This window comes from Enterobacter sp. SST3, from assembly GCF_000286655.1.
Lineage (GTDB): Bacteria > Pseudomonadota > Gammaproteobacteria > Enterobacterales > Enterobacteriaceae > Enterobacter > Enterobacter roggenkampii.
On record NZ_ALNS01000008.1, the window covers coordinates 57672 to 115342 of the forward strand.

Genomic DNA, 57671 nt, shown 5'->3' on the forward strand with positions numbered 1-57671 from the left:
GATCAGTAACGCGGTCGCTATAAGAGGCTTTAACACGGTTTACCCTGGATAAATCGAAAGCATTACCTGTATTTAGCACGCTTTTTCACATTTGGTGTAGCGCGAAAGCGTAATAATTCTTCAACCTGCCAGTTCTCTCAGCCAGCCGATAAAGGCGTCTATTTTCGGCCACTGTCGGCCCGAAAGCGTCGAAACATAGTAGTGCTGATGGCATTTCAGGGTCTTGTCACCAAACGGGGCGATCAGTTCGCCCCGTTCAAGCCGTTTTTGCACCAGCCGCTTTCTGCCCATCGCGACGCCGACGTGGTTGATGGCCGCAATAATCGCTAAGTCCGAACGATCGAAACCAATACCCGACGATGGCGGCATATTTACCCCAAAATGCTGCGCCCAGCTCAGCCACTCATCCGTACCGGAATCATTGCTCCAGGCCTGACGGTCGTGCAGCAGCGTGCAGTGGCTAAGGTTATCGGGGTTTTTCAGCAGCTCATGCTCGCGGGCATACTGCGGCGAGCAGACGGGCAAAATCTCTTCGTCCATCAGGAAGTGATGAGACAGATGGTTGGGCGGCGTATCGTCGAAATAGAGCGCCAGATCGACGCCCGTTCGCTGCATATTGACGTAATCATTGCCGGTCAGGACGGTGAGCGATATTGACGGATAGCGGCGGGTAAAGTCGCCCAGCATGGGTACCAGCCAGCACTGAGCGATCGACGGCCGGGAGTAGACCGTCAGCGTGCCGGACAGCGCCTGGTTTTTGATGTCCAGGATCTCCTGATTCAGGGTGTCGAGGGACGATTTTAGCGTCCAGTAAACGCGCTTTCCCTCCTGCGTCAGCTCAACTTTACGGTGCGAGCGGACAAACAGCTGAATACCGAGCTCTTCTTCGAGCAGGTTGATGCGGTGGCTCACCGCGCTGGGGCTGAGCGACAGCTCCTCCGCCGCCAGCGCGAAGGATTCATGTCGAGCCGCCACTTCAAAGGTGTACATTTTCGACAGCTGCCAGCCGTTTAATAACCGGTTTCTGGCTTCATTTGCATCGGTCATCACAATTCTCACGCGTGGTTTCTGCGCTCAGCATACTGTTTAAAGGTGAATTTATGTGAACCTAATGCGGATTAAGTGCGTTTTTTAGAGCGTAGTCACTCAGTTGATTCAATCTGGCTCACCTGAACACCAATTTATATCGTTTGTCAGCCCACGCCGCTTTTTCGTCCAATACCCCCAGATGACATAAGGGTGAGGTGAGATATGGGATCTCAGGTCTGGGTTGTGGCAACGCTGCTGGTCAGCATTGTGTTGATTGTTTTAACCATCGTAAAACTGAAGTTTCACCCGTTCCTCGCGCTGCTGCTGGCGAGCTTTTTCGTCGGCGCAATGATGGGAATGAGCCCGCTGGATATGGTAAACGCCATTGAGAGCGGGATTGGCGGCACGCTGGGCTTCCTGGCGGCGGTGATTGGTCTGGGCACCATTCTCGGCAAGATGATGGAGGTTTCCGGCGCGGCAGAGCGCATCGGGATCGCCCTGCAGCGCTGCCGCTGGCTGTCAGCAGACGTGATTATGGTGCTGGTGGGCCTGATCTGCGGCATTACGCTGTTCGTGGAAGTGGGCGTGGTCCTGCTGATCCCGCTGGCGTTTTCCATCGCCAAAAAGACCCACACGTCGCTGCTTAAGCTGGCCATTCCGCTCTGTACCGCGCTGATGGCGGTGCACTGCGTGGTGCCGCCGCATCCGGCCGCGCTGTTTGTGACCAATAAATTAGGGGCGGACGTTGGGACGGTAATCGTCTACGGCCTGCTGGTGGGCCTGATGGCCTCTCTGGTCGGCGGCCCGCTGTTCCTGAAGCTGCTCGGCAATCGTCTGCCGTTTAAACCGGTTCCGGCGGAATTTTCAGACCTGAAGGTGCGGGAGGAGCATACCCTGCCGTCGCTGGGCGCCACGCTGTTTACGGTGCTGCTGCCGATTGCCCTGATGCTGGTGAAGACCATCGCTGAACTGAATATGGCAAAAGACGGCACGCTGTATACGCTGCTGGAGTTTATCGGCAACCCCATCACCGCCATGTTTATCGCCGTGTTTGTCGCCTACTACCTGCTGGGCATCCGCCAGCATATGGGCATGGGCGCGATGCTGACCCATACGGAGCACGGCTTTGGCTCTATCGCCAACATTTTGCTGATTATCGGCGCGGGCGGCGCGTTCAACGCCATTCTGAAAACCAGCGGACTGGCGGACTCGCTGGCGCAAATTCTCTCGAACCTGCACATGCACCCTATCCTGCTCGCCTGGCTGGTGGCGCTGGTGCTGCATGCCGCCGTAGGCTCCGCCACGGTCGCGATGATGGGCGCCACGGCCATCGTCGCGCCGATGCTGCCGCTCTACCCGAACGTCAGCCCGGAGATCATCACCATTGCCATCGGTTCCGGCGCCATTGGCTGCACGATCGTGACCGATTCCCTCTTCTGGCTGGTGAAGCAATACTGCGGCGCGACCCTGAATGAGACCTTCAAATACTATACGACGGCGACGTTTATCGCCTCGGTGCTTGCACTTGGCGGCACATTCCTGCTTTCTTTCATTATCTGAGCGCGAAGAGACGTATTATGGAAAACGCAACTATCACCACTTTAACCGCACAGTTTCCTCTGGTTGAGGATCTGATTGCCCTGAAAGAAACCACCTGGCTTAACCCGAACACCACCACGCTTGAAGAAGGGCTGCCCTATGTCGGGCTGACCAAAGCCGACGTGGACGATGCGCATGCGCGCCTCAAACGCTTCGCGCCATATCTGGCGAAAGCCTTCCCGGAGACGGCCGCAACGGGTGGGATTATTGAATCCGAACTGGTCGCCATCCCGGCAATGCAGGCGCGGCTGGAGAAAGAATCTGGCAAATCCATTCCCGGCACGCTGCTGCTGAAAAAAGACAGCCATTTGCCGATCTCCGGCTCGATTAAAGCGCGCGGCGGTATCTATGAGGTGCTGACCCACGCGGAAAAACTGGCTCTGGACGCCGGATTACTGAGCGTTGAGGATGACTACAGCATCCTGCTGGAGCCGCGCTTTAAGGACTTCTTCAGCCAGTACAGCATTGCGGTAGGCTCAACCGGCAACCTGGGGATGTCCATCGGCATCATGAGCGCCCGCATCGGCTTTAAGGTGACGGTGCATATGTCCGCCGACGCCCGCGAGTGGAAAAAAGCCAAACTGCGCAGCCACGGCGTCATCGTCGTGGAATATGAGCAGGATTATGGCGTGGCGGTGGAGCAGGGACGCAAAGCGGCGGAAAGCGATCCGAACTGCTTCTTCATTGACGATGAAAACTCCCGCACCCTGTTCCTGGGCTACGCGGTGGCGGGCGAGCGCCTGAAGGCACAGTTTGCCGCTCAGGGCCGCGTGGTGGATGCCGATCATCCGCTGTACGTCTATCTGCCGTGCGGCGTCGGCGGCGGCCCCGGCGGCGTGGCGTTTGGCCTGAAGCTGGCCTTTGGCGATAACGTTCACTGCTTCTTCGCAGAGCCCACGCACTCCCCGTGCATGCTGCTGGGCGTTTACACCGGTCTGCACGATGAAATCGCGGTGCAGGACCTGGGCATTGATAACGTGACGGCGGCGGACGGGCTGGCGGTAGGACGCGCGTCCGGCTTCGTGGGCCGCGCGATGGAGCGCCTGCTCGACGGGTTTTATACGCTTTCCGACCAGAGCATGTACGATATGCTCGGCTGGCTGGCGCAGGAGGAAGGCATTCGGCTGGAACCGTCCGCGCTGGCGGGGATGGCCGGGCCGCTGCGCGTGCCTTCAGATGCCAGCGTTACCCACCTGGTGTGGGCGACCGGCGGCGGCATGGTGCCGGAAGACGAGATGGCGAAGTATCTGGCTAAAGGGCAGTAATTCTGCCGGGTGGCGGCTGCGCCTTACCCGGCCTACAACTGCAAAATTTGTTGAATGTGGGTGACCGCAAACAGCAGTGAGAGAGAAAGCACAGCCAGCGCAATCAGGAACTTATCCCGCACCGCCTTCGGCTGCACAAAGTCGTCCTGCGCTACGTCCATCAGGTTACGGCTGCGGGTATAGCGCCATAAAACGATCGCCACCAGCGCCAGCACAACAAGCGAGATCCAGAACGGCACCCCGGTGCGGTGCCAGTTGTGCTTAATCGCCAGGGCGATCAGCGCGCCATACCCCAGCAGCGTGCGCAGCCAGGCGAGTGACGTCCGCTCCGGCTGCAGACCGGGGTCCGCTTCGCGTCGCGCTTTGCGGCTATCCGCCATAGAACACCAGCCCCATCACCACGCCCGCCACCGCCAGCAAAATCGCGCTGATGATGAGTAACCCGCGCGTATAGGGCAGATCCTGCTTCAGACGCATCGCCTTCTCATTGCGCAGCCAGCGCAGGTAGCCGTAAATCGCCAGCACGCCCGCGAACAGGCACAGCAGCAGCGCCAGCACCTCGCGAATCAGCGGCGTGGCGAAATCAGGCGCGAGCTGGTCGAGCCCCACCCCGGCGGCAAGGAACCCCAGCGCGGTGCGGATCCACGCTAAATACGTGCGTTCATTAGCCAGCGAGAAGCGGTAGTCCGGCGCTTCGCCGAGGCGGGAAATTTTCATGAAGGTTCCTTGTCGAGCTACGGGCAGGCTTCAGCATAGCGTAAATCAACAAGGACAAGGAGACCGGCATCGGGCGATGCCGGTCAGGACGATCAGTGCAGCGCTGGCCAGTAATCCTTGTTGGCCTCGATCAGGTCATCCAGAATCGCTTTCGCGACGGAGGCGCTCGGCACGGTTTTCGACAGGGTAATCGCCTGCCAGAGTTTCTGGTACGAGCGCTGCTCCCAGGCATCCACCACCAGTTTTTCCACCGCTACCTGCTGGCTCATCAGCCCTTTCTGGAAGTGCGGAATATCGCCCACCGTGAGCGGCTCCGGTCCGTTATGGCCTACCAGGCACGGGATCTCCACCATCGCGTCGGCGTCAAAATTATGGATGGCCCCGTTGTTAGGCACAATCAGCAGCATGCGTTCCTGGGTATTAAAGGCAATCGCGGTCGCCAGATCGACGATGTACGAGGCATGTTCGTCGATTTCCAGTTCACCGGCGGAGGACTTGCCCGCCTCGATAATCGCCCGGCAGGAACTGAACACATGCTTCTCACGGTGATCCATGACCTCATTGGCGCGGGTGCGGTCCGGGTTGGAATGCGCGACCACGTAGTCCGGGAACAGGTAATACTTCAGATAGGTGTTCGGCATGGTGTCCGGATCCAGCGCCTGCACGTCTTTGGCTTTAGCGAACGTATCGTTCCAGCTCGCTTCGGTGTGCGCATCGTCAGAAGGCGGAACATAGCCGTGTTTCGCAACGTATTCGCGCAGCTTCGGCATCAGATCGTTGCCGTTCAGGTCTTCAATCGACGTCCACCAGCCGAAGTGGTTCAGGCCGTAGTAGCGCACGCGCATCTCTTTGCGGTCTTTCAGGCCGACAATCTGCGCCATGCGCCCTTCAATACCGATCGGCATATCGCAGATGTTGAGAATTTTAGCGTTCGGACGCAGGCGGCGCGTGGCTTCCGCGACAATCGCCGCCGGGTTGGAGTAGTTCAGCATCCACGCGTTCGGGGAGTACTGCTCCATATAATCCACCAGCTCCAGCACGCCGCCGATAGAGCGCATGCCGTAGGCGATCCCGCCCGGGCCGCAGGTTTCCTGGCCCAGCACGCCGTGGCGCAGCGGGATTTTTTCATCTTTTTCACGCATCGGGTATTTGCCCACGCGGATATGCGCCATCACGAAATCCACATCGGTAAACGCCGCTTTCGGATCGGTGGTGTAGCTGAATTCAATTTCCGGCGCCTGCTCCTTAAGGATGATTTTGCACGCTTCGGCGATGGTCTCCTGACGCGCGCCGTCGTTGTCATAAAACTTCAGGGCGCGCAGCGGGAAACGGTCACGGTTGGCTAACAGCATCAGGACGATACCAGGCGTAAAGGTGCTGCCGCCGCCTGCAATGACAACTGAGAATTTTTTCATGATATAGCCTCTGTCAGGGTGGTTTGTTCATTCGTTAAGGGGGTTTTCATCAGCGATTCCAGCTGGTCGCGCACCTGAGGAACGTGCAGGCCGACAATCACCTGAATGCCGTTGCCGCGTCGCACCACGCCGTGGGCGCCGAGGGCTTTGAAGACGTCATCGCTTTGCGTTTTCGCCATATCGACCAGGGCGATGCGCAGGCGGGTGGCGCAGTTGTTGATGCTTTCGATGTTGGCCGCGCCGCCCAGCGCCTGCAGGAACCCGGCAGCCTGCCCGACCTGCTGGCTGGCCGCCGCCGGGGCGGTGGTTTGCCCGCGCGCCGCCTTATAGTCGGCCTTGCTGTAGAGCTTGATTTCGCTCTCTTCCCGGCCCGGGGTTTTCAGGTTCAGACGCGCAATCAGCGTTTTGAAGACCACGAAGTAAACTCCGGTAAAGCAGACGCCAATGCCGATCTGGGTGAACACCGTCGCGGCGTGGTTGTGGAACATCGGGATCCAGTTTTGCGGCAGGAACTGGTCCAGCAGGCCGCCGCCCATGTTCCCGACCACGCCGAAGGTGTACATCACCGTTGCCATGGTGGCCGCCAGCACGGCGTGAACGGCAAACAGCAGCGGCGAGATAAACAGGAAGGTGAATTCGAGCGGTTCGGTAATGCCTACCAGCACCGCGGTAAGAGTGGCCGGGACCAGCAGCCCCGCGACCTTGACGCGGTTTTCCGGCGACGCGGTGTACCAGATCGCCAGCGCAATCCCGACCGAGCCAAACACTTTGGAGTTGCCGTGCAGCGCGAACCCGCCTTCCGGGAAGAGGGTTTTCAGCGGCAGGGTGCTCTGGCTGAACTCCTGCAGGTGCTGCGCCCAGTAGACCTGAATCCCCCCTTCCACCGCCGCCGGGCCAAAGATGAACGGACCGTAGACGAAGTGGTGCAATCCGGTTGGGATCAGAATGCGTTCCAGGAAGGTATAGACCCATACGCCCAGCGCACCGGCAGAACGCAGGAACGCCTGCAGGGACTCAATGCCCATCTGCACTTTCGGCCAGCCCAGCAGCGTCAGCCAGGCGCAGGGGATCATGACGAAGAACGCGAGGATAACGACAAACGAGCTGCCCTGGAAAATCCCCAGAAACACCGGCAGCGGCTTGTCAAAATAGCGGTTGTGGATGGCGGTGACGATGCCTGAAATCACGATGGCGCCGATGATGCTGGTATCGAGCGTTTTAATCCCGGCAATCATCGCCAGCCCGCTTCCCGCTGTCGGTTCGGCGGAGAAGTCGACGCCGAAGAAGTGGCCCCAGGTCATCCCCATCGCGTTGATGAAGTAGTTCCAGGTCAGGAAGCTAATCAGTACGGCCAGACAGGCGCGGCCCTGGGCCTGCTTCGCCAGGCCAATCGGCAGGCCGACGGCAAAAATCAGCGGCATATTGCGGAACACCGCCCAGCCGCCCTCTTCAATGATGTGAACAATCTGCGCGAAAAGATGATCGGGGGCCGTTAAGGCTTCGCCGACAAACAGCGGGTTGCGAAGCATGATGGCGATTCCCACCACGATCCCGGCGAACGGAAACAGCAACACCGGGGTAAACATGGCACCGCCAAAACGTTGTATTTGACTGAGCATTTTTAAATCCTCATGAAACAACCTGTAGGGGTAGAGGCCTTTATGGTTTTTTGCTGGCCTGAGGTGAGCATAAGAACTTACTGATGCGCGAACATGGCGTGCCGCTGCGATTCGTGATCGCATTCATGGTTTTATTTTGACCAATCAGGTCTACTTTTTACGATAAATATGGACATGTCAGGACGCCATACACGCCCTGATAAGGGCAGAGAGGTCTACTGGTGATCTACAAATCCATTGCTGACAGATTGCGGCTGCGGCTGAATTCGTCGGACTACAATATCGGCAGTCCGCTGCCGGGCGAGAAAGCGCTGGCGCAGGAGTTCGGCGTGGCGCGAATGACCATCCGCAAGGCGCTGGATCTGCTGGTGAGCTGGGGGCTGGTTGAACGGCGGCACGGCAGCGGCACGTTTGTGTCACGCAAAGACGTTCACCACGAAACCACCAACCTGACCGGGCTGGTGGAGGTGCTGCGTCAGCAGGGAAAAGAGGTGCAGAGCAAGGTGCTGCAGTTCGAAGTGATGCCCGCCCCGCCCGCCATCGCCAGCCAGCTGCGAATTCAGGTGGATGAGCGGATCTACTTTTCCCGGCGGGTGCGCTACGTGGACGGAAAACCGCTGATGCTGGAGGACAGCTTTATGCCGGTGAAGCTGTTTCGCAATCTGTCGCTGGCGCATCTTGAAGGGTCAAAGTTTGATTACATCGAGAAGGAGTGCGGGATCACCATCAGCGGCAACTACGAGAGCCTGACGCCGGTGCTGGCCGATAAGCAGCTGGCGGGTTATATGAACCTGCCGGAACAGACGCCGCTGTTGCGTATCACCTCCCTTTCCTACAGCGACAGCGGCGAGTTCCTCAACTATTCCGTGATGTTCCGCAATACCAGTGATTACCAGGTGGACTACCATCTGCGGCGCATCCACCCGGAAGATTTACTAGCTCATCCCCCAGAACAGCACCGCCAGTAGCTGCGGGGTGATGATGCGCAGGAACATCACCAGCGGGTAGACGGTGGCATAGGAGAGCGCGGCCGCGCCGCTGGTGGCGTGCAGGTTGTTGGCAAAGGCCAGCGCGGGCGGATCGGTCATGGAGCCCGCCAGCATGCCGCACAGCGTCAGGTAGTTCATTTTGGCGAACATCCGCGCCAGTATGCCCACCGTCAGCAGCGGGATCGCCGTGATAAAGATGCCGTAGCCGACCCAGCTCATCCCTTCGCCCTTGATCAGCGTATCGACGAAATCCCCGCCGGACTTCAGCCCGACCACCGCCAGGAACAGCACGATGCCCAGCTCGCGCAGCGCCAGGTTGGCGCTCGGCGGCATAAACCAGTAGAGCTTACCGATGCAGCCGATACGCCCGAGGATCAGCGCCATAATCAGCGGCCCGCCCGCCAGGCCCAGCTTGAGCGCCACCGGGAAGCCCGGCACGTACACAGGAATAGAACCGAGCAGCACGCCAAGCCCGATACCGATGAATACCGGTAGCATCTGCACCTGCTGCAGTTTTTGCTGCGCGTTACCCACCATATCCGCGACGGCGTCAATGGAAGACGGGCGCCCAACCAGGTTGAGGATATCCCCGAACTGCAGGCTGGCCTCCGGGCTGGCGACCAGCTCGACACCCGCACGGTTAAGGCGGGAGATCACGACGTCATAACGCTCTTTTACCTGCAGATCGCGTATTTTTTTGCCAAGGACGTGCTCGTTGGTTACCACAACGCGTTCAACGCGCATATCGGTGCCGCGCGTTGAGAGCGAGGTATCCACTTCCTGACCAATCACCAGACGGGCATTGTTCAAATCGCCGGGCTGGCCCACCAGGTGCAGCAGATCGCCTTGCTGAATAATGGTGCCGGGGGCAGGCACCATCAGCATATCGTCGCGCTTAAGGCGGGAGCAGATAATATTGGCGCTGTTCAGGATCGGCACGTCCTGAATCGCCATATTGTTCAGGTTGGGGTTATCGACCCGAATGTTGATGGTTTTGATCGGCATATGGCCGTTGGTGAGCGTGGTTTCGTGGTCCTTCGCCTCTTTATCGACGTTAATGCGAAACAGGACGCGGACCAGCCACATGGAGAGCAGAATGCCGCAAATACCAAACGGATAGGCCATGGCGTAGCTCATCCCCATCTGGTCGACGATGCCGGGTTCGATGCCCAAATCGCGCAGGATTTGCTGCCCCGCGCCGAGCGCAGGCGTGTTGGTGACCGCCCCGGAGAAAATGCCCAGCACCACGGGCAGCGGGATAGCAAAGATTTTATGCAGAATGGCGGTGACCAGCCCGCCCATCACCACAATGCCGAGAGCAAACAGGTTGAGCCGCAATCCGGAGACACGAAGAGAGGCGAAAAAACCCGGTCCCACCTGAATCCCGATGGTATAAACGAACAGGATCAGGCCGAACTCCTGGGTAAAGTGGAGCATTTCGGCGCTCAGCACCAGCCCGAGCTGGTCGGCAAAGTGGCCGACAAAAATGCCGCCAAACAGCACCCCGCCTATCCCAAACCCGACGCCGCGGATTTTGATATTCCCTATCCACAGGCCAACAACAGCGACCAGGGCCAACACGCTGACGGTTAACGCGATATCACTCATGATCCACTTCCTTGGCATAACCTTAGTTATGCTAAGGATTCTCTCAGAGCCGTGGGCGGTTGTATGGGCGATGGCGCACAAAAAAGCCCTGCCGGGGCAGGGCCTTGTGCGGTCTGTGAGCAGTGTCGGGTGGCGGCTGCGCCTTACCCGACCTACAGGTTCGGCGGGCTTGTTAACTATTCAACGCCGGCCGGTCGCTAATGGCGATACGCTGCGGCGCGATGGCTTCCGGTACGTTACGGGTCAGGTCAATATGCAGCAGCCCATTGGTAAACGTTGCGCCGGAGACGTCCATATGGTCTGCCAGGGTAAAGCTCAGGCTAAACGGCTGATTAACCAGCCCCTGATGAAGCCATTTGGTCTCGGTCTCTTGTTTCTCCGGCGTACCTTTCACGGTCAGACGCGTGCCTTCGAGCTGAATATCCAGATCCTCCTGACGGAAGCCGGCCAGCGCCAGGGTGATGCGATAGTGGTTATCGTCGCTTTTTTCGATGTTGTACGGCGGAAACGTCTGTTGCTCAGCGGTGTTTTGCAGGGCATTAGCCAGTTTGTCAAAACCAATCCACTGACGAAGTAAGGGGGATAAATCGTAGTTACGCATACTAAATCTCCTTCTGAGAAGCGAGTTCGGCACAGTTTAATTTTGTGCGCAGTTGTTCCTGCAAATCCTGATGGATTCGCATATGCTCCCGTTACGGCAAGCAGGTCTGGGTGGGCCGCTCGCGCGACCCGCATAATTAGTTAATTTCGATACGACGCGGTTTTTTCTCTTCCGGAATCACACGTTCCAGTTCGATAAACAGCAGGCCGTTGACCAGGTTTGCACCTTTCACATGAATGTTCTCGGCTAACTGGAACTTGCGTTCAAAGTTGCGCTCAGCGATGCCCTGGTAAAGGTAGGTACGTTCTTTCTGCTCGGCCGTATGGGAACCTTTCACCACCAGCAGGTTGTCCTGCGCGGTGATCTCCAGTTCGTTTTCTGCAAAACCGGCGACGGCAATGGCGATGCGGTAGTGGTTTTCGTCAACCAGCTCAACATTGTATGGAGGGTAGCCGTTGCTCTGGCTTTGGTTATTTTCTAAATGGTTAAACAGGCGGTCAAAACCAATTGCAGAACGGTACAGCGGAGAAAGATCGAAGTTACGCATAAATAAAACTCCTGAAATCAGCGAGAAAAGTAAGCCTTCCACCATGGACAGGCCTTTACGCCCCCCGAACACCCATCAGGCGAGTTCGTTATCGGGTCGTATTCTTAAAATGGGTCTGCAACCGGGCTTTTCAAGCATGACAACTGCACTTTTTTTTGCACTTTCCTGCATCTCGCATAGACTGGGACAACAGCACAAAGGGTTAAATTGCGATGGCTGCCACAGTGCGGGGTTATCGGGCTATCCATTTTGGATAAGGCTCGCTATAACGCTGAGTTGCAGGTCTATGCAGTGCCATTAACGATGACTGAGTGATGATGAAAAATGTTCTGATAAAGCTGACGACGTTCAGCGGGGTAGTTTTACTTTGCGGGTGTTCGAGCGTGATGTCTCACACCGGCGGTAAAGAAGGAACATATCCGGGGACGCGCGCCAGCGCGGCGATGATCTCCGATGACGATACAAACTGGGGCACCAAATCCCTGGTTATCCTGGATATGCCGTTTACGGCTGTGGCGGACACGCTTCTGCTGCCGTGGGATTTATTCCGTAAGGACGACTCCGTGCGCTCACGGGTAGAGAAAAGCGAGCAGGAAAATCTGGCGACAAACGCCGTCATTCCGCCCGCAGAGATGCCGCCGCGCTAGTTCTGCGCGGTTTCCGCTAACCAGAGCTGACGGAAACCGTCCGTCTCTTCCATCCACGCAATAAAGCGCCCGTCCGGGGAAAATACGACGGCATCCGCAGACGGCGGATTGCCGTGATCGGACGTCAAAAACGTCACTTGTCCGGTCTGCGCGTCACAGCAGGCGATCCGGTTTTCGTGCACAAACCCCAGCCGATCACCCGCCGGATGCCAGTTAAACGCAGACTGAATATCGCTCCCGTTACGCGTCAGCTGGCGCGGCTCGCCGCCTTCAGGTGAGATCAGCCACAGCTGCACAATGCCGTTATCGTCGCGCATCAGAAACGCGACCTGTGTCCCCTCCGGGTTGCTGCGAACCCAGTGACGCGGCACGTTCACCAGGCCCGGATAGGCCCTTTGATGCGTAAAGGTCAAACGACGCTGCTTCACCCCAGCAGGCGGGGCTGGCAGGGTCTCTGCGGTGCCCTGAAGCGGCGCATCGCCCGCCCTTTTCCAGCTCTGTTCATCTTCTGGCAGGTTAACAATAAACAGTTCAGGCACTTTCTCGCCCGTTGCAGACAGGGTATCGCCGATAAACGCCAGTCTGTCGTTGCCCACCCAGCCCTCTTCGTAGGCGCGGTTAATCTCGTCGCTGCCCGGCTGCGGGTTGGGTGTCGTGCGGCTGACCAATACGCTCCAGTAAGTCCCCGGGTATTCACGAGGATGGTTTCCCGGCGGATTCACCGGGCCATAAGGCGCCGCAACGCCAACGTTGCGTAAATCAAGCTTCGCATCGCGCACGTGCAGCACGTGGTCGTTATAGGTAAAGCTGACAAGCTGGCCGTTCGGGCTGAAGACATGGACGTGGCTGCCGCCGCGCAGCGCGCCCGGGGTGAACGGTGAAGTGATATCCATTGCGTCCAGGTTGCTCACCTGCCCGTGATGCGCAATTACCCCCTGGCGATGATGAAAATCGTAGTGCCAGTCCGCATCCGGGTTTTTCGGGCCGTGGATAAAGACGTATTTCTCCTGCGCGGAATGAACGGTCACCACGCCAACGTGCGCACCGTCAGTAGCGCGATAAATCACCTCGACTTCGCCCGTAACAACATTAACCCGCTCGATGGTTTCACCGGTGAACGATGCACCTGACGGGCGCACGTCATAGACCAGCCACTGGCTGTCCGGCGTCCAGGTATTGATGTTCGTAAGCTGGTGGTTGCGGGAAGCGAAGGTGATTTGTTTCATGAGGATACCCTGATGCGCGGTTTTCGCATCAGGGTATCGCAAGCGGGTGTTTAGTTCAGCACAAACTTCTCAATGGCGTAAGCCACGCCGTCTTCGAGGTTGGATTTGGTGACAAAATTAGCCACTTCTTTCACCGACGGAATAGCGTTATCCATCGCCACGCCCATGCCCGCGAATTCAATCATCGCGATGTCGTTTTCCTGATCGCCCAGCGCCATGATTTCGTCCGGCTTGATGCCCAGCGCGTCGGCCAGCGATTTCACGCCGGTGCCTTTATTGACGCGTTTATCGAGGATTTCAAGGAAGTACGGCGCACTTTTCAGCACGGTGTATTTCTCTTTCACTTCGGCCGGAATGCGCGCAATCGCTTTATCCAGGATCTCCGGCTCGTCGATCATCATCACTTTCAGGAACTGGGTGGCCGGATCCATCTTCTCGGCTTCACAGAACACCAGCGGAATGGTCGCCACGTAGGATTCATGTACCGTGTAGTAGCTGATATCACGGTTGGCGGTGTAAAGCGTATTGCGATCGAGAGCGTGGAAGTGGGAACCCACCTCACGGGACAGTTTTTCCAGGAACCGGTAGTCATCGTAGCTTAGCGCGGTTTGCGCAACCGTACTGCCATCTGCGGCTTTCTGCACCAACGCGCCGTTATAGGTAATGCAGTAGTCGCCGGGCTGATTCATGTGCAGCTCTTTCAGGTAGCTGTGCACGCCCGCATACGGACGCCCCGTGGTGAGGACCACATTCACGCCCTTTGCGCGTGCCGCGGCGATCGCGTTCTTAACGGCTGGAGAGATAGTGTGGTCTGGCAGCAACAGCGTGCCGTCCATATCGATTGCAATAAGTTTGATAGCCATGAGTTCCCCGGGATAAATGAGTGCTGCCTCATGCTAACGCGATTAAGCACACAAAAATAGAGCTACCTTGCGCAACAAAAGCCCCCTTTTACGCCTATCCCGGGGAACAAAGACTTACTCGCGGGTGAGAACGATTTTACCAAACGCACCGCGATCCAGATGCTCAAGAGCCTGTTTAAGCTCGTTAAAACGGTAGCGATGCTCAATCACGGGTTTCAACCCGGTGACATCCACGGCGCGGACGAAATCTTCCAGCGCCCGGCGGTGCCCCACGCCGATCCCCTGAATGACGGGAGATTTCAGCAACAGTTCGCCAGCCGAGAGCGAAATGTCAGACCCGGCCAGCACGCCAATGACCGAGATACGTCCATGAACGGCAACGGCGCGCAGGGAGTGCTTCAGGTTCTCGCCCCCCACGGTTTCAATAATATGGTCGATGCCGCGATCCTGAGTCAGCGCCAGCGCCTCTTCAGCCCAGTCGCCTTTCAGGCGGTTGATGCCCTGGCTGGCCCCCAGCTTTTTGGCCAGCGCCAGCTTTTCATCGCTCCCGGACGTAACAATGACCTCTGCGCCGTGCGCTTTTGCGATTTGCAGGGCGAAAATCGCCACGCCGCCCGTTCCCTGTACCAGCACCGATTGCCCGGCGCGCAGCTGACCGCGTTCCACCAGTGCGAACCAGGCGGTAAGCCCCGCGCAGGGTAAGGTGCTGGCCTCTGCGTCATCCAGGGTTTCCGGCGATGCCGCCAGCGCGTCTTCCTTCACAATCACGTACTCGGCCAGCATTCCCTGGAAGTATCCACCGGACGTTCTATAGGGCAAATTGCGCGCGTCCGCCTGCGGCTTACCGTCGATCCACTCCGGAAAGAAGGTTGAGATAACGCGCGCGCCGGGCTGGAAACGCGTGACGCCTTCACCAATGCTGTCGACGACGCCCGCCATGTCAGACGCCGGGGTAAACGGGAAGGAAAGCGGAATCGGCATCGTGCCTTCAATCACCATTTTGTCGCGATAGTTGAGCGCAACGGCATTCACCCTTACGCGCACTTCACCCGGGCCTGGCTGTGGAATGGGCTCCTGAATAAGCGTAAGGCTCTCGCGCCCGAGGGCGCTCATCGTCCAACGTTGCATTGTCTCGGTCATTTTTTTCTCCGGCCATCAAGTAAGCTTTAGTACTGACAGTCTACCGTTGACGCATGGTCGCCAGTGGCGATAAGTTTTCTCTATATTGACGCCAAAAAAGATACAATTCATGACCGACACGCTGAAGGATATCCCTGTTTTTGTCGCTGCCGTAGAGGCGGGAAGTTTCGCTCAGGCCGCCATTCGTCTGCATTTGTCACGCTCGGCGGTAGGAAAAAGCATCGCTCGTCTCGAGGAGCGACTGGGGGCACGGCTGTTTCAGCGCACCACCCGCAGCCAGAGCCTGACCGATAACGGCGCCCTTTTTTATGAACGGTGCCTGCGTGCGCTGGAGGAAATTCGGGGCGCAGAGTCGCTGCTTGAAACGGGGAAACAGCAGGTCAGCGGCCGCCTGCGCGTTGCCATGCCGGTACTGTTTGGCCGCCAGTGCGTCGCGCCGCTGTTGATTGAACTGGCGCAGGAACACCCCGGGCTTGAGCTTGAAATGTCGTTCAGCGACCGCGTGGTGGATCTGGTGGAGGAAGGGTTTGATATGGCGGTGCGTAACGGCACGCTGCAGGACAGCAGCATGCTGGTCGCCAGAAAGTTGGGGGAACACCGCATGGTGCTGTGCGCTGCGCCGGATTATCTGCAGAACAAAGGCCAGCCGCAAAGCGTGGCTGACTTACCCCATCATACGGTCATTAACTATCTGCGCGCAGGCAGAGTGTTACCCTGGCAACTGATGGATAACGAAGGGACCTCGCACACCTTTACTCCCCGTTCATCGCTCAATATGGATGATTTGCAGGCCATCTGCGACGCGGCGCTGGCCGGACACGGGATTGCCTGGCTCCCCTGCTGGATGGCCATTAAAGAAATTCATCAGGGAAAGCTCGTCCCGCTCCTGAAACAGGCGCCCGATGTCCATTTTGACGTTCATGCCGTCTGGCTGCAGACGCCGCACCTGCCGCTGAGAGTGAGGATTGCCGTCGATACGCTCGCCAGTCGCTTACCGTCAGTGCTGTCGCAGGATATGCCCGCGCCCATAAAAAAGCCGCGCTAAACGCGCGGCCAGTTATCGTGCGGTATCACGTCGATTAAATATCGATATTTGCCGCTTTCAGGGCGTTCTCTTCGATGAAGGCACGACGTGGTTCAACCGCATCGCCCATCAGGGTGGTGAACAGCTGGTCTGCAGCAATCGCGTCCTTAACGGTAACACGCAGCATGCGACGGCTTTCCGGATCCATGGTGGTTTCCCACAGCTGCTCCGGGTTCATTTCGCCCAGACCTTTATAGCGCTGGATCGCGAGGCCGCGACGGGACTCTTTCACCAGCCAGTCCAGCGCCTGCTCGAAGCTGGCTACCGGCTGACGACGTTCGCCACGTTCGATGAACGCATCGTCTTCGATCAGGCCGCGCAGCTTCTCGCCGAGCGTGCAGATACGACGGTATTCCGGACCGGTGACAAACTCGTGCTCCAGCGGGTAGTCGGTGTCGACGCCGTGGGTACGCACGCGAACGATCGGCTCGAACTGCCCGTCAGCGTTCTGCTGAACATCGCATTTCCACTGGCTGCCGTGCTGCTCTTTCTCGTTCAGATCGGTCACCAGGGCGTTCACCCAGCGGGTGACGGTCTGCTCGCTGCTCAGATCGGCTTCGGTCAGGGTTGGCTGATAAACCAGCTCCTTCAGCAGCGTTTTCGGATAACGACGTTCCATACGCGTAATCATTTTCTGCGTGGCGTTGAACTCGGACACCAGACGCTCCAGCGGTTCACCGGCCAGTGCAGGGGCGTGCGAGTTCGCGTGCAGGGTCGCACCATCAAGCGCGATCGCGATTTGGTACTGATCCATCGCTTCGTCATCTTTGATGTACTGTTCCTGCTTGCCTTTCTTCACTTTGTACAGCGGCGGCTGGGCAATGTAGACGTGACCACGCTCAACGATTTCAGGCATCTGACGATAGAAGAAGGTCAACAGCAGCGTACGAATGTGCGAGCCGTCGACGTCCGCATCGGTCATGATGATGATGCTGTGGTAGCGCAGTTTGTCCGGGTTGTACTCGTCGCGACCAATGCCGCAGCCCAGCGCGGTGATGAGCGTCGCCACTTCCTGAGAAGAGAGCATCTTGTCGAAACGGGCTTTCTCAACGTTGAGGATTTTACCCTTCAGCGGCAGAATCGCCTGGTTCTTGCGGTTACGGCCCTGCTTCGCAGAACCGCCCGCGGAGTCCCCTTCCACGAGGTACAGTTCGGAGAGCGCCGGGTCGCGTTCCTGGCAGTCAGCCAGCTTGCCCGGCAGGCCTGCTAAGTCCAGCGCGCCTTTACGACGGGTCATTTCACGGGCTTTACGCGCCGCTTCACGGGCACGCGCCGCATCGATAATTTTGCCCACCACGATTTTCGCGTCGGACGGGTTTTCCAGCAGGTATTCGCTCAGCAGTTCGTTCATCTGCTGCTCAACCGCCGATTTCACCTCGGAAGAGACCAGCTTGTCTTTGGTCTGTGAGGAGAACTTCGGATCCGGCACCTTCACGGAAACCACGGCAATCAGGCCTTCACGGGCATCGTCACCGGTGGCGCTGACTTTCGCTTTCTTGCTGTAGCCTTCTTTGTCCATGTAGGCGTTCAGGGTACGGGTCATCGCCGCACGGAAGCCAGCAAGGTGGGTACCACCGTCACGCTGTGGAATGTTGTTGGTAAAGCAGTAGATGTTTTCCTGGAAACCGTCGTTCCACTGCAGCGCCACTTCCACGCCGATGCCGTCTTTTTCGGTGGAGAAGTAGAAGATATTCGGGTGGATAGGCGTTTTGTTCTTGTTCAGATACTCAACGAACGCCTTGATACCGCCTTCGTAGTGGAAGTGGTCTTCTTTGTTGTCGCGTTTGTCGCGCAGGCGAATCGAGACGCCGGAGTTCAGGAACGACAGTTCACGCAGGCGTTTCGCCAGGATGTCGTACTCGAACTCGGTGACGTTGGTGAAGGTTTCGAGGCTCGGCCAGAAACGCACCATGGTACCGGTTTTGTCGGTTTCGCCGGTAACGGCCAGCGGTGCCTGCGGCACGCCGTGCGTGTAAAGCTGACGGTGAATTTTGCCTTCGCGCTGGATAACCAGCTCCAGCTTCTGCGACAGGGCGTTTACTACCGAAACACCTACGCCGTGCAGGCCGCCGGAAACTTTATAGGAGTTATCGTCGAACTTACCGCCTGCGTGCAGGACGGTCATGATCACTTCCGCCGCGGAGACGCCCTCTTCCGGGTGAATACCGGTTGGGATGCCACGGCCGTCATCGGTGACGGAGACGGAGTTATCCGCATGGATGGTGACCACGATGTCTTTACAGTGACCCGCGAGCGCTTCGTCGATAGCGTTATCTACCACCTCGAATACCATGTGGTGCAGACCGGTGCCGTCATCCGTGTCGCCGATATACATACCCGGGCGCTTACGCACCGCATCCAGCCCTTTCAGGACTTTGATACTGGAGGAGTCATAAGAATTCGACATCAACGTTTCTCGCTCATTTCAACTTGGGTTAATCCGTTATTTTACCCTTTTCCACGGTAAACATCTTCGAATTTTCGTCCGACATGTCCATAACGTGTTCAGCGCTAATGGCGCTGACGAAAACCTGCGACTGCGTGGCTTTTAAGCGGCTGGCAAGCAGCCCGCGCCGCGCGTCGTCAAGTTCCGAGGCAAAATCATCTATCAGGTACAGGCAGCGTCGTCCGCTTTCGCGGGTGAGGAACTCCCCCTGTGCCAGGCGCAACGCACACATCAGGAGCTTGAGCTGCCCGCGCGACAACGTGTCTTCCACCGGCGCACCGTCGGCACGAATGCGGAAATCCGCCTTGTGCGGGCCGTGCGCGGTGTAGGTCAACATGCGGTCGCGCTCGAAGCTTCTCTCTAACACCTCGGCATAGTCCGTCTCTTTCTCCCAGCCGCGCTGGAAGGAGAAGGTGAGAGAGAACTCGGGTAAAAACTGTTTGCAGGTGTCGGCCATGTCTTCAGCAATACCTGCGCTGTATTCGGCACGCCAGTTGCTGATTTGTTCCGCAAGAGGGATTAACTCCATGTCCCACGGACGCAGCTGGGCGTAGCGCGTCACCTGGCGCAACGCGGCGTTACGCTGCTTGAGCAGACGCTTCAGGTTGCTCCAGGCGTTAAAGAATCCGGCTTCGTTGTGAAAGCATCCCCAGTCGAGGAACGCTCTTCTGTATTTGGGGCCGCCGTTGAGTAAAGTAAACCCCTCGGGCGTGATCAGCTGCATCGGCATCAGCAGCGCCAGCTCGGCCACCTTGTGGCCGTCGGTACCGTCGATGCGCACCTTGCTGTCGCCCTGCTTGTCTTTGGTCAGGCCGATGGCGGTTTCCCGCTCCTCGCCCTGCAAACGCCCGTGCAGAACAAAAGATTCCTGCTCGTGGCGAATCACGCGACCAATCTGCAAACTGCGAAACGCCCGGCCGTGGCCGAGCGTATAGATGGCTTCCAGCACGCTGGTTTTGCCGCTACCGTTCGCGCCAACCAGGAAATTAAAGCCAGGGGATAAAGCGAGATCCGCGCTTTCGATGTTGCGAAAGTCGCGGATCAACAGACGGGTGAGCGACATTACAGTCTCATTGGCATGACAACATAGGCAGCCGACTGTGATGCGGCATCTTCAATCTGTACGCTCGAAACGGAGTCGGTCAGCAGGATGCGCACGTTCTCGCATTTCAGCGCGTTCAGCACATCCAGCACGTAGCTAACGTTGAAGCCGATTTCCATCTCAGCCCCGGCGTAGGTGACGTCCAGAATCTCTTCTGCCTCTTCCTGCTCCGGGTTGTTGGCGGTGATTTTGATCTGGTTTTCACTCACGTACAGGCGCACGCCGCGGAATTTCTCGTTGGAGAGGATCGCGGCACGGGCAAAGGCCTGCTTGAGGCTGTCGCAACCGGCTTCCAGCGTTTTGTCCGGGTTCTTCGGCAATACGCGGCGATAATCCGGAAAACGACCGTCAACCAGCTTCGATGTGAAGACAAAATCGCCCACGTGAGCGCGGATGTTATTGCTGCCGATCTGCACGCGCAGCGGCGTGTCGCCACCGTCGAGCATACGCATCAGCTCAATCACCCCTTTACGCGGCACGATCACCGAATGGTTTGGCAGCGAGTCGCCAATCGGCATGGAACAGACCGCCAGACGGTGGCCGTCGGTCGCCACGGTACGCAGCTCTTCACCTTCGGTTTCGAACAGCATGCCGTTTAAGTAGTAACGAACGTCCTGATGCGCCATGGAGAACTGGGTGGCTTCAATCAGACGCTTCATCGTCGCCTGCGGCAGGGTGAATTCCACTTCGCTCTGCCAGTCGTCCAGGTTCGGGAAGTCCGCTGCAGGCAGCGTGGAGAGCGAGAAACGGCTGCGGCCAGAGCGCACCAGCATACGGTCGCCTTCCAGCTGCACGGCGATTTCAGCGCCTTCCGGCAGCCCGCGGCAGATATCAAAGAATTTACGTGCCGGAACCGTGGTCGCGCCCGCGTCGTGCGGCTGCGTCAGCGTAACGCGCGCGATCATTTCCATTTCCAGATCTGTACCGGTCAGCGACAGCGTACCGTCCGCGACCTGAAGCAGCAGGTTTCCGAGAATAGGCAGCGTTGGGCGGCCGCCTAATGGGCCACTCACCTGTTGCAGCGGTTTTAATAAATGTTCACGTTCAACGGTAAATTTCATAGCGTCACGATGATAATGTTCTGATTAGATTGGAAAAATCTTCTTTTATGTCGTGGCTTTCTTCGCGTAACTGCTCAATCTTGCGACAGGCGTGCAGCACGGTCGTATGGTCACGGCCACCAAACGCATCGCCGATTTCCGGCAGACTGTGGTTGGTTAACTCCTTTGCCAGCGCCATCGCCATCTGACGCGGGCGCGCCACCGAGCGGGAACGACGTTTAGACAGTAAATCTGCCACTTTGATCTTGTAGTACTCAGCCACCGTCTTTTGAATATTGTCGATAGTGACCAGTTTTTCCTGCAATGCCAGCAAATCACGCAGCGCTTCACGCACAAAATCGATGGTGATCGCACGACCGGTAAAGTTGGCATTGGCGATAACGCGGTTCAGTGCCCCTTCGAGCTCACGCACGTTGGAGCGCAGACGCTTGGCAATGAAGAACGCCACTTCACCCGGCAGGCGAATGTCGTTTTCATCGGCTTTCTTCATCAGGATCGCGACGCGGGTTTCCAGCTCCGGTGGCTCGATCGCCACGGTCAGGCCCCAGCCGAAGCGGGATTTCAGACGATCTTCAACGCCGTTGATCTCTTTTGGATAACGATCCGAGGTCAAAATGATCTGCTGATTGCCTTCCAGCAGGGCATTGAAGGTGTGGAAAAATTCTTCCTGCGATCGTTCTTTATTGGCAAAGAACTGAATGTCATCGATCAGCAGCGCGTCAACGGAACGGTAGTAGCGTTTAAACTCTTCGATCGCATTGTTTTGCAGGGCTTTTACCATGTCCTGAACGAAGCGTTCGGAGTGCATATACACCACTTTGGCATTGGGCTTGCGCGCCATAATGCCATTGCCCACCGCGTGCAGCAGGTGCGTTTTACCGAGACCCGTGCCGCCATACAGGAACAGCGGGTTGTAGGCCCCACCGGGGTTATCAGCAACCTGGCGAGCCGCCGCGCGCGCCAGCTGGTTCGACTTACCTTCAACGAAGTTATCGAACGTGTGTTTGACGTTTACGTTAGAGCGGTAGGTTTGCTCAGCCGGTGCAGGAACATTATCCCAACCCTGACGAGCAGGAGCGACGCGAGGAGCCGGCGCGGGTGCGGCCTGAGCAGGCGCTGCCACATTCACGGTTTCACGTACGGTTTGGGTGACCGGCTTTGTGCCCACTTCAAAGCGCAGCTGTGGGGCATCAGACCCGCAGAAATCGTTCAGCAGTCCATTGATGTTATTAAGGTACTTGTCCCTTACCCAATCGAGCACAAAACGGTTTGGCGCGTACAAAGCCAGCGTGTTATCGCTCAGTTCCGCCTGCAACGGGCGGATCCACATACTGAATTCTGTGGCTGGTAACTCATCCTGCAATCGGGCAAGACACTGCTGCCAAAGCGAAAGTGACACGGCGGACTCCACTCGAACAATAAAAGAAAACTATTGAATATTCATGATTGTTGGCGCACATCGGCATGACCCTGTGTAAAGGGGGACGTGCGAATTGCTATCTGCAATTTATCCTGACCAGGATCCTGGGATCCCGATCGGGACCGCGGATCATAGCCTAAACTGAGCCAGAGATCTTCTGTTTCTCACAGATTCTTCCCGATTTATCCACAGGAAGATCAGAAACCGGTTAAGTGTAAACGATCCTGGCGCGAGTGCCCCACGATTTAGCCCGCATATTGGAAAAATTAATGAGCACAGCCAATTTATTGCTTAAATGATCTAACGAAGATCCGGGACGATCCTTGCGCTTTATCGGTGAGCCCGTATAATCCTCGACCCGGCGCGTGATGCTCATCTTCCTGCGTCGTCCGTTGCTCATTTTCCACGCGAAAACGTGCGGAAATACGCGGGAAATAAGGAAAGAGAATTGACTCCGGAGTGTACAATTATTACAATCCGGCCTCTTTAATCACCCACGCTGAGGCGTTAGTCGTTCGAAACTCGTTCGGGTATACGCAAAAGTCAGTGAATTTATTCAAGTTTAGGTAGAAATCGCCATGAAACGCACTTTTCAACCGTCTGTACTGAAGCGCAACCGTTCTCACGGCTTCCGTGCTCGTATGGCTACTAAAAATGGTCGTCAGGTTCTGGCACGTCGTCGTGCTAAAGGCCGCGCTCGTCTGACCGTTTCCAAGTAATAAAGCTAACCCCTGAGTGGTTAAGCTAGCATTTCCCAGGGAGTTACGTTTGTTAACTCCCGCTCATTTCACTTTCGTCTTCCAGCAGCCACAACGGGCTGGCACGCCGCAAATCACCATCCTCGGCCGCCAAAATTCGCTGGGGCATCCCCGCATCGGTCTCACAGTCGCCAAGAAAAATGTTAAGCGTGCGCATGAACGCAATCGGATTAAACGTCTGACGCGTGAAAGCTTCCGTTTACGTCAGCACGAACTGCCTTCAATGGATTTCGTGGTGGTGGCGAAGAAAGGGGTTGCCGACCTCGATAACCGTGCTCTCTCGGAAGCGTTGGAAAAATTATGGCGCCGCCACTGTCGCCTGGCTCCCGGGTCCTGATAGCCCTCATTCGGGTCTATCAACGCCTGATTAGTCCGCTACTCGGGCCGCACTGCCGTTTCACACCAACATGCTCAAGCTACGGAATTGAGGCATTGCGCAGGTTTGGAGTGATAAAAGGCAGTTGGTTGACGGTGAAACGCGTATTAAAATGCCACCCTTTACACCCCGGTGGAGACGACCCCGTCCCCCCAGGACCCTTTGATACCAGAGAACACTAACGATGGATTCGCAACGCAATCTTCTTATCATCGCTTTGTTGTTCGTGTCTTTCATGATCTGGCAAGCATGGGAGCAGGATAAAAATCCTCAACCCCAGCAGCAGACCACGCAGACTACGACCACCGCAGCGGGTAGCGCCGCCGACCAGGGCGTACCGGCCAGTGGCCAGGGGAAACAGATTACGGTTAAGACCGATGTGCTTGAGCTGACAATCAACACCCGTGGTGGTGATGTTGAGCAGGCGCTGCTGTTGACCTACCCGAAAGAGCTGAAGTCTAACGAACCGTTCCAGTTACTGGAAACCACGCCTGAGTTTATCTACCAGGCGCAGAGCGGCCTGACCGGTCGTGATGGCCCGGATAACCCGGCTAACGGTGCGCGTCCACTGTATAACGTCGAGAACGACACCTTTGTGCTGGCTGATGGCCAGAACGAACTCGTTATCCCGATGACCTATACCGACGCCGCAGGCAACACCTTCACCAAAACCTTCACCCTGAAGCGCGGTGAGTATGCGGTGAACGTGGGCTACAGCGTACAGAACGCCAGCGCGAAACCGCTGGAGCTGTCGACCTTTGGCCAGCTGAAGCAGTCCATCAATCTGCCGTCTCACCGTGACACCGGAAGCAGCAACTTTGCGCTGCACACCTTCCGTGGCGCGGCGTACTCCACGCCTGACGCGAAGTACGAGAAATACAAATTCGACACCATTGCCGATAACGAAAACCTGAACGTCAGCGCTAAAGGCGGTTGGGTGGCGATGCTGCAGCAGTATTTCGCGACGGCGTGGGTGCCAAATAACGACGGTACCAACAACTTCTATACCGCGAACCTGGGTAACGGCCTTGCAGCCATCGGCTACAAATCTCAGCCGGTTCTGGTACAGCCGGGTCAAACCGGTAAGCTGGCCAGCACCCTGTGGGTTGGCCCGGAAATTCAGGACAAAATGGCCGCTGTTGCGCCGCACCTGGATCTGACCGTGGATTACGGTTGGTTGTGGTTCATCTCTCAGCCGCTGTTTAAGCTGCTGAAGTTCATCCACAGCTTCCTGGGTAACTGGGGCTTCTCCATCATCGTTATCACCTTCATCGTTCGTGGCATCATGTACCCGCTGACTAAAGCGCAGTACACCTCCATGGCGAAGATGCGCATGCTGCAGCCGAAGATTCAGGCAATGCGTGAGCGTCTGGGCGATGACAAACAGCGTCAGAGCCAGGAAATGATGGCCCTGTATAAAGCAGAGAAAGTGAACCCACTGGGTGGTTGCTTCCCGCTGCTGATTCAGATGCCAATCTTCCTTGCGCTGTACTACATGCTGATGGGTTCCGTTGAGCTGCGCCACGCGCCGTTCGCACTCTGGATCCATGACCTGTCCGCACAGGACCCGTACTACATCCTGCCGATCCTGATGGGCGTGACGATGTTCTTCATCCAGAAGATGTCGCCGACCACCGTGACCGACCCGATGCAGCAGAAGATCATGACCTTTATGCCGGTCATCTTCACCGTGTTCTTCCTGTGGTTCCCGTCAGGTCTGGTGCTGTACTATATCGTCAGCAACCTGGTGACCATCATCCAGCAGCAGCTGATTTACCGTGGTCTGGAAAAACGTGGCCTGCATAGCCGCGAAAAGAAAAAGTCCTGATCCGATAAGTTAACGCTAAAATAAGGGCGGTCGATTGACCGCCTTTTTTATTTGTATTGAACGAGAGCAACCATGAGCCATAACGACACTATCGTCGCCCAGGCAACCCCACCGGGACGCGGTGGTGTAGGCATTCTGCGCATCTCCGGCCTGAAGGCGCGCGAGGTGGCCGAAGCGGTGCTGGGTAAGCTGCCAAAGCCGCGCTACGCTGATTACCTGCCGTTTAAAGATACCGACGGCACGCCGCTGGACCAGGGCATTGCGCTGTGGTTCCCCGGCCCGAACTCCTTTACCGGTGAAGACGTGCTGGAGCTTCAGGGCCACGGCGGCCCGGTTATCCTCGACCTGCTGTTAAAACGTATCCTGACCCTGTCGGGCCTGCGCATTGCCAAGCCGGGCGAGTTCTCCGAGCGTGCCTTCCTCAACGACAAGCTCGACCTGGCGCAGGCTGAGGCCATTGCTGACCTGATCGACGCCAGTTCTGAACAGGCGGCCCGCTCTGCTCTGAACTCGCTGCAGGGCGCATTCTCCGCGCGTGTGAATCACCTTGTGGAAGCACTTACTCACCTTAGGATCTACGTGGAAGCGGCTATCGACTTCCCGGACGAGGAGATCGACTTCCTCTCTGACGGCAAAATCGAAGCCCAGCTCAACCAGGTTATGGCCGATCTCGACGCCGTACGTGCAGAAGCGCGCCAGGGCAGCCTGCTGCGTGAAGGGATGAAGGTGGTGATTGCCGGACGCCCGAACGCCGGGAAATCGAGCCTGCTGAACGCCCTGGCGGGCCGTGAAGCGGCGATCGTAACCGATATTGCCGGCACCACTCGCGACGTGCTGCGCGAGCACATCCACATCGACGGCATGCCGCTGCACATCATCGATACCGCCGGTCTGCGCGATGCCAGCGACGAGGTTGAGCGCATCGGTATCGAACGCGCCTGGCAGGAGATCGAGCAGGCCGACCGCGTGCTGTTTATGGTGGACGGCACCACGACCGACGCCGTTGACCCGGCAGAGATCTGGCCGGACTTTATTGCCCGTCTGCCGGCCAAACTGCCGATCACCGTGGTGCGTAACAAAGCGGACGTGACCGGCGAAACGCTCGGTATCAGCGATGTGAATGGTCACTCACTGATTCGCCTGTCGGCGCGGACCGGTGAAGGCGTGGACGACCTGCGTAACCATCTCAAGCAGAGCATGGGCTTTGATACCAGCATGGAAGGCGGCTTCCTGGCGCGTCGCCGTCACCTGCAGGCGCTGGAAGAGGCGGCACGCCATCTTGACCAGGGCAAAGCGCAGCTGATTGGCGCATGGGCAGGTGAACTGCTGGCGGAAGAGCTGCGTCTGGCGCAGCAGAATCTGAGCGAGATCACCGGGGAGTTTACGTCGGACGATCTGCTGGGACGGATCTTCTCGAGCTTCTGCATTGGCAAGTAATTCCCGCTAATCCATGGTGATTTCCTCCTGGGAAATCACCATTGTCCAAATGGCAACTCGCCTAATCCCTTTTCCCCCCCTATCCTGCATGCCTGCATCTATGGGGGGTTTATGGCGCGTTTTCTGTTTTGTAGTTTCGCATTAGTTCTGCTTTATCCGTCCGGTATTGATATGTATCTGGTGGGATTACCGCATATCGCCCGCGATCTGGGCGCCAGCGAAGCGCAGCTGCATATTGCGTTTTCGGCCTACCTCGCGGGGATGGCATCGTCGATGGTCTTTGCCGGGAAGATTGCGGATAAAGCAGGCCGTCAGCCTGTCGCAATCGCCGGTGCCATCGTTTTTGCCCTGGCATCCCTTCTCTGCTCACAGGCGCAAAACAGCACCGTGTTCCTGACCGGGCGCTTTATCCAGGGCATCGGTGCGGGCGGTTGCTACGTGGTGGCGTTTGCCATTTTGCGCGACACCTTAAGCGCCCAGCGTCGCGCCAAAGTGCTGTCGATGCTGAACGGCATTACCTGCATCATCCCGGTGCTGGCCCCGGTCGTGGGCTATCTGATCATGCTGAAATTCCCGTGGCAGAGCCTGTTCTGGACCATGGCGGCGATGGGCGCGCTGGTGTTTGTCCTGTCGATTGCCGTGCTGAAAGAGACCCACCCGGGCTCGCAGAATACCGGCCATACCGCGACCATTCACCCGGCAGAGAAGCTTCTCAACCGCTTTTTCCTCAGCCGTCTGACCGTGACCACGTTAAGCGTGGCGGTGATCCTGACCTATGTAAACGTTTCCCCGGTGTTGCTGATGGAGACCATGGGCTTCGATCGCGGTGAGTATTCAACGGTGATGGCTTTAACCGCGATGGTCAGTATGGCCGTTTCGTTCTCTACCCCGTTTGCGCTGAATATCTTTCGCCAGCGCACGCTGATGCTGACCTCACAGGTTTTATTCATGGCCGCAGGCGCGATCCTGGCGACCACCAGCTCACATGCGGTGATGCTGGTGGGCATTACGCTCATTTGCGCCGGGTTCTCGGTTGGCTTTGGCGTGGCGATGAGCCAGGCGCTTGGTCCCTTCTCGCTGCGGGCAGGCGTGGCGAGTTCGGTGCTGGGGATCGCGCAGGTCTGCGGCTCGTCGCTGTGGATTTGGCTGGCGGCAGTCATCGGGCTTAACGCGCTGAATATGCTGATCGGGGTTCTGATTGGCTGTAGCATAGTCTGCATTACCTTACTTATGGTCATCCAGCCCGCGGCGCACTATGAAGAAGCCCATCAGCAGTCTCGATCTTAACCTGTTGCTGTGCCTGCAGCTTTTGCTGCAGGAGCGCAGCGTTACCAAAGCGGCGAAGCGGATGAACGTGACGCCGTCGGCGGTGAGTAAATCACTGGCCAAGCTGCGTGACTGGTTTGACGACCCGCTGTTTGTCAAAACGCCGCTAGGGCTGCTGCCGACGCCGCTGACGGTGAGCCTGGAGCAGGATCTGGCTGACTGGATGCAAATCGGCAACCAGATCCTCGATAAATTCCATCATGATTCTCCGGGCGGGCTGACGTTCGTGCTGGCCGCGGAAACGCCGCTGATGCTGATCCGCTTCAATACCCTGCTGGAGCAGGTGAACCAGCGCTATCCGCAGGCGACGGTGAAAATGCGCCAGTGGGATTACGACTCGCTGGACGCGATTACGCGTGGCGAGGTGGATTTGGGCTTCACCGGGCGTGAAACGCATCCGCGATCCCGCGAGCTGCTTAAGCTGATGCCGTGGTTTATCGACTACGAAATCCTGTTCAGCGACCGCCCCTGCGTCTATCTGCGCGAGGATCATCCGGCGCTTCAGCAAGAATGGAATCTGGAGACCTTCCTGCGCTATCCCCACATCAGCATCTTCTGGGAACGCAGCGATACCTGGGCGCTTGATGAGGTGTTAAAGGAGATGGGACGCGATCGCACTATCGCCATGAGCCTGCCGGGCTTCGAACAGGCGATGTTTATGGCGGCGCAGCCCGGCCATCACTATATCGCCACCGCCCCGCACTACTGTCACCACTACAATGAACTCCACCAGCGTAAGCTGATCGCCCTTCCGATCCCCATTGATGAGGAGCAGGCGGATAAATTGACCGTGCCCTTCACGCTGATCTGGCATAAACGGAACAGCCATAACCCCAAAATTCTCTGGCTGCGGGAGACCATCAAGGCGCTGTACGGTGCGAGCGATCCAATTTTTGCCTAAGAAAATGTAAAGTTCGGTCCTAAGGCTTCTCTTACTTCCATTTACTGATTAAAACAGGAGGCAAGTTAAGCGATAATCATGTAACCGTTTAACCGATTACGACCATTATCAAGGAGCGAAAAATGGCTACGCACTTTGCAAGAGGGATACTTACAGAAGGACGTCTCGTATCGGCAAGAATTTCTTCAGCCTGTCACCGTGAAGCACTCACACTTCCGGAGCATCGCAGGTCGCGGTTTTTAGCGTCCCGAGCGCTTCTCGCGGAACTGATGTTTATGCTGTACGGCACCAGCGAGCTGCCGGACATCATTACCCAGCCAGAAGGCCGCCCGGTCTTTGCGGACCCGGATCTCCCTCGTTTTTCCATTGCCTACACGGGCAATATCATTGGTGTCGCGCTGACCACCGAAGGGGACTGTGGCCTCGATATGGAGCTACAGCGCGCGACGCGCAGCTTCCACGGTGGTAACGCGCATGAAGACTATCCGCTCTCCAGCAATGAGAAGCTGTGGGTACGCAACCAGAACGATCCTATTGAAGCCAGAGCCCAGCTCATTACCCTGCGCCAGAGCATTCGCAAGCTCTGCGGATGCGCCTCAGACGACGCCAGCCTGCTGCAACTGTTGCCTGGCTCCGGACGTCTGCGCGCCACCCAGGCCACGCTGGTAGAAGCGCTCTGCGACGCGGAGGATGTGCTCATCTGGTCCATCGCGGTGACCCCCGCCATCGAACGCATGAAAATCTGGGAATTTGACAGTCAACAGGGATGGCGTAGCCTTCCTGATGTGCCCGAGCGCGCCAACGAGCCCGCTGCACGTCTGATGCGATTAACCAGTTTACCGGCAGAAAAAGCATTCACCCTTAGCTGATCCAATCAGGGTCATCATGATGAAACAGGAGTAATCATGTCTGATACGTTGAAAGTTGTTACGTTACTGGGAAGCCTGCGCAAAGGTTCATTTAACGGGATGGTAGCCCGCACGCTGCCACAGCTGGCACCTGCAGGTATGGAAATTAGCGCCCTGCCGTCTATTGGCGATATTCCGCTTTATGATGCTGACGTACAACAGGAAGAAGGGTTCCCGCAGAGCGTTGAGGCGCTGGCCGAACAGATCCGCCAGGCTGACGGCGTGGTCATCGTCACGCCAGAGTACAACTACTCTGTACCCGGTGGTCTGAAGAATGCCATCGACTGGCTGTCCCGTTTACCTGAGCAGCCGCTGTCAGGCAAACCGGTGCTGATCCAGACCAGTTCCATGGGCGCGATTGGCGGCGCGCGCTGCCAGTATCACCTGCGTCAGATCCTGGTCTTCCTCGATGCGATGGTGATGAACAAGCCGGAATTTATGGGCGGAGTGATACAGAACAAGGTCGACCCGCAAACGGGTGAGGTGGTGGATCTGAGCACGCGCGATCATCTGTCTGGCCAGCTGACGGAGTTCGGGGATTACATTAAGCGGGTTAAAGCCTGATAAAAAAGCCCGGTGGCGCTAGCGCTTACCGGGCCTACACTCGTCAGTAGGTCAGGTAAGCGAAGCGCCACCTGACACCACAAACCGCACCTTAGTGCGCGTCAATAAACACAATCTTCAGTACAAACAGCAGCGCCACAACGATGACGCACGGGCTGAGGTCGCGGAAGCGGCCGGTACCGATCTTCATTACGCAGTAAGAGATAAAGCCCAGCGCGATACCTTCGGTAATCGAGAAGCTGAACGGCATCATCACGGCGGTAATAAACGCCGGCACCGCTTCGGTTAAATCATCCCACTTCACGCGCGACAGGCTGGAGGTCATCAGCACACCCACGTAGATCAGCGCACCCGCTGCAGCGTACGGAGGCACCATGCCCGCCAGCGGCGAGAGGAAGATCACCAGCAGGAACAGAATACCCACGACCACCGCCGTCAGGCCGGTACGGCCGCCCACGGAGACGCCGGAAGAGGATTCAATGTAAGCGGTCACAGACGAGGTCCCGATAAATGAACCGGTCACAGAGGAGATACTGTCCACAAACAGCGCCTGCTTCATGCGCGGGAATTTGCCTTTCTCATCTGCCAGACCCGCTTTGTCAGTCACGCCGATCAGCGTACCGGAGGAGTCGAACAGGTTCACCAGCATGAAGGAGAAAATCACGCCCGCCAGGCCCAGGTTCAGGGAACCCGCCAGATCAACATGACCAACAACGGTAGAGACGCTCGGTGGCGCGGAAACGATGCCGTTATAGTGAACGTCGCCCAGCATCCAGCCCAGCAGCGTGGTCACCACGATGGAGACCAGCACCGCCGCATGAATATTGCGGGAAGCCAGGATGGCGATGATAAAGAAGCCCAGCACGCCCAGCAGCACGTTATGCGAGGTCAGGTGACCGATGCTCACCAGCGTATCCGGGTTCGCCACGATCACGCCGGCGTTTTTCAGCCCCATCATCCCGATAAACAGACCGATACCGCTGGTGATGCCCACGCGCAGGCTCACGGGAATGTTCGCAATCATCCAGTAACGCACGCGGAAAATGGTCAGCAGCAGCAGGCCAATCGCACCCCAGAAGATGGCGCCCATACCCACCTGCCACGGCAGCCCCATCGCCTGAACCACCACGAAGGCAAAGAACGCATTCAGACCCATCGCCGGGGCCAGCGCGACCGGCAGGTTAGCGAACACACCCATCAGAATGCTGCCGAGGGCCGCGATCAGACAGGTAGTCACGAAGACGGCGCTGGTATCCATGCCAGCAACGCCCAGAATTTGAGGGTTAACAAAAACGATATAGACCATCGTCAGGAAGGTGGTGAAACCGGCGATCACTTCGGTGCGTGCCGTCGTGCCGTGCTCGCGCAGTTTAAACACGCGCTCAAGCAGACCCTGACCAGATGTCTGGGTAGTGTGTTGTTGACTCATCATCAATTTCCGAACAAGGAGGGAAAATTCGTCGCTATCCTATACCAAAATGCGACAATAGTGGCGGTTACGTGATACTTTTTTCATTGAATTTGCTTATACGGCAACGATTGCGTTCCGGTGAACTGCCGTACGTAAACGTTAAACTGGTTAAAAGGGAAAGGCATGTCCGGAATTGAAGCGGTATTTTTCGACTGCGACGGTACGCTGGTCGACAGTGAGGTCATTTGTTCCCGTGCGTATGTGGCCATGTTCCAGGAATTTGGCATTACGCTGGAACTCGACGAGGTGTTTAAGCGCTTTAAGGGCGTGAAGCTCTACGAGATCATCGACATCATTAACGAAGAACACGGCGTCGTTCTGGATAAAGCGGCTCTGGAACCGGTGTATCGCGCCGAGGTTGCGCGCCTGTTCGATTCGGAGCTGGAGGTGATTCCGGGCGCAAACGCGCTGCTGGATGCCATGACGGTGCCGATCTGCGTGGTCTCCAACGGGCCGGTCAGCAAAATGCAGCACTCGCTCGGCAAGCTTGAGATGCTGCACCACTTCCCGGAAAAACTGTTCAGCGGCTACGATATCCAGCGCTGGAAGCCGGACCCGGCACTGATGTTCCATGCGGCAAAGGCGATGAACGTTAACGTAGAGCACTGCATTCTGGTGGATGACTCGTCTGCGGGCGCGCAGTCGGGGATTGATGCGGGAATGGAGGTGTTTTACTTCTGCGCCGACCCGCACAACAAGCCGATCGTTCATCCAAAAGTCACGACCTTCACCGATCTGGCGCAGCTACCCGCGCTGTGGAAGGCGCGCGGGTGGAATATTACGCGTTAAGCAGACCCTCCCGGCAGGGAGGGCGACAGGTTTATCTGAAGAGCTTTTGAACAAACTCAGCATAGGCCGGACGCCAGACGTCCATTTCGTGATTCAGACCGGGGTACATTTTATAGTCGAATTTGATGCCCTGCTTTTCCAGCTCCGCCTTCAGGCCGGCGATATCTTTGCCGGTCACCGAATCGCGCTCTCCCACGACGACGGTGAAATTATGCAGCTGCCGGTTAATGGCCTCCGGCTGCTTAAAGCGTGCGGCCACGCCTTCGTCAGGTACGGTTGTTGTGGTAACGCCGCTGAACGTTCCCAGCCAGCCGAATTTGTCCAGATGGTTCATACCGGAGACCAGCGCCTGATAACCGCCCTGTGACAGTCCCGCCAGTGCCCGGCCTGCCGCATCTTTACGCACGTTGAAGCGTGTATCCACCAGCGGAATAATCTCGCTCATCAGTTCACGGTCTGCGGCTTTCGCATTGAGCGGATAGAAAGACTTCCGTCGTTCTGCCGGTGGGAAGTTCTCGGGGATGGCCTCAGTGCTCTCCGTCTCGGTGTCGGGTACCACCACCAGCATCGGTTTGATTTTCCCTTCGGCCATCAGGTTATCCATGATTTGCGGCAGACGGCCCTGGTCGATGGCAGAGAGCCCGGTATCCCCAAAACCATGGTAGAAGTAGAGCACCGGTAAGGGTTCCCCTGTGCCGTTGTAGCCAGGGGGAGTCCATACATAGACGCGGCGCTCTGACTTGAGCGACGGCGAGTGCCAGGTCAAGGTCGTCAGATCGCCATGCGGTACAGGACGATCGTCGAGAATACTGCCCGGAACCAGAATCAGGCTGGTGTTCACCTGCCGCTGGGGTTTTTGATAGCGGCTTCCCGTGTCAACTGAACGGAAACCATCGATGTCGAAATAATATTCGTACAGATTCGGTGCCATCGGCTCGCTTTTCCATGACCAGACGCCATTTTTCTCTTTCGTCATATCATGGGAAACCTGGCTTTCAGGCATTGACCCCGTCACCACGGAGACTCGCGTTGCGCCGGGTGCAAACAGGCGAAACGTAATGCTTTTATCCGCATTAACCTGGGTCACATAGCGGCTGACCGGGGTAGTCTGGTCAGGTGTGACCGGCAACGGTGCGGCAATCACGTCTGCTCCAGTACCGATCCCGATGCTGATGGCCATCGCCAGGCACGCTAATGAATTTTTCATATCCCATCCTTTGCTGTTTTTTCGTCTCACGTTAGCGCGTTTCGAACGTCAGGCAACGGATGAAGGGGAAAATTGTGATTACACTAGAAATAACAACGCCGGTGAGTACCGGCGTTGTTATCAGATGACAGGATTACTCTTTCGGATCTTTACCCGCCAGCAGCTTGTCCAGCTCGTCGCCGCCCACGTGACGGAAGTCCTGACCCTTCACGAAGTAGAAAATGTATTCGCAAATATTCTGGCAGCGGTCACCGATACGCTCGATAGAACGCGCGCAGAACAGGGCCGTCAGCACGCTCGGGATCGTGCGGGAATCTTCCATCATGTAGGTCATCAGCTGGCGCACGATGCCTTCATACTCCTGATCGACCTTCTTGTCTTCACGGTAGATACGCACCGCTTCGTCCAGATCCATCCGCGCAAAGGCATCCAGCACGTCGTGCAGCATCTGCACGGTGTGGCGGCCCAGTGACTCCAGGCTGACCAGCAGCGGCTGGTGCTGCTGTGAGAACTTCTCCAGCGCGGTGCGGCAGATTTTATCCGCAACGTCACCAATACGTTCCAGCTCGGCGATGGTTTTGATGATCGCCATCACCAGACGCAGGTCGCTCGCCGTCGGCTGACGTTTCGCGATAATGCGCACGCAGGCTTCGTCGATAGCCACTTCCATCATGTTGACGTTTTTATCGCCTTCAATGACGCGCTTCGCCAGCTCGCTGTCCTGGTTGTGCATCGCCGTAATCGCATCAGAAAGCTGCTGCTCGACCATGCCGCCCATGGTCATCACCTGGGTGCGAATGCTTTCCAGCTCTGCGTTGAACTGGCCGGAAATGTGTTTATTAAGATTGAGGTTGTCCATGGTTTCTCCACATGCACTAAGGCAAATCAACCGTAGCGGCCAGTAATATAATCTTCGGTTTGTTTCTTCGCGGGCTTAGTGAACAGATCGTCCGTGTTACTGAACTCAATCAATTCACCCAGGTACATAAACGCCGTGTGATCGGAGCAACGCGCAGCCTGCTGCATGTTGTGGGTCACGATAACCACGGTGTAATCCTGCTTCAGCTCGGTGATCAGTTCTTCAATACGACCGGTTGAAATCGGGTCCAGCGCTGAACACGGCTCATCCAGCAGCAACACTTCCGGGCGGATCGCAATACCGCGCGCAATGCACAGACGCTGCTGCTGACCACCGGAGAGAGAGTACCCGCTCTGGTGCAACTTATCTTTGGTTTCGTTCCATAATGCGGCCTTGGTCAAAGCCCACTGCACGCGCTCATCCATATCGGCACGGGAGAGCTTTTCAAACAGGCGAACGCCAAAGGCGATGTTGTCATAAATGGACATCGGGAACGGCGTGGGTTTCTGGAACACCATCCCCACTTTCGCGCGCAGCAGGGCGATATCCTGAGCCTGGGTCAGAATGTTTTCGCCGTCGAGGATGATTTCCCCTTCAGCGCGCTGCTCCGGATAGAGCGAATACATTTTGTTAAAGGTACGCAGCAGCGTGGATTTCCCACAGCCGGACGGACCGATAAATGCCGTGACCTGGTTCTTCGCGATATCCAGGTTGATGTTCTTCAGGGCATGGAATTTGCCGTAGTAGAAGTTCAAATCACGAACCTGAATCTTACCCGGGGCAGTATCAACCATACTCATTGACTCATTTCCTCATTCGGCGCCGCGAGCTGCCGCGCCGTAAAAAATTAACCGTGTTTCTTCTTCGCGAAAATGACGCGCGCCAGAATGTTCAGCAACAGTACGCAAAGGGTAATGATCAGCACCCCGGCCCAGGCCAGCTGCTGCCATTCCGCGAAGGGGCTCATCGCAAATTTAAAGATCGTCACCGGCAGGTTGGCGATCGGCTGCATCATGTCCGTGCTCCAGAACTGGTTGGAGAGGGACGTAAACAGCAGCGGCGCCGTTTCACCCGCAATACGCGCCACCGCCAGCAGGATACCGGTCATGATCCCGGAGACCGACGCCTTCAGCGTAATCGCAGAGATCATCTTCCATTTTGGCGTACCCAGCGCGTAAGCCGCTTCACGCAGGCTGTCCGGCACCAGTTTTAGCATGTTCTCGGTGGTTCGAATCACAATCGGCACCTGCAGCAGCGCCAGCGCAATCACACCCGCCCAGCCGGAGAAGTGTTCCATCTGCGCCACCACGACGGTGTAAACGAACAGACCCACGACGATAGACGGGGCTGACAGCAAAATGTCGTTAATGAAACGAATCACTTCCGCCAGCAAGGATTTACGACCGTATTCTGCCAGGTAGATGCCCGCCATGATGCCCAGCGGCGTGCCGAAGACCGTGGCCCAGAGGATCAGCAATCCGCTGCCCGCCAGGGCATTCGCCAGGCCACCACCCGCCGTGTTCGGCGGCGGCGTCATTTCGGTGAACAGCGAGAGTGACATTCCGTCAATCCCGCGAACGACCGTTGAGAAGAGGATCCAGACAAGCCAGAACAGACCGAATGCCATCGTCGCCATAGAGAGCGTCAGGGCAATGCGGTTTTTCATGCGGCGTCTGGCCTGCATTTTGCGGCGGGATTCCGCCAGTTCAGCAGTAGCTTGCATTTCGAGAGTGGCCATTAGCGTGCTCCCTCATTTTTAGCGAGACGCATAATCATCAGCTTGGAAATCGCCAGAACAATGAAGGTAATAACGAACAGAATCAGACCCAGCTCCATCAGCGCCGCAACGTGCAGGCCGGATTCCGCTTCCGCAAATTCGTTTGCCAGTGCAGAGGTAATACTGTTACCCGGCATATAAAGCGACGCGCTGTCGAGCTGATAGGTGTTACCGATGATGAAGGTGACCGCCATGGTTTCACCCAGTGCACGACCCAGGCCCAGCATCACGCCCCCGATCACCCCATTTTTGGTGAACGGAAGAACAATGCGCCAGATCACTTCCCAGGTGGTGCAGCCGATGCCGTAGGCCGACTCTTTCATCATCACCGGCGTTTGTTCGAAGACATCGCGCATGACCGCCGCAATGTACGGAATAATCATGATGGCGAGGATCACACCCGCCGCCAGAATGCCGATACCAAAAGCCGGGCCAGAGAACAGGGCCCCCACAAACGGAATGGCAGAGAGGACGTTACCCACCGGTTCCTGGAAGTACGTGGCAAACAGCGGCGCAAAGATAAACAGACCCCACATGCCGTAGACGATACTTGGGATGGCCGCCAGCAGTTCGATGGCGATACCCAATGGGCGACGCAGCCAGCCCGGCGCGAGCTCCGTCAGGAACAGGGCGATACCGAAACTTACCGGAACCGCAATCAGCAGGGCGATGAACGAGGTCACCAGCGTGCCGTAAATCGGCACCAGTGCACCGTAGATATCGTTCGGCGCATCCCACTCTTTACTCCACAGGAAGGAGAAACCGAATTTCTGGATGCTCGGCCAGGAGGAGAAAATCAGAGACACGATAATGCCGCCCAGTAGCAATAGCACAATCAGCGCAGCCAGTTTGACCAGCGCGCTGAAAATCATGTCACCTTTTTTACCCGGAGGGTTAAATGCAGGCTTGGTTGCAGCCATAAATTACTCTTCTGTTTGAGACGTTTTTACGAATATGCCCGGTGGCGCTGACGCTTACCGGGCCTACAGAGTAAACCGTAGGGCGGGTAAGCGCAGCGCCACCCGCCATCTTCGTTAAATATATCCTGTTAGTACAGCGCTTTACCGCTGCTGTCTTTCACGTTGGTTTTCCATGCAGCGCGAATCTGCTCAACCACGTTGTCTGGCAGGGTGGCGTAATCCAGAGCGTTAGCCTGTTTGCCGCCGTTTTTGTATGCCCAGTCGAAGAACTTCAGCACTTCAGCGCCCTGTTCAGGTTTCTTCTGCTCTTTGTGCACCAGGATGAAGGTGGTAGAGGTGATTGGCCACGCCCCTTCGCCCTTCTGGTTAGTCAGATCCTGCGCGAAGGATTTGCTCCAGTCAGCGCCTTTGGCGGCGTTAGCAAAGTTCTCTTCGGTCGGGCTAACCGGTTTGCCGTCGGCAGACACCAGTTTGGTGTAGGACAGGTTGTTCTGCTTCGCGTACGCATACTCTACGTAGCCGATGGAGCCAGGCAGACGCTGTACGAACGCGGCGATACCGTCATTACCTTTACCGCCCAGACCGGTAGGCCAGTTAACGGTAGAGCCGGAGCCGACTTTAGATTTCCACTCTTCGTTCACTTTCGCCAGGTAGCTGGTGAACACGAAAGAGGTACCGGAACCATCCGCGCGGCGAACCACGGCGATGTTCTGAGAAGGCAGCTTCAGGCCTGGGTTGAGTTTGGCGATCGCTTCGTCATCCCATTTTTTGATTTTGCCCAAGTAGATGTCACCCAGGGTTTTGCCGTCCAGCACCAACTCACCCGACTTCACGCCCGGCAGGTTGATCGCCAGCACCACGCCACCTATCACGGTAGGGAACTGGAACAGGCCTTCCTGAGCCAGTTTGTCATCAGACAGCGGAGCATCTGATGCGCCGAAATCAACCGTGTTCGCGGTAATTTGTTTTACGCCACCGGAGGAGCCGATACCCTGATAGTTAACCTTGTTACCGGTTTCTTTCTGGTAGGTATCCGCCCATTTGGCATACACCGGCGCAGGGAAGGTTGCACCAGCGCCAGTCAGGCTTGCTTCTGCAAATACAGAGAACGCGCTCAGAGATAAGGTCGCGGCGACAACAGTTGCGACAGTGGTACGCATAACTTTCATAATGTCTCCTGCAAGATTTTCGTAAATCGTTGTTTAGTGGCTACGATGAGCAAAATAGGACAAACAGGTGACAGATAAATGTACGAATTATGACAGTTTTATGACAATGAAAATTTAACTTAAAATTAAACAAAACAAAGCTTAATTTTCATCGAGTTAGCCACTTTTATGACAGGTTGTTTTCAGAAATATTTTCTTTATGTGACACTGAAAAAAGTAGCTGAAGATGACAAATTGTCATTATTAAAAATGAGAAAGGATTGATGAAAAACAAACCAGGCAGGATAAAAAAGCTCCACCCGAAGGTGGAGCCTGAAGGGTTTATTCTACAGTGACCGATTTCGCCAGGTTACGCGGCTGGTCAACGTCGGTGCCTTTGATCAGCGCCACGTGATAGGCCAGCAGCTGCAGCGGAACGGTGTAGAAGATCGGCGCAATCACCTCTTCCACATGCGGCATCTCGATGATGTGCATGTTGTCGCTGCTGGCGAAACCGGCATCTTTATCAGCAAAGACGTACAGCACGCCGCCACGGGCGCGGACTTCTTCGATGTTGGACTTCAGTTTTTCCAGCAGTTCGTTGTTCGGTGCCACGACGATAACCGGCATATCCGCGTCAATCAGCGCCAACGGACCGTGTTTCAGCTCGCCTGCCGCATAGGCTTCAGCGTGAATGTAAGAGATCTCTTTCAGCTTCAGCGCGCCTTCCAGCGCAATCGGATACTGATCGCCACGGCCCAGGAACAGGGCGTGATGTTTGTCAGAGAAATCTTCCGCCAGAGCTTCAATGCGTTTGTCCTGAGACAGCATCTGCTCAATACGGCTCGGCAGCGCCTGCAGACCGTGAACGATGTCATGCTCAACAGAGGCATCTTCACCTTTCAGACGCGCCAGTTTCGCCACCAGCATCAGCAGAACCGTCAGCTGAGTGGTAAACGCCTTGGTGGAGGCCACGCCGATTTCGGTACCCGCTTTGGTCATCAGCGCCAGATCGGATTCACGCACCAGCGATGAGCCCGGGACGTTACAGATGGCCAGAGAACCCAGATAACCCAGCTCTTTAGAGAGACGCAGCGCCGCCAGGGTATCTGCCGTTTCACCTGACTGGGAAAGGGTGATCATCAGGCTGTTACGACGTACGGCAGATTTGCGATAGCGGAACTCAGACGCAATTTCTACGTCGCACGGCACGCCCGCCAGAGATTCAAACCAGTAGCGAGAGACCATACCGGAGTTGTAGGAGGTGCCGCAGGCCACGATCTGAATATGCTCAACCTTGCTGAGCAGTTCGTTCGCGTTTGCGCCCAGCTCGCTCAGATCCACTTCACCATGGCTGATGCGCCCGGTCAGGGTGTTTTTGATGGCGTTTGGCTGCTCGTAAATCTCTTTCTGCATGTAGTGACGGTAAGCGCCTTTGTCGCCCGCGTCGTACTGCAGATTCGATTCGATCTCCTGACGTTTCACCTGCTCGCCTTTGGTATCGAACACGGTCACGCTGCGGCGAGTCACTTCGGCGATATCCCCCTCTTCGAGGAAGATAAAGCGACGGGTGACCGGTAGAAGTGCCAGCTGATCGGAAGCGATAAAGTTTTCACCCATGCCCAGGCCGATAACCATCGGGCTACCGGAACGCGCGGCCAGAAGCGTGGACGGGTCGCGGGAATCCATGATCACCGTACCGTACGCACCGCGCAGCTGAGGAATAGCGCGCAGCACCGCATCACGCAGCGTACCGCCCTGCTCAAGTTCCCAGTGCACCAGGTGAGCAATCACTTCGGTGTCAGTTTCAGAGACGAAGGTGTAGCCGCGCGCTTTCAGTGCTTCACGCAGCGGTTCGTGGTTTTCGATAATGCCATTGTGCACGACCACGATGTGTTCAGACACATGCGGGTGCGCGTTGCCTTCAGACGGTTCGCCGTGCGTCGCCCAGCGGGTGTGCGCAATACCGGTTCCCCCGTGCAGCGGATGTTCTTCCGCGGCCTGGGCCAGCATCTGCACTTTACCTAGACGGCGCAAACGGGTCATATGACCTTCTGCATCGACAACAGCCAGACCGGCAGAGTCGTAACCACGGTATTCCAGACGACGTAAACCTTCGAGAAGGATTTCAGCAATATCACGCTGCGCAACTGCGCCAACAATTCCACACATAATTTTAGATTCCGAATTTAGGCATAATGCCTGCGTTGTCGCTGACCTGTATTTGCCCTTTCCGGGCGCCCCGAGCCTTGTAGAGAGTGGGGTTATTTTTATGGGTACTGCTTGTGGGGGGAGATATATGTTTATCTCCTCACCCGGGTTTGCCTGATGACGGCTACGCCTTATCAGGCCTACTCAATCTTAGGGCGGGTAAGCGTAGCGCCACCCGCCTTGTTGTTACTTCTTCTTCACAGGACGTTTCCAGCCCTGCTTGTGCACCTGCGGCACACGGCTTAATACCAGTTCGTTATCGGCGATATCGCGCGTAACGGTTGTCCCGGCGGCAATCGTTACGCCGTTACCCACGGTAACAGGCGCCACCAGCTGGGTGTCGGAACCGACAAACACATCATCACCGATGATGGTTTTAAACTTATTGGCGCCGTCATAGTTACAGGTGATTGTGCCTGCGCCAATGTTGACGTTGTCACCAATTTCCGCGTCGCCCAGATAGGTTAAATGACCGGCTTTTGAGCCTTTACCCAGACGCGCTTTTTTCATCTCAACGAAGTTTCCAACATGTGAGCCTTCCAGCAGCTCAGCGCCCGGGCGCAAACGCGCAAACGGGCCGATGGTACAGGCCACATCCAGACGGGCATTTTCCACCACGCTGTACGGGCTGATTTCACAGTCGTCACCAATGACGCTGTTTTTGATCACGCAGCCAGCGCCAATTTTGACGCGGTTGCCCAGCGTCACGTTACCTTCGAGGATAACGTTAGTATCAATTTCAACGTCGCGCCCGTGCGCTAACGTTCCACGCAGATCGAAACGCGCCGGATCGCGCAGCATCACGCCAGCCAGAAGGAGTTTCTCGGCCTGTTCGGACTGATAAACGCGCTCAAGACGGGAGAGTTGAAGGCGGTTGTTCACCCCTTCGGTTTCGCTGATGCGCGCCGGATGGACCGCCGCAATCTCGCGCCCTTCCTGGTATGCCATCGCAATAATGTCTGTGATGTAGTATTCACCCTGCGCGTTATTGTTATTGAGCTTCGACAGCCAGCGCTTCATATCCGCACCATTGGCAATCAGGATACCGGTGTTGATCTCCTGAATCTGACGCTGCGCCTCGCTGGCATCTTTATGCTCAACAATACCCGTAACGTTGCCGTTTTCACGGGTGATACGGCCATAACCGGTTGGATCGTCCAGCACGACGGTTAATAAACCGATGCCGCCCTGCGGTTTGGCTTCACGCAGGCGAGTCAGCGTTTCAACGGAGATCAGCGGGACATCGCCGTAGAGCATCAAAATGTCTTCGTCATCCGCAAAGAAGGGCGCTGCCTGCTGCATGGCATGGCCTGTACCCAACTGTTCAGCCTGAAGCACCCAGTTGAGCTTGTCGTCGCTCAGCGTCTTTTTAAGCAGATCGCCGCCGTGGCCGTAGACCAGGTGGACCTGACTGGCGCCCAATTCATTCGCTGCATCAATGACGTGCTGCACCATTGGCTTTCCTGCAAGCGTGTGAAGCACTTTAGGCAGGTCGGAATACATGCGGGTCCCTTTGCCTGCGGCAAGGATCACCACGCTCATCGCACTGTTTGACATACGCATCCTGACGGTAGTTTGAGTGAGAAGTAAAAACGTTTGATGCTTAAAATTCTACATCTTTTTCATCATGAATTAAGGCCGAAAAAAAAAGCCAGCCTGGTATCCAGACTGGCTTTTGTGCTTTTCAAGCCGGTGTTACATCGCTTTTTTGGTCAACTCGATAACGCGCAGTTTCGCGATCGCTTTGGCCAGCTCCGCAGACGCCTGAGCGTAATCCACGTCACCATGAGAGCTGCTAATGTGCTCTTCAGCCTTACGCTTCGACTCCAGGGCTCGCGCTTCGTCGAGATCCTGGCCACGAATAGCGGTATCGGCCAGAACGGTCACACTACCAGGCTGCACTTCAAGAATGCCGCCGGACAGATAGATAAACTCTTCGTGACCGAACTGTTTAACGATGCGGATCATACCAGGCTTAATGGCGGTGAGCAGCGGTGCGTGACCCGGGAAAATACCCAGCTCACCTTCACTACCCGTTACCTGGATTTTCTCGACCAGACCAGAGAACATTTGTTGCTCTGCGCTGACGACGTCCAGGTGGTAAGTCATTGCCATATCACCCTCCGATTAAGGCGTTAAAGTTTTTTGGCTTTTTCCACAGCTTCTTCGATGGAACCAACCATGTAGAACGCCTGCTCTGGCAGGTGATCGTATTCGCCTTCCATGATGCCTTTAAAGCCACGGATGGTGTCTTTCAGGGAAACGTATTTACCCGGAGAACCGGTGAATACTTCCGCAACGAAGAACGGCTGGGACAGGAAGCGCTGGATCTTACGCGCACGTGCTACCACCAGTTTGTCTTCTTCAGACAGTTCATCCATACCCAGGATGGCGATGATGTCTTTCAGTTCCTGGTAACGCTGCAGCAGGGACTGTACGCCACGCGCGGTGTCGTAGTGTTCCTGACCAACAACCAGTGGATCCAGCTGACGGCTGGTGGAGTCCAGCGGGTCAACGGCTGGGTAGATACCCAGAGACGCGATCTGACGGCTCAGTACCACGGTTGCATCTAAGTGCGCAAAGGTGGTGGCTGGTGATGGGTCAGTCAAGTCATCCGCAGGTACGTATACCGCCTGAACGGAGGTGATAGAACCGGTTTTGGTAGAGGTGATACGTTCCTGAAGAACACCCATCTCTTCCGCCAGCGTTGGCTGATAACCTACCGCTGAAGGCATACGACCCAGCAGTGCAGATACTTCAGTACCGGCCAGGGTGTAACGATAGATGTTATCAACGAACAGCAGAACGTCACGGCCTTCGTCACGGAACTTCTCAGCCATCGTCAGGCCGGTCAGCGCAACGCGCAGACGGTTTCCAGGTGGCTCGTTCATCTGGCCGTAAACCAGGGATACTTTGTCCAGAACGTTGGAGTCGGTCATTTCGTGGTAGAAGTCGTTACCCTCACGAGTACGTTCACCTACGCCCGCAAACACAGAGTAACCGGAGTGCTCGATCGCGATGTTACGGATCAGCTCCATCATGTTTACGGTTTTACCTACACCCGCACCACCGAACAGACCCACTTTACCGCCCTTCGCAAACGGACACATCAGGTCGATAACTTTGATACCGGTTTCCAGCAGTTCCTGAGAGCTGGACAGCTCTTCGTAGGAAGGTGCCGCGCGGTGGATAGCCCAACGCTCTTCTTCACCGATGTCGCCTTTCATGTCGATTGGCTGACCCAATACGTTCATGATACGACCCAGTGTTGCTTTACCTACCGGGACTTCGATCGGGTGCTCAAGGTCTTTTACTTCCAGACCACGACGCAGACCGTCGGAAGAACCCATCGCGATGGTACGCACGATACCGCCGCCGAGCTGCTGCTGAACTTCCAGCACCAGGCTCTCGTTACCATTCTGTACCTCAAGCGCGTCGTACACGCGTGGTACGGCGTCCTGAGGGAACTCGACGTCCACCACGGCGCCGATTACCTGGACAATCTTTCCAGTAGCCATCTTGAATCCTCTACGTAATTCGTAAACCTGGTTAAACCGCGGCGGCCCCCGAGACGATCTCGGTGAGTTCCTGAGTAATGCTGGCCTGACGAGCTTTGTTGTAAACCAACTGCAGCTCTTTAATCAGGCTGCCGCCATTATCGGTCGCGGCTTTCATCGCCACCATTCGTGCGGCCTGCTCGCTGGCCAGGTTTTCTACAACGCCCTGATAAACCTGAGATTCAACGTAACGACGCAGCAGGGTATCCAGCAGCGGTTTCGGATCGGGTTCATACAGGTAATCCCAGGCTTTTTGCTTCAGCTCGTCATCTTCTGATGCCGGTAACGGCAGCATCTGAGTGAGCGTTGGAACCTGAGACATGGTGTTAATGAATTTGTTGCTGACAACGTACAGTCTGTCCAGACGGCCTTCATCATAGGCCTGCAACATCACTTTAACCGGGCCGATCAGTTCGGACAGGGACGGGTTATCACCCATACCGGTCACCTGAGCGACAATGTTGCCACCAACGGAGTTAAAGAAAGAGACGCCTTTAGAGCCGATCATTGCGATATCGCACTGAACGCCTTTTTCAGACCATGCTTTCATATCCGCCAGCAGTTTTTTGAACAGGTTAATGTTCAAGCCGCCACACAGACCACGGTCGGTCGACACCACCAGGTAGCCCACGCGCTTAACGTCGCGTTCTTCCAGGTAAGGGTGCTTATATTCCAGATTACCGTTTGCAAGGTGACCAATCACTTTGCGCATGGTTTCTGCATAAGGACGGCTGGCCGCCATGCGATCCTGCGATTTACGCATTTTGGAAGCGGCGACCATCTCCATCGCTTTAGTGATCTTTTGCGTGTTCTGGACGCTTGCGATCTTACTACGTATCTCTTTTGCGCCGGCCATGAGCTTCTCCTCAATGCCAGGCGGCTTGTCCTGAGACAAGCCGCCGGACGATTACCAGGATTGGGTTGCTTTGAAGGAATCGAGGATAGCTTTCAGCTTGCCTTCGATTTCGTCGTTATAGCCACCGGTCTGGTTGATCTCTTGCATCAGCGGAGCGTGATCACGGTCGACGTAAGCCAGCAGAGCGGCTTCGAAGCTACCGATTTTCGCCAGTTCCACATCTTCGAGGTAACCGCGTTCAGCCGCGAACAGTACCAGGCCCTGCTGAGCAACAGACATTGGTGCGTACTGTTTCTGCTTCAGCAGCTCGGTCACTTTCTGACCGTGGCTCAGCTGTTTACGGGTTGCTTCGTCCAGATCGGATGCGAACTGAGAGAACGCAGCCAGTTCGCGATACTGTGCCAGCGCGGTACGGATACCACCGGACAGTTTCTTGATGATCTTGGTCTGAGCAGCACCACCCACACGGGATACGGAGATACCCGGGTTAACCGCCGGACGAATACCGGAGTTAAACAGGTTGGTTTCCAGGAAGATCTGACCATCGGTAATGGAGATTACGTTGGTCGGAACGAACGCAGAAACGTCACCCGCCTGGGTTTCAATGATCGGCAGCGCGGTCAGAGAGCCCGTTTTACCCTTCACTTCACCTTTGGTGAAGTTCTCGACGTATTCCGCGTTAACGCGGGAAGCACGCTCCAGCAGACGAGAGTGGAGGTAGAATACGTCGCCAGGGAACGCTTCACGTCCAGGTGGACGACGGAGCAGCAGGGAAACCTGACGATAAGCAACAGCCTGTTTAGACAGGTCATCGTATACGATCAGCGCATCTTCACCGCGGTCACGGAAGTATTCGCCCATTGCGCAACCGGCGTATGGTGCCAGGTATTGCAGTGCAGCAGATTCAGACGCGGTCGCCACCACAACGATGGTGTTAGACAGTGCGCCGTGCTCTTCCAGTTTACGAACCACGTTAGAAATGGTGGACGCTTTCTGGCCGATAGCCACGTACACACATTTGATGCCGGAGTCACGCTGGTTGATGATGGCGTCGATTGCCATCGCGGTTTTACCGGTCTGACGGTCACCGATGATCAGTTCACGCTGACCACGACCGATTGGGATCATGGCATCAACGGACTTATAACCTGTCTGAACAGGCTGATCTACGGACTGACGGTCGATAACGCCCGGTGCGATAACTTCGATTGGGGAGAAGCCATCGTGCTCAACCGGACCTTTACCGTCGATTGGCGCACCCAGGGTGTTAACAACGCGACCCAGCAGGCCACGGCCAACCGGCACTTCCAGAATACGGCCAGTACACTTAACCTTCATGCCTTCGGCGAGGTCAGCGTATGGACCCATCACAACGGCACCTACGGAGTCGCGCTCCAGGTTCAGTGCGATAGCGTAACGGTTACCCGGCAGGGAAATCATCTCACCCTGCATACAATCGGCCAGGCCGTGGATGCGGATAACACCGTCACTTACAGAAACAATAGTACCTTCGTTGTGAGCTTCACTCACAACATTGAACTGAGCAATGCGCTGCTTGATCAGTTCGCTGATTTCGGTGGAATTCAGTTGCATGCTCCAGTCCCCTTAAGACTGCAAGACGTCTGCAAGGCGCTCAAGACGGCCGCGTACGCTGCCATCAATGACCATATCACCCGAGCGGATGATTACGCCTGCCATTACAGACTTATCGATTTTGCAATTCAGCTTAACTTTGCGTGACAGACGTTTTTCCATCGCGGCGGTGATTTTCGCAAGCTGTTCGTCACTCAGTTCAGTCGCAGAAGTCACTTCGACTTCAGCGGTAGCTTCACTAAGGGCACGTAAGTGCTCAAACTGCTCGAGAACATCCGGGAGCACACGGAGACGACCATTCTCTGCCATCACCTTAATCAGGTTCTGGCCGTTGGCATCCAGTTGCTCTCCGCACACGGCGATAAACGACGCGGCGAGGGTTTCAGGTGCTAACGCACCGGAAAGCAACTCGGCCATTTGTTCGTTTTTCGTCACCTCAGCGGCAAACGCCAGCATATTCTGCCAGCGATCGACATTTTGGTGTTCGATAGCAAAGTCAAAAGCTGCTTTGGCGTAGGGGCGAGCTACCGTAACAAATTCAGACATCAGCCCCTCCCTCCTTACAGTTCAGCGACAAGTTTGTCCACGATGTCGCTGTTAGCAGCTTCATCCACGGAACGTTCGATGATCTTCTCGGCGCCAGCAACAGCCAGAATCGCAACCTGCTTACGCAGTTCTTCACGAGCACGTTTACGCTCAGCTTCAATTTCAGCCTGAGCCTGTGTCACGATCTTAGTACGTTCCTGTTCTGCTTCAGCTTTCGCTTCGTCCAGGATCTGCGAACGGCGTTTGTTAGCCTGTTCGATGATAACCTGAGCTTCCGCTTTCGCTTTTTTCAGCTGGTCTGTCGCGTTGGCCTGTGCAAGGTCCAAATCTTTCTTAGCGCGTTCTGCAGAAGCCAGACCGTCAGCAATTTCTTTCTGACGTTTTTCGATGGCTGCCATTAAAGGCGGCCATACATACTTCATGCAGAACCAGACAAAGAGAATAAACGCGATGGCCTGGCCGAGGATTGTTGCGTTCATGTTCACAGCACAATACCTCTTTAATATCTGTGGCTTAGGGTTTTAAAACTACTACTACGCGACAGCAAACATCACGTACAGACCCAGACCTACAGCGATCATTGGGATAGCATCCACCAGACCCATAACGATAAAGAACTGAGTACGCAGCAGAGGAATCAGATCAGGTTGACGCGCAGCGCCTTCCAGGAATTTGCCCCCGAGGATGCCGATACCGATCGCAGCACCGATAGCCGCCAGACCCATCATCACAGCGGCAGCCATGTACAGCAGATCCATATTCAGGTTTTCCATGACAGTCTCCAGTTTGTTTCAATTAAAACGTAGTAGTGTTGGTAAAAAATCAGTGCTCTTCAGACGCCATCGACAGATAGACGATCGTCAGAACCATGAAGATAAAGGCTTGCAGCGTAATGATCAGGATGTGGAAAATGGCCCACGGCACATTCAGAACCCACTGTGACCACCACGGCAGAAGACCCGCGATCAGAATGAAAATCAGCTCACCCGCATACATGTTGCCGAACAGTCGCAGACCCAGTGAAACAGGTTTGGACAGCAGGCTAACGCCTTCCAGGATCAGGTTGACCGGAATAAACGCCCAGTGGTTGAACGGCTGCAAGGTAAGCTCTTTCACAAAGCCGCTTACGCCTTTCATTTTGATGCTGTAGAAAAGAATCAGGATAAACACGCCCAGCGCCATCGACAGGGTGATGTTCACGTCCGCAGACGGTACAACACGCAGTGCAGGCAGGCCGAAGATGTGCTCGCCAATAAACGGCAGCAGATCGATTGGCAGCAGGTCCATCAGGTTCATCAGGAAGACCCAAACGAACACGGTCAGCGCCAGCGGAGCAATCAGCTTGCTCTTGCCATGGTACATGTCTTTGACGCTACCATGGACGAAGCCGATGATCATTTCGATGAAGGTCTGGAATTTCCCTGGTACACCGCTGGTCGCTCGTTTAGCAACACCGCGGAACATGGCCAGGAACAGAAGACCCAAAACCACCGAGAAGAACATGGAGTCGATGTTGATCGTCCAGAAGGTGGCCGGGGGGTTATGTGGATCCACCAGCGAGAATGTACGCAGGTCCAGCTGAAGGTTATTCAGATGGTGACCTATGTAATCCTGCGGCGTCATATTTTCTGAAGCCATGATGCCTTTTACCCTTTGTTATTGATTACAGCTGGAGCCAGAACTTGTACCACCAGCACCAAAACCCACGTTGCTATCAGCGGCATGAAGACCACTTTCAAAACCGCCAGCGCCATCACCAGTAGAGCAAAGGTCAGCAACACCTTACACACTTCGCCGAGGGCGAAGGACCAGGCCACGCGGCCTTTGGCAGGTGTATGCGCCTGATGACGCCAGGCAAAAATCATAAACAACACGTTTGGCAGCACAACCGCCAAACCCCCGCACACGGCGGAGATGCCCCAGAAGGGGTCTTTGAGGCTAAACAGCAGTCCACTTGCTATCACAGCCAGAAACTGAATGAACAGAAGCTTACGAGCAACGTTTCTACTCAAGAGCGACACAGACATCACGTTTTTACTCCTGCTCCCTTCGAGGTATGCCGCGTGTCGTATAAAACGTCCTTTAAGGCTCAGAGTCAAGCATCAAAAAGCGGTCAAATTATACGGTGCGCACCCGTGATTTCAAACATTAAGTAGCGAAAAGGTGAATAAATGTTTAAATATTTTTCCCCACCGCTATTTTTTAACTTTCGCTGAAAGCGTCAACCTTCGACCAAAACTGCAAACAGCGCGAAAACGTTGTCGATAAAGCGTGCACGAGATCACAAAACACACATTTGCGATAAGGTTGTATTTATCAAAGGCGCAAATCGCAGAAATTTATCTTTATGAAATTAAACGCAAAATGTCGCAACTATTTTCAAAACAGCCCAGTACACAATAAAAACCTTTTATTGACATTCTTAATAAATAATTAACATTGCGTTCTGGTTACTGCCTTCCACTTTTAGCAGACTTATATTTTCAAGGATGACTATCTTCTCGGTGAATAACGATTGCTTCGTTAACCGGAAGAAAAACCTTAGTGAAGCAGAGGTTAAAAGCTCCTCGGTAAATCCCCGGTAGTTGTGCTGTTTTTTAACATGATAAGAACAGCACGAATTCCACATTTTTTATTAACTTTTTAAAAATTGTTTGGCTTAATTATCACCAGGTGACGTTCGCCTTCGAGCTGAGGAATCTGTAATTTCTCAATAGACTCGACAGCAAAACCGTCCGGAAGCTGTTCAATCTCATCGCCTGGCAACTGCCCTTTCAGTGCATAAAAGCGGCCATTCTCCGCAGGTAAGTGCTTGCACCAGCTCACCATATCGTTGAGCGACGCAAATGCGCGGCTGATAACCCCGTCAAACGGCGGCTCTGCCGGGAACTCCTCTACCCTGCTCTGCACGGGCGTGATGTTTTCAAGCTTCAGCTCATGCTGTACCTGGCGTAAAAAGCGCACGCGTTTGCCAAGACTATCCAGCAGCGTGAAATGGCTCTCAGGGCGAACAATCGACAGCGGAATACCCGGCAGACCAGGGCCCGTCCCCACGTCGATAAAGCGTTCACCTTTCAGCCAGGGAGCAACCACGATGCTGTCGAGAATGTGGCGAACGAGCATCTCGTTGGGGTCGCGAACAGACGTCAGGTTGTACGCTTTGTTCCATTTGTTCAGCATATCGACATAGGCCACCAGCTGATTTTTCTGGTGATCGGTGAGCGAAATACCTGCCTGATCCAGCAGACGAGAGAGTTTGTTGAGCACAGTGAATACCTGTTGAGAGTTTTTTTGCCCGGTGGCGCTGCCGCTTACCGGGCCTACGAATAAGTAGGGCGGGTCAGCGAAGCACCACCCGCCAAAAGCAATGTCAATTACGCGCTACGGCGCAACATGCCCTGCTTTTTCAGCCACACCAGCAGGATCGAAATCGCCGCCGGGGTAACGCCCGAGATGCGGGATGCCTGACCGATCGACACCGGTTTGTGATCGTTCAGCTTGGCGATCACTTCGTTGGAAAGGCCCGTCACCTGGCGGTAGTCCAGCATTTCCGGCAGCAGCGTGTTTTCGTTACGCTGCTGTTTTTCGATCTCATCCTGCTGACGGGCGATGTAACCTTCGTACTTCACCTGGATCTCGACCTGCTCTGCCGCTTCAGCGTCTTCCAGACCCGGCGCGAACGCGGTCAGTTTGACCAGGTTCTCGTAGGTGACTTCTGGACGGCGCAGCAGATCTTCACCGCTGGCTTCGCGCGACAGCGGCGCGGTTAAGTGAGCGTTCACTTCAGCAGCGGTTTCCGCCTGCGGATTCACCCATGTGGTTTTCAGACGCTGACGTTCCTGCTCAATGCGCTCCAGCTTCTCGTTGAAGCGCGCCCAGCGCTCGTCATCGACCAGACCCAGCTCGCGGCCCATTTCGGTCAGACGCAGGTCGGCGTTATCTTCACGCAGCATCAGGCGATATTCCGCGCGAGAGGTAAACATACGGTACGGTTCTTTGGTACCCAGCGTGCAGAGATCGTCAACCAGCACGCCCAGATAAGCTTGAGAACGCGCCGGAGCCCAGCCCTCTTTCTCAGCAGAGAAGCGCGCGGCGTTCAGACCGGCAAGCAGGCCCTGTGCAGCCGCTTCTTCGTAGCCGGTGGTGCCGTTAATCTGACCCGCGAAGAACAGACCGTGGATGAATTTGCTCTCCAGGGTCGGCTTCAGGTCACGCGGATCGAAGAAATCGTACTCAATAGCGTAGCCAGGGCGAACGATTTTTGCGTTCTCCATACCCTGCATTGAGCGAACAATTTGCATCTGTACGTCGAACGGCAGGCTGGTGGAGATGCCGTTCGGGTAAATTTCGTTTGAGGTCAACCCTTCCGGCTCCAGGAAGATCTGGTGCTGGTTGCGATCGGCAAAGCGCATCACTTTGTCTTCGATCGAGGGGCAGTAGCGTGGACCGATCCCTTCGATCACGCCGGCGTACATCGGGCTGCGATCGAGGTTATTGCGGATCACGTCATGGGTTTTCTCGTTGGTGTGCGTGATGTAGCACGGCACCTGCTGCGGATGCTGTGCCGCATTGCCCATAAACGAGAAGACCGGCATTGGGTTATCACCGTGCTGTTGCGCCAGCACGCTGAAATCAATGGTGCGCGCATCAATACGCGGCGGCGTGCCGGTTTTCAGGCGGCTGACGCGCAGCGGCAGCTCGCGCAGACGGCGAGACAATGGGATAGACGGCGGATCGCCAGCACGGCCGCCGCTGTAGTTATCCAGACCAATATGAATTTTACCGTCAAGGAAGGTACCCACGGTCAACACCACGGCTTTGGCGCGGAATTTGAGGCCCATTTGGGTCACGGCGCCCACGACGCGATCGTTCTCAACGATAAGATCTTCAACCGCCTGCTGGAAGATCATCAGGTTCGGCTGATTCTCCAGCGCGGTACGTACCGCCTGGCGATAAAGTACGCGGTCTGCCTGAGCACGGGTCGCACGCACAGCGGGGCCTTTACTGGCGTTTAGTATCCTAAACTGAATGCCTGCGTGATCGATCGCCTTCGCCATCAGGCCGCCAAGTGCATCCACTTCTTTTACCAGGTGTCCTTTCCCAATGCCGCCAATCGCCGGATTACAGGACATTTGTCCCAGCGTGTCGATATTGTGTGTCAAAAGCAGGGTCTGCTGACCCATTCGCGCTGCGGCCATTGCGGCCTCAGTGCCTGCGTGACCCCCGCCAATGATGATGACGTCAAAAGGATCCTGATAAAACATGGTGGTCTGCCTCGCGTAAAGCGGTAAGAAAATGGATTGAAGCCCGGGCCGTGGATTCTACTCAACTTTAGTCTTTCGAGAAAGCATTGGGATCCTGGGCTATTAAAAAGAAGATCTTTTTATTTAGAGATCTGTTCTATTGTGATCTCTTATTAGGATCGCGAACCCGTGTGGATAAGTCCGATCTCATAAAGAAGATCATGCAGTTAGAAAGGATCGTTTGCTGTGAATGATCGGTGATCCTGGACCGTATAAGCTGGGATCAGATCGCGACTTTATACACAGGCTAAAAACTGCGCTACGGTTGTTCTTTGGATAACTACGGGTTAATACGAGCTTTTAACCAGAGTTATCCACATCTGTTCGCGCGATCTTTAATCGTTTTTGAGTAAATTTTTCCATTCCGCGAGCCAGATCTCGGCTGGATCCTCCGGAATGTCATGATCGAGGATGTTGATCTTGAGCGTTTCGCCCAGCTGTTTTGCTCCGCAGGAGGTCACAGCGGCTTCGACTTTCTCTATTGCCCCGCAAAAGGTGTCATATTCACGACTGCCGATCCCCACTGCGCCAAAACGGACGTTTGACAGGTCGGGCTGCTGTTCCAGCAGTTCGTCATATAAAGGTTGCAGGTTATCCGGCAGATCGCCCGCGCCGTGCGTGGAGGTGATCAGCAGCCAGACCCCGTCAGTCGGGAGATCTTCCAGCAACGGGCCGTGCAGGGTTTCCGTAGAAAAGCCCGCCTCTTCCAGCTTTTCAGCCAGATGTTCCGCTACGTATTCCGCACCGCCAAGGGTACTGCCGCTGATAAGGGTGATGTCCGCCATTGATCGCTCGCTCAGATAAAGAGACGGCCATTGTACGCTGTGAACGAGCTGGGATCTACCTGTGGAAAATGTGGGAATGGATTTGCCCGATCACGGGCGGATGGTACGCATGATCGGGTTTTGCAGGGAGATCAGTGTCTCGGTGGACTGAATTTCATCGATTGTTTGGATCTTGTTGATAAGTACCTGCTGGAGGGCGTCGATGGATCGGCACATGACCTTAATAAAGATGCTGTAGTGCCCGGTGGTGTAGTACGCCTCGGTGACTTCATCCAGCGCGTTCAGTTTCGCCAGGGCGGAAGGGTAGTCTTTGGCGCTTTTAAGAATGATGCCGATGAAGCAGCAGACGTCGTAACCCAGCTGCTTCGGGCTGACGTCAATGCGCGCGCCGGTAATGATCCCCGCCTGCTTCATCTTCTCTACGCGAACGTGAATGGTTCCCGGGCTGACGCCAAACTGCTTCGCCAGTTCGGCGTAGGCGGTACGGGCATTGGCCATTAACGCCTCCAGAATGCCGCGGTCGAGATTGTCGATCTGATAATTTTCCATAGCTTTTTCTTATAAAGATTAATGAATCACTCTATTCTAGCGCCTTATTTTATCGAATCAAAAGTGAAGGCGGCTTTTTGTTGATGGGTTATTGAATAAGGTGCCATTTCTATTGCTTAATCAATATCAACAGGACGCAGGAGTATAAATAATGAAAACCGCTTACATCGCAAAACAACGCCAGATCAGTTTCGTAAAATCCCATTTTTCCCGCCAGCTGGAAGAGAAGCTTGGGCTGATTGAAGTCCAGGCACCGATCCTCAGCCGCGTGGGTGACGGAACGCAGGATAACCTCTCTGGATGCGAAAAAGCGGTACAGGTAAAAGTGAAAACGCTGCCAGACGCCCAGTTCGAAGTGGTTCATTCACTGGCGAAGTGGAAGCGTCAGACCCTGGGACAACATGACTTCAGCGCGGGCGAAGGGCTCTACACGCACATGAAAGCCCTTCGCCCCGATGAAGACCGCCTGTCTCCCATTCATTCCGTTTACGTTGACCAGTGGGACTGGGAGCGCGTGATGGGCGATGGTGAGCGCCACGTTGGCACGCTGAAGTCTACCGTTGAGGCGATCTACGCCGGGATCAAAGCGACCGAAGCGGCCGTAAGCAAAGCGTTTGGTCTGGCACCGTTCCTGCCGGAAACGATCCACTTTGTACACAGCCAGGAATTGCTGACCCGTTTCCCGGATCTGGATGCCAAAGGCCGCGAGCGGGCGATCGCCAGAGAGCTCGGGGCGGTGTTCCTGATTGGGATCGGCGGCAAGCTGTCTGATGGCAAACGCCACGACGTTCGTGCGCCGGATTATGATGACTGGAGCACCACCGGTGAGGGGGAATTTGCCGGTCTGAACGGCGATATTCTTGTCTGGAACCCGGTGCTGGAAGACGCATTCGAGCTTTCTTCTATGGGGATCCGCGTTGATGCTGAGGCGCTGAAGCGCCAGCTGGCGGTGACTGGAGATGAAGATCGTCTCAAACTGGAGTGGCACCAGGCGCTGCTGCGTGGGGAAATGCCGCAGACGATTGGCGGCGGTATCGGCCAGTCCCGTCTGACCATGCTGCTGCTTCAGCTGCCCCATATTGGTCAGGTGCAGTGTGGCGTCTGGCCGCAGCAGGTGCGTGAAAGCGTCGGTTCTCTTCTGTAATTAACGCTGCCAGCGTCTGAGCAGGCGGCTACGCAACCCGGTATCAAAGCGCCAGATATGATCGAAGATGCGCATGATGCCGGGTTTTCCATGGGCGGACATCGCCACCGCATGAAAACGGTGCTGATGCACACGCTGTAATTCCTTCACTTTATTAACCACGTCATCCGGCAGCCGCTGGGCAATAAAGTCGGATATCACTACCGCGTCAGCGTCATACCAGTCGCCGCCCTGCATCCGCTCTACGATGCTGCGAAAACAGCTGGCCAGATCGGTTCCGCCGCGAAAGCGCTGGCTCAGGAAGCGGATTGCCTGCTCGATCCCCTGCTGGTTCGTCAGCTCATAGCCCACGACTTCGCTGGAGAACAGCATAATGAAGCAGCGACGGCGATCGGCGAGCGCCACGCGCATCAGCGCCAGACAGAACGCCTTTGCACACTGCTCGTTAAACCCGCCCATGGAGCCGGACGTATCCACGCAGACAATAAATGGCCCGCGCGGCTGCTCGTCAAAATCCTGATGAATGACCGGCCGCTGGCTGACTTTCTCGCGCCAGGCTTCACCGTGCAGCCGGTAGGTGAGGAGCTGTTTTTCCACCAGCCGACGGTAAAACTCGTACTCCAGCTCGGTCATCCCGAGCGTGCTCAGCTCCGTGGGCAGCAGGCGCAGAATATCATCGCTCTGCTGGAGCCCGTCGACCTGCTCTGGAACGGTGGCCGGCTCACGCACCAGGGTGCGGAAGGTTTCCATCGGGGCGTCTTTCTTTGGAACCGACTTTGCCTCCCTTGAACGTCCCAGCTGTTCTGCAAGCTTCATCAGCTCGGGCTGCTGCGCCAGAAAATCGCCGTACTTGACGATCAGCTGATAGTCCCCGCGCCGGAGCTGGCCGGCGCTCATATCCCAGAGACGCCCTGCCGCGTTCTCATTTTCCACCAGCACTTGCTCAAGCTGGCCGCTTAAGGTCATGCGTTCCTGAACTTCACTGAGCAGCTGCTCGCGCTCTTCATCCAGCAGCTGCTGGTTTAGCGTCGTGGCCTGCACCACCAGGCTGAGACGCCAGCGCTGTAAAAAGAGGGTGTGCAGTGCGGGAGTGAACGTGGCGTTGTCCGTGACCAGCCCCCGGGCCTGGCTGGCAAACGGGGAGTGGACCTTGTCGAGCAACGTCAGGGTTTGCGGAAGCTGGACGATAAACTGCGACGTGGAAAGTCGCTGGCACTGCTGATAGCAGGCCACTTCTTCCGTTAACTCAGGGGGGACTTCGGTCTCTTTAAACCGTTGACGCAGGTTATCCCGCCAGCGCGGAAGATCGTCGGTCATCGCCTTTTTGAGCTTCGGAAATTTTTCAAAGAAGGCCGCCAGCTGCGGTGAAGCCAGAAGGGTGATCACCACTTCTTCGATCAACCCTTCCTCGCTGACGGCCAGCATGACGTTAAGCGTATCCAGGGTTAGCATTGACGCGCCTGTTTGATCTGCGCGCTGACGTCCTGCAGGCTGGCTTCGATGCGGCCTAACCAGTCGCTATGGATAAAGAGGCATTTTTGCTGCTCGCTAAAGCGGGTGTGCTGCTGGTGCCATTCGGTGTCCAGCGCGTCCAGCTGCTGCTTAATCTCTTCGGGGACGCTCTCAGAGGCGGTTCCCGGAAGCGCAAGACGCGAGCCCTGCAGGCTGACGTCGCGGATCACCAGGTGCTGGCTGCTGTCCACTTCCATGGTCAGCGGCTGCGCGAAACCGATGCCGTTGAGCTTTCCACGGATCTCTCCACCCTTATCCAGCCACTGCGCCAGCGTCTCGCGCTCAATCGTCACGTGCACCACCTGCATGTCATGCAGCTTGAGCGGCTGCTGAAGCAGCAGGGTCAGCGTCGTGCTGGTGAGTTCAGAGGGTAATTCATAGTGCGGTTTGCGGGCGAACATCCCCCCCAAGCGATTCACTTTCAGCGCGGTTTTATCACTTTGCTGCTGCTGAAGCTGGATGCGCCGCTGGGCAATCGCCCCCAGTTGGTTGAGCATCGCCTGCTGTCCCCAGGCGTGTCCGGTCATCAAAACGTCGAGCTGCTGCTGCATCAGATTCATGCCTTCCGCGTCGTGCCAGAGGCAGTCTTTCAGCAGGATCAGATCGATGGGCGCAACGGCATCGCGACCGCTGAACAGGGCGCTGGCCTGCAGCAGGCGGATCGCTTTTTTCCAGCGGCGATCGGAGACATAGGGGGCAGAGGGCAGTAAATCAAGCTGCTGGCGCAGCATGAAGATCAGCTCGAAGACGGAATCAGGCAGCTTAATTTTACCGATCTCTTCCTGCCACTGGTAATACTCCTCGTCTGATACCTGCAATGACGCTGCTACCGGATTCTCGTTCTCATCCTGCTGGCTGACCAGCATGGAACGGAAATTGGACTTATCCTGCACTTTGTCCAGCCACAGGCGGATCAGCATACGGTCATACAGCGCTTCCAGGCTGCTGTCGGCTTCAGGCAGTTCGTT

56 protein-coding genes and 1 other annotated feature (2 of these 57 cut by a window edge) are annotated in these 57671 nt (G+C 56.1%); of the genes, 16 read left to right on the forward strand and 40 right to left on the reverse strand.

Translation table 11 applies throughout. From position 1 onward, the window contains the following. Both B498_RS17010 and dsdC read right to left on the reverse strand, forming a co-directional pair. Window positions 1-36, reverse strand: the 5' end (the start) of a protein-coding gene (locus B498_RS17010) for a cellulase family glycosylhydrolase (RefSeq protein ID WP_008500150.1). 1053 nt of this gene lie to the left of the window's left edge; only the first 36 of its 1089 coding nucleotides appear in the window; the start codon lies at window positions 34-36; its stop codon lies beyond the left edge, outside the window. A gap of 84 nt (window positions 37-120) precedes the next feature. Further along, window positions 121-1047, reverse strand: coding sequence for a DNA-binding transcriptional regulator DsdC (dsdC, locus tag B498_RS17005; protein ID WP_008500151.1), 927 nt, complete (start codon window positions 1045-1047; stop codon window positions 121-123). A 204-nt stretch (window positions 1048-1251) separates the two neighbouring features. On the opposite strand from dsdC, the gene dsdX reads away from it, so the two are divergent. Further along, window positions 1252-2589, forward strand: a complete 1338-nt coding sequence (gene dsdX, locus B498_RS17000; protein WP_008500153.1) for a D-serine transporter DsdX — start codon at window positions 1252-1254, stop codon at window positions 2587-2589. A gap of 17 nt (window positions 2590-2606) precedes the next feature. Continuing rightward, a complete protein-coding gene (gene dsdA / locus B498_RS16995) occupies window positions 2607-3893 on the forward strand; it encodes a D-serine ammonia-lyase (protein WP_008500154.1) in 1287 nt (428 codons plus the stop codon). 32 nt (window positions 3894-3925) lie between these two features. Here dsdA and B498_RS16990 read toward each other — a convergent pair whose 3' ends face one another. From B498_RS16990 to B498_RS16975, 4 genes are all read right to left on the reverse strand, one after another. Next, on the reverse strand, window positions 3926-4273 hold the full coding sequence (locus tag B498_RS16990; protein WP_008500155.1) for a DUF202 domain-containing protein: 348 nt from the start codon (window positions 4271-4273) through the stop codon (window positions 3926-3928). Continuing rightward, window positions 4263-4610 (reverse strand): YidH family protein, encoded by a 348-nt coding sequence (locus B498_RS16985; protein WP_008500156.1) that lies wholly within the window; start codon window positions 4608-4610, stop codon window positions 4263-4265. Before B498_RS16985 ends, B498_RS16990 begins: the two co-directional genes overlap by 11 nt. A 92-nt stretch (window positions 4611-4702) precedes the next feature. Then, entirely contained in the window at window positions 4703-6025 is a 1323-nt protein-coding gene (locus tag B498_RS16980; protein WP_008500157.1) for a 6-phospho-alpha-glucosidase, read from the reverse strand. After that, on the reverse strand, window positions 6022-7644 hold the full coding sequence (locus tag B498_RS16975) for an alpha-glucoside-specific PTS transporter subunit IIBC (protein ID WP_008500158.1): 1623 nt from the start codon (window positions 7642-7644) through the stop codon (window positions 6022-6024). Before B498_RS16975 ends, B498_RS16980 begins: the two co-directional genes overlap by 4 nt. A 221-nt stretch (window positions 7645-7865) precedes the next feature. On the opposite strand from B498_RS16975, the gene B498_RS16970 reads away from it, so the two are divergent. After that, window positions 7866-8612 (forward strand): GntR family transcriptional regulator, encoded by a 747-nt coding sequence (locus B498_RS16970; protein WP_008500159.1) that lies wholly within the window; start codon window positions 7866-7868, stop codon window positions 8610-8612. Here the strand turns inward: B498_RS16970 and B498_RS16965 are convergent. The 3 genes from B498_RS16965 to ibpA form a co-directional block, all read right to left on the reverse strand. Further along, entirely contained in the window at window positions 8580-10241 is a 1662-nt protein-coding gene (locus tag B498_RS16965) for a putative transporter (RefSeq protein ID WP_008500160.1), read from the reverse strand. The two genes, B498_RS16970 and B498_RS16965, sit on opposite strands and share 33 nt — an antisense overlap. 172 nt (window positions 10242-10413) lie before the next feature. Then, a complete protein-coding gene (gene ibpB / locus B498_RS16960) occupies window positions 10414-10842 on the reverse strand; it encodes a small heat shock chaperone IbpB (RefSeq protein ID WP_008500161.1) in 429 nt (142 codons plus the stop codon). 136 nt (window positions 10843-10978) lie between these two features. Next, window positions 10979-11389, reverse strand: a complete 411-nt coding sequence (gene ibpA / locus B498_RS16955) for a small heat shock chaperone IbpA (RefSeq protein ID WP_008500162.1) — start codon at window positions 11387-11389, stop codon at window positions 10979-10981. Further along, window positions 11383-11454, reverse strand: a sequence feature (ROSE (Repression Of Heat Shock gene Expression) occurs in the 5'-region of heat shock genes and acts as an RNA thermometer to modulate expression.). It overlaps the preceding gene by 7 nt. 249 nt (window positions 11455-11703) lie before the next feature. Between ibpA and B498_RS16950 the strand changes: the two genes are divergently transcribed. Further along, window positions 11704-12036, forward strand: coding sequence for a YceK/YidQ family lipoprotein (locus tag B498_RS16950; RefSeq protein WP_021242679.1), 333 nt, complete (start codon window positions 11704-11706; stop codon window positions 12034-12036). On the opposite strand, the gene B498_RS16945 is transcribed toward B498_RS16950, so the two are convergent. The 3 genes from B498_RS16945 to B498_RS16935 all read right to left on the reverse strand — a co-directional run bounded on the left by B498_RS16945 (window position 12033) and on the right by B498_RS16935 (window position 15265). Then, window positions 12033-13262 carry a DUF3748 domain-containing protein gene (locus B498_RS16945; protein WP_008500164.1) on the reverse strand — a complete coding sequence of 410 codons (1230 nt, stop codon included), beginning with the start codon at window positions 13260-13262 and terminating at the stop codon, window positions 12033-12035. The two genes, B498_RS16950 and B498_RS16945, sit on opposite strands and share 4 nt — an antisense overlap. A 50-nt stretch (window positions 13263-13312) precedes the next feature. Beyond that, window positions 13313-14125: a sugar-phosphatase gene (gene yidA, locus B498_RS16940; RefSeq protein WP_008500165.1), complete on the reverse strand. Its 813-nt coding sequence runs from the start codon at window positions 14123-14125 to the stop codon at window positions 13313-13315. Window positions 14126-14239: 114 nt separating this feature from the next. Next, window positions 14240-15265 (reverse strand): zinc-dependent alcohol dehydrogenase family protein, encoded by a 1026-nt coding sequence (locus B498_RS16935; protein ID WP_008500166.1) that lies wholly within the window; start codon window positions 15263-15265, stop codon window positions 14240-14242. Window positions 15266-15374: 109 nt separating this feature from the next. On the opposite strand from B498_RS16935, the gene B498_RS16930 reads away from it, so the two are divergent. Beyond that, window positions 15375-16310, forward strand: coding sequence for a LysR family transcriptional regulator (locus B498_RS16930; protein WP_008500167.1), 936 nt, complete (start codon window positions 15375-15377; stop codon window positions 16308-16310). A gap of 34 nt (window positions 16311-16344) precedes the next feature. Here B498_RS16930 and gyrB read toward each other — a convergent pair whose 3' ends face one another. The 4 genes from gyrB to dnaA are packed head-to-tail and all read right to left on the reverse strand — an operon-like array spanning window position 16345 to window position 22357. Next, window positions 16345-18756 (reverse strand): DNA topoisomerase (ATP-hydrolyzing) subunit B, encoded by a 2412-nt coding sequence (gyrB, locus tag B498_RS16925; RefSeq protein ID WP_008500168.1) that lies wholly within the window; start codon window positions 18754-18756, stop codon window positions 16345-16347. A gap of 28 nt (window positions 18757-18784) precedes the next feature. After that, window positions 18785-19858 (reverse strand): DNA replication/repair protein RecF, encoded by a 1074-nt coding sequence (recF, locus tag B498_RS16920; RefSeq protein WP_008500169.1) that lies wholly within the window; start codon window positions 19856-19858, stop codon window positions 18785-18787. Continuing rightward, window positions 19858-20958 carry a DNA polymerase III subunit beta gene (dnaN, locus tag B498_RS16915; RefSeq protein WP_008500170.1) on the reverse strand — a complete coding sequence of 367 codons (1101 nt, stop codon included), beginning with the start codon at window positions 20956-20958 and terminating at the stop codon, window positions 19858-19860. Before dnaN ends, recF begins: the two co-directional genes overlap by 1 nt. A gap of 4 nt (window positions 20959-20962) precedes the next feature. Then, on the reverse strand, window positions 20963-22357 hold the full coding sequence (gene dnaA / locus B498_RS16910) for a chromosomal replication initiator protein DnaA (protein WP_008500171.1): 1395 nt from the start codon (window positions 22355-22357) through the stop codon (window positions 20963-20965). A 599-nt stretch (window positions 22358-22956) separates the two neighbouring features. Here dnaA and rpmH point away from each other — a divergent pair. The 9 genes from rpmH to B498_RS16875 all read left to right on the forward strand — a co-directional run bounded on the left by rpmH (window position 22957) and on the right by B498_RS16875 (window position 30476). Continuing rightward, the gene (gene rpmH, locus B498_RS0121255) at window positions 22957-23097 is read left to right on the forward strand and encodes a 50S ribosomal protein L34 (RefSeq protein WP_000831330.1); all 141 of its coding nucleotides are present in this window, start codon (window positions 22957-22959) and stop codon (window positions 23095-23097) included. A gap of 16 nt (window positions 23098-23113) precedes the next feature. Then, window positions 23114-23473, forward strand: a complete 360-nt coding sequence (gene rnpA, locus B498_RS16905) for a ribonuclease P protein component (RefSeq protein ID WP_021242673.1) — start codon at window positions 23114-23116, stop codon at window positions 23471-23473. Continuing rightward, window positions 23437-23694 carry a membrane protein insertion efficiency factor YidD gene (gene yidD, locus B498_RS22110; protein ID WP_001307474.1) on the forward strand — a complete coding sequence of 86 codons (258 nt, stop codon included), beginning with the start codon at window positions 23437-23439 and terminating at the stop codon, window positions 23692-23694. Before rnpA ends, yidD begins: the two co-directional genes overlap by 37 nt. 2 nt (window positions 23695-23696) lie before the next feature. Then, a complete protein-coding gene (yidC, locus tag B498_RS16900) occupies window positions 23697-25340 on the forward strand; it encodes a membrane protein insertase YidC (protein WP_008500173.1) in 1644 nt (547 codons plus the stop codon). 72 nt (window positions 25341-25412) lie between these two features. Next, window positions 25413-26777 carry a tRNA uridine-5-carboxymethylaminomethyl(34) synthesis GTPase MnmE gene (gene mnmE / locus B498_RS16895; protein WP_008500174.1) on the forward strand — a complete coding sequence of 455 codons (1365 nt, stop codon included), beginning with the start codon at window positions 25413-25415 and terminating at the stop codon, window positions 26775-26777. Between the two features lie 111 nt (window positions 26778-26888). Then, entirely contained in the window at window positions 26889-28064 is a 1176-nt protein-coding gene (locus B498_RS16890; protein WP_008500175.1) for an MFS transporter, read from the forward strand. Beyond that, window positions 28033-29004 (forward strand): HTH-type transcriptional regulator YidZ, encoded by a 972-nt coding sequence (yidZ, locus tag B498_RS16885; protein ID WP_008500176.1) that lies wholly within the window; start codon window positions 28033-28035, stop codon window positions 29002-29004. The genes B498_RS16890 and yidZ overlap by 32 nt, the downstream gene beginning before the upstream one ends. 122 nt (window positions 29005-29126) lie before the next feature. Then, window positions 29127-29873, forward strand: a complete 747-nt coding sequence (locus tag B498_RS16880) for a 4'-phosphopantetheinyl transferase family protein (protein ID WP_008500177.1) — start codon at window positions 29127-29129, stop codon at window positions 29871-29873. A 36-nt stretch (window positions 29874-29909) separates the two neighbouring features. Continuing rightward, complete coding sequence (locus B498_RS16875) at window positions 29910-30476, forward strand: NADPH-dependent FMN reductase (RefSeq protein WP_008500178.1); 567 nt, start codon at window positions 29910-29912, stop codon at window positions 30474-30476. A gap of 91 nt (window positions 30477-30567) precedes the next feature. Here the strand turns inward: B498_RS16875 and adeP are convergent, their stop codons facing one another. Continuing rightward, window positions 30568-31905, reverse strand: a complete 1338-nt coding sequence (adeP, locus tag B498_RS16870; protein ID WP_139152656.1) for an adenine permease AdeP — start codon at window positions 31903-31905, stop codon at window positions 30568-30570. 165 nt (window positions 31906-32070) lie between these two features. Here adeP and yieH point away from each other — a divergent pair, with 165 nt between their 5' ends. Continuing rightward, entirely contained in the window at window positions 32071-32736 is a 666-nt protein-coding gene (gene yieH, locus B498_RS16865) for a 6-phosphogluconate phosphatase (protein WP_008500180.1), read from the forward strand. A gap of 31 nt (window positions 32737-32767) precedes the next feature. Here yieH and B498_RS16860 read toward each other — a convergent pair whose 3' ends face one another. The 21 genes from B498_RS16860 to asnC form a co-directional block, all read right to left on the reverse strand. Continuing rightward, entirely contained in the window at window positions 32768-33916 is a 1149-nt protein-coding gene (locus tag B498_RS16860) for an esterase (RefSeq protein ID WP_237716800.1), read from the reverse strand. Window positions 33917-34076: 160 nt separating this feature from the next. Further along, window positions 34077-34802 (reverse strand): phosphate signaling complex protein PhoU, encoded by a 726-nt coding sequence (gene phoU / locus B498_RS16855; RefSeq protein WP_008500182.1) that lies wholly within the window; start codon window positions 34800-34802, stop codon window positions 34077-34079. 26 nt (window positions 34803-34828) lie between these two features. Next, complete coding sequence (gene pstB, locus B498_RS16850; protein WP_008500183.1) at window positions 34829-35602, reverse strand: phosphate ABC transporter ATP-binding protein PstB; 774 nt, start codon at window positions 35600-35602, stop codon at window positions 34829-34831. A 47-nt stretch (window positions 35603-35649) separates the two neighbouring features. Beyond that, window positions 35650-36540: a phosphate ABC transporter permease PstA gene (gene pstA / locus B498_RS16845; RefSeq protein WP_008500184.1), complete on the reverse strand. Its 891-nt coding sequence runs from the start codon at window positions 36538-36540 to the stop codon at window positions 35650-35652. Then, window positions 36540-37499: a phosphate ABC transporter permease PstC gene (gene pstC / locus B498_RS16840; RefSeq protein WP_008500185.1), complete on the reverse strand. Its 960-nt coding sequence runs from the start codon at window positions 37497-37499 to the stop codon at window positions 36540-36542. Before pstC ends, pstA begins: the two co-directional genes overlap by 1 nt. A gap of 128 nt (window positions 37500-37627) precedes the next feature. Continuing rightward, entirely contained in the window at window positions 37628-38668 is a 1041-nt protein-coding gene (gene pstS, locus B498_RS16835; RefSeq protein WP_008500186.1) for a phosphate ABC transporter substrate-binding protein PstS, read from the reverse strand. A gap of 321 nt (window positions 38669-38989) precedes the next feature. Continuing rightward, the gene (gene glmS, locus B498_RS16830) at window positions 38990-40819 is read right to left on the reverse strand and encodes a glutamine--fructose-6-phosphate transaminase (isomerizing) (protein WP_008500188.1); all 1830 of its coding nucleotides are present in this window, start codon (window positions 40817-40819) and stop codon (window positions 38990-38992) included. Window positions 40820-41044: 225 nt separating this feature from the next. Beyond that, complete coding sequence (glmU, locus tag B498_RS16825; RefSeq protein ID WP_008500189.1) at window positions 41045-42415, reverse strand: bifunctional UDP-N-acetylglucosamine diphosphorylase/glucosamine-1-phosphate N-acetyltransferase GlmU; 1371 nt, start codon at window positions 42413-42415, stop codon at window positions 41045-41047. Window positions 42416-42553: 138 nt separating this feature from the next. Further along, on the reverse strand, window positions 42554-42973 hold the full coding sequence (locus B498_RS16820; RefSeq protein WP_006177560.1) for a F0F1 ATP synthase subunit epsilon: 420 nt from the start codon (window positions 42971-42973) through the stop codon (window positions 42554-42556). A gap of 20 nt (window positions 42974-42993) precedes the next feature. After that, window positions 42994-44376, reverse strand: a complete 1383-nt coding sequence (atpD, locus tag B498_RS16815) for a F0F1 ATP synthase subunit beta (protein WP_003862362.1) — start codon at window positions 44374-44376, stop codon at window positions 42994-42996. A gap of 31 nt (window positions 44377-44407) precedes the next feature. Continuing rightward, entirely contained in the window at window positions 44408-45271 is an 864-nt protein-coding gene (gene atpG / locus B498_RS16810) for a F0F1 ATP synthase subunit gamma (protein WP_008500191.1), read from the reverse strand. Between the two features lie 51 nt (window positions 45272-45322). After that, window positions 45323-46864 carry a F0F1 ATP synthase subunit alpha gene (gene atpA, locus B498_RS16805; protein WP_003862367.1) on the reverse strand — a complete coding sequence of 514 codons (1542 nt, stop codon included), beginning with the start codon at window positions 46862-46864 and terminating at the stop codon, window positions 45323-45325. A 12-nt stretch (window positions 46865-46876) separates the two neighbouring features. After that, complete coding sequence (gene atpH / locus B498_RS16800) at window positions 46877-47410, reverse strand: F0F1 ATP synthase subunit delta (protein ID WP_008500192.1); 534 nt, start codon at window positions 47408-47410, stop codon at window positions 46877-46879. A 14-nt stretch (window positions 47411-47424) separates the two neighbouring features. Next, on the reverse strand, window positions 47425-47895 hold the full coding sequence (gene atpF, locus B498_RS16795) for a F0F1 ATP synthase subunit B (RefSeq protein ID WP_003862370.1): 471 nt from the start codon (window positions 47893-47895) through the stop codon (window positions 47425-47427). A gap of 48 nt (window positions 47896-47943) precedes the next feature. After that, a complete protein-coding gene (atpE, locus tag B498_RS16790) occupies window positions 47944-48183 on the reverse strand; it encodes a F0F1 ATP synthase subunit C (protein ID WP_000429386.1) in 240 nt (79 codons plus the stop codon). 49 nt (window positions 48184-48232) lie between these two features. Next, a complete protein-coding gene (atpB, locus tag B498_RS16785) occupies window positions 48233-49048 on the reverse strand; it encodes a F0F1 ATP synthase subunit A (RefSeq protein WP_008500193.1) in 816 nt (271 codons plus the stop codon). Window positions 49049-49056: 8 nt separating this feature from the next. Next, the gene (atpI, locus tag B498_RS16780; RefSeq protein ID WP_008500194.1) at window positions 49057-49437 is read right to left on the reverse strand and encodes a F0F1 ATP synthase subunit I; all 381 of its coding nucleotides are present in this window, start codon (window positions 49435-49437) and stop codon (window positions 49057-49059) included. A 616-nt stretch (window positions 49438-50053) separates the two neighbouring features. Then, complete coding sequence (gene rsmG, locus B498_RS16775; RefSeq protein WP_008500195.1) at window positions 50054-50677, reverse strand: 16S rRNA (guanine(527)-N(7))-methyltransferase RsmG; 624 nt, start codon at window positions 50675-50677, stop codon at window positions 50054-50056. A 107-nt stretch (window positions 50678-50784) separates the two neighbouring features. Next, window positions 50785-52674 carry a tRNA uridine-5-carboxymethylaminomethyl(34) synthesis enzyme MnmG gene (gene mnmG, locus B498_RS16770; protein ID WP_008500196.1) on the reverse strand — a complete coding sequence of 630 codons (1890 nt, stop codon included), beginning with the start codon at window positions 52672-52674 and terminating at the stop codon, window positions 50785-50787. A 374-nt stretch (window positions 52675-53048) separates the two neighbouring features. Then, entirely contained in the window at window positions 53049-53498 is a 450-nt protein-coding gene (gene mioC, locus B498_RS16765; RefSeq protein ID WP_008500197.1) for an FMN-binding protein MioC, read from the reverse strand. Between the two features lie 90 nt (window positions 53499-53588). Continuing rightward, on the reverse strand, window positions 53589-54047 hold the full coding sequence (gene asnC, locus B498_RS16760; protein ID WP_008500198.1) for a transcriptional regulator AsnC: 459 nt from the start codon (window positions 54045-54047) through the stop codon (window positions 53589-53591). 151 nt (window positions 54048-54198) lie between these two features. Here asnC and asnA point away from each other — a divergent pair, with 151 nt between their 5' ends. Further along, window positions 54199-55191 (forward strand): aspartate--ammonia ligase, encoded by a 993-nt coding sequence (gene asnA, locus B498_RS16755; protein WP_008500199.1) that lies wholly within the window; start codon window positions 54199-54201, stop codon window positions 55189-55191. Here the strand turns inward: asnA and viaA are convergent, their stop codons facing one another. Then, window positions 55192-56643 carry an ATPase RavA stimulator ViaA gene (gene viaA / locus B498_RS16750; protein ID WP_008500200.1) on the reverse strand — a complete coding sequence of 484 codons (1452 nt, stop codon included), beginning with the start codon at window positions 56641-56643 and terminating at the stop codon, window positions 55192-55194. Further along, window positions 56637-57671, reverse strand: partial view of an ATPase RavA gene (gene ravA, locus B498_RS16745; protein ID WP_008500201.1) — the 3' portion only. 462 nt of this gene lie beyond the right edge of the window; only the last 1035 of its 1497 coding nucleotides appear in the window; the start codon falls outside the window, past its right edge; it ends in the stop codon at window positions 56637-56639. Before ravA ends, viaA begins: the two co-directional genes overlap by 7 nt.

Coding starts and splice junctions, on each gene's coding strand:
- dsdC (WP_008500151.1), bottom strand. CDS start 1,047: ATGACCGATGCAAATGAAGCCAGAAACCGGTTATTAAACGGCTGGCAG.
- dsdX (WP_008500153.1), top strand. CDS start 1,252: ATGGGATCTCAGGTCTGGGTTGTGGCAACGCTGCTGGTCAGCATTGTG.
- dsdA (WP_008500154.1), top strand. CDS start 2,607: ATGGAAAACGCAACTATCACCACTTTAACCGCACAGTTTCCTCTGGTT.
- B498_RS16990 (WP_008500155.1), bottom strand. CDS start 4,273: ATGGCGGATAGCCGCAAAGCGCGACGCGAAGCGGACCCCGGTCTGCAG.
- B498_RS16985 (WP_008500156.1), bottom strand. CDS start 4,610: ATGAAAATTTCCCGCCTCGGCGAAGCGCCGGACTACCGCTTCTCGCTG.
- B498_RS16980 (WP_008500157.1), bottom strand. CDS start 6,025: ATGAAAAAATTCTCAGTTGTCATTGCAGGCGGCGGCAGCACCTTTACG.
- B498_RS16975 (WP_008500158.1), bottom strand. CDS start 7,644: ATGCTCAGTCAAATACAACGTTTTGGCGGTGCCATGTTTACCCCGGTG.
- B498_RS16965 (WP_008500160.1), bottom strand. CDS start 10,241: ATGAGTGATATCGCGTTAACCGTCAGCGTGTTGGCCCTGGTCGCTGTT.
- ibpB (WP_008500161.1), bottom strand. CDS start 10,842: ATGCGTAACTACGATTTATCCCCCTTACTTCGTCAGTGGATTGGTTTT.
- ibpA (WP_008500162.1), bottom strand. CDS start 11,389: ATGCGTAACTTCGATCTTTCTCCGCTGTACCGTTCTGCAATTGGTTTT.
- B498_RS16950 (WP_021242679.1), top strand. CDS start 11,704: ATGATGAAAAATGTTCTGATAAAGCTGACGACGTTCAGCGGGGTAGTT.
- B498_RS16945 (WP_008500164.1), bottom strand. CDS start 13,262: ATGAAACAAATCACCTTCGCTTCCCGCAACCACCAGCTTACGAACATC.
- yidA (WP_008500165.1), bottom strand. CDS start 14,125: ATGGCTATCAAACTTATTGCAATCGATATGGACGGCACGCTGTTGCTG.
- B498_RS16935 (WP_008500166.1), bottom strand. CDS start 15,265: ATGACCGAGACAATGCAACGTTGGACGATGAGCGCCCTCGGGCGCGAG.
- B498_RS16930 (WP_008500167.1), top strand. CDS start 15,375: ATGACCGACACGCTGAAGGATATCCCTGTTTTTGTCGCTGCCGTAGAG.
- gyrB (WP_008500168.1), bottom strand. CDS start 18,756: ATGTCGAATTCTTATGACTCCTCCAGTATCAAAGTCCTGAAAGGGCTG.
- recF (WP_008500169.1), bottom strand. CDS start 19,858: ATGTCGCTCACCCGTCTGTTGATCCGCGACTTTCGCAACATCGAAAGC.
- dnaN (WP_008500170.1), bottom strand. CDS start 20,958: ATGAAATTTACCGTTGAACGTGAACATTTATTAAAACCGCTGCAACAG.
- rpmH (WP_000831330.1), top strand. CDS start 22,957: ATGAAACGCACTTTTCAACCGTCTGTACTGAAGCGCAACCGTTCTCAC.
- yidD (WP_001307474.1), top strand. CDS start 23,437: ATGGCGCCGCCACTGTCGCCTGGCTCCCGGGTCCTGATAGCCCTCATT.
- yidC (WP_008500173.1), top strand. CDS start 23,697: ATGGATTCGCAACGCAATCTTCTTATCATCGCTTTGTTGTTCGTGTCT.
- mnmE (WP_008500174.1), top strand. CDS start 25,413: ATGAGCCATAACGACACTATCGTCGCCCAGGCAACCCCACCGGGACGC.
- B498_RS16890 (WP_008500175.1), top strand. CDS start 26,889: ATGGCGCGTTTTCTGTTTTGTAGTTTCGCATTAGTTCTGCTTTATCCG.
- yidZ (WP_008500176.1), top strand. CDS start 28,033: ATGAAGAAGCCCATCAGCAGTCTCGATCTTAACCTGTTGCTGTGCCTG.
- B498_RS16880 (WP_008500177.1), top strand. CDS start 29,127: ATGGCTACGCACTTTGCAAGAGGGATACTTACAGAAGGACGTCTCGTA.
- B498_RS16875 (WP_008500178.1), top strand. CDS start 29,910: ATGTCTGATACGTTGAAAGTTGTTACGTTACTGGGAAGCCTGCGCAAA.
- adeP (WP_139152656.1), bottom strand. CDS start 31,905: ATGAGTCAACAACACACTACCCAGACATCTGGTCAGGGTCTGCTTGAG.
- yieH (WP_008500180.1), top strand. CDS start 32,071: ATGTCCGGAATTGAAGCGGTATTTTTCGACTGCGACGGTACGCTGGTC.
- B498_RS16860 (WP_237716800.1), bottom strand. CDS start 33,916: ATGGCCATCAGCATCGGGATCGGTACTGGAGCAGACGTGATTGCCGCA.
- phoU (WP_008500182.1), bottom strand. CDS start 34,802: ATGGACAACCTCAATCTTAATAAACACATTTCCGGCCAGTTCAACGCA.
- pstB (WP_008500183.1), bottom strand. CDS start 35,602: ATGAGTATGGTTGATACTGCCCCGGGTAAGATTCAGGTTCGTGATTTG.
- pstA (WP_008500184.1), bottom strand. CDS start 36,540: ATGGCCACTCTCGAAATGCAAGCTACTGCTGAACTGGCGGAATCCCGC.
- pstC (WP_008500185.1), bottom strand. CDS start 37,499: ATGGCTGCAACCAAGCCTGCATTTAACCCTCCGGGTAAAAAAGGTGAC.
- pstS (WP_008500186.1), bottom strand. CDS start 38,668: ATGAAAGTTATGCGTACCACTGTCGCAACTGTTGTCGCCGCGACCTTA.
- glmS (WP_008500188.1), bottom strand. CDS start 40,819: ATGTGTGGAATTGTTGGCGCAGTTGCGCAGCGTGATATTGCTGAAATC.
- glmU (WP_008500189.1), bottom strand. CDS start 42,415: ATGTCAAACAGTGCGATGAGCGTGGTGATCCTTGCCGCAGGCAAAGGG.
- B498_RS16820 (WP_006177560.1), bottom strand. CDS start 42,973: ATGGCAATGACTTACCACCTGGACGTCGTCAGCGCAGAGCAACAAATG.
- atpD (WP_003862362.1), bottom strand. CDS start 44,376: ATGGCTACTGGAAAGATTGTCCAGGTAATCGGCGCCGTGGTGGACGTC.
- atpG (WP_008500191.1), bottom strand. CDS start 45,271: ATGGCCGGCGCAAAAGAGATACGTAGTAAGATCGCAAGCGTCCAGAAC.
- atpA (WP_003862367.1), bottom strand. CDS start 46,864: ATGCAACTGAATTCCACCGAAATCAGCGAACTGATCAAGCAGCGCATT.
- atpH (WP_008500192.1), bottom strand. CDS start 47,410: ATGTCTGAATTTGTTACGGTAGCTCGCCCCTACGCCAAAGCAGCTTTT.
- atpE (WP_000429386.1), bottom strand. CDS start 48,183: ATGGAAAACCTGAATATGGATCTGCTGTACATGGCTGCCGCTGTGATG.
- atpB (WP_008500193.1), bottom strand. CDS start 49,048: ATGGCTTCAGAAAATATGACGCCGCAGGATTACATAGGTCACCATCTG.
- atpI (WP_008500194.1), bottom strand. CDS start 49,437: ATGTCTGTGTCGCTCTTGAGTAGAAACGTTGCTCGTAAGCTTCTGTTC.
- mnmG (WP_008500196.1), bottom strand. CDS start 52,674: ATGTTTTATCAGGATCCTTTTGACGTCATCATCATTGGCGGGGGTCAC.
- mioC (WP_008500197.1), bottom strand. CDS start 53,498: ATGGCGGACATCACCCTTATCAGCGGCAGTACCCTTGGCGGTGCGGAA.
- asnC (WP_008500198.1), bottom strand. CDS start 54,047: ATGGAAAATTATCAGATCGACAATCTCGACCGCGGCATTCTGGAGGCG.
- asnA (WP_008500199.1), top strand. CDS start 54,199: ATGAAAACCGCTTACATCGCAAAACAACGCCAGATCAGTTTCGTAAAA.
- viaA (WP_008500200.1), bottom strand. CDS start 56,643: ATGCTAACCCTGGATACGCTTAACGTCATGCTGGCCGTCAGCGAGGAA.